This window comes from Vibrio sp. L85, from assembly GCF_963871815.1.
GTDB lineage: Bacteria > Pseudomonadota > Gammaproteobacteria > Enterobacterales > Vibrionaceae > Vibrio > Vibrio harveyi.
In genome coordinates, this window is sequence record NZ_CAWMYL010000108.1 from 57,672 (window position 1) to 115,342 (window position 57,671).

59 protein-coding genes (2 of these 59 cut by a window edge) are annotated in these 57,671 nt (G+C 45.2%); 30 read left to right on the forward strand and 29 right to left on the reverse strand.

Going from position 1 to position 57,671, the window contains the following annotated elements; translation table 11 throughout:
* Both glnD and AACR11_RS10260 read left to right on the forward strand, forming a co-directional pair.
* Positions 1–2,361: the 3' portion of a bifunctional uridylyltransferase/uridylyl-removing protein GlnD gene (gene glnD, locus AACR11_RS10255; protein ID WP_009701987.1), read on the forward strand. The gene continues 264 nt to the left of window position 1, outside the view; 2,361 of the gene's 2,625 nt are visible here — the last part of the coding sequence; its start codon lies off the left edge, out of view; the stop codon is at positions 2,359–2,361.
* 156 nt (positions 2,362–2,517) lie between these two features.
* Complete coding sequence (locus AACR11_RS10260; protein ID WP_005436760.1) at positions 2,518–2,901, forward strand: DUF3461 family protein; 384 nt, start codon at positions 2,518–2,520, stop codon at positions 2,899–2,901.
* A gap of 346 nt (positions 2,902–3,247) precedes the next feature.
* On the opposite strand, the gene truC is transcribed toward AACR11_RS10260, so the two are convergent.
* Entirely contained in the window at positions 3,248–4,015 is a 768-nt protein-coding gene (truC, locus tag AACR11_RS10265; protein WP_009701984.1) for a tRNA pseudouridine(65) synthase TruC, read from the reverse strand.
* A 5-nt stretch (positions 4,016–4,020) separates the two neighbouring features.
* Positions 4,021–4,335, reverse strand: coding sequence for a YqcC family protein (locus AACR11_RS10270; RefSeq protein ID WP_009698643.1), 315 nt, complete (start codon positions 4,333–4,335; stop codon positions 4,021–4,023).
* Between the two features lie 76 nt (positions 4,336–4,411).
* On the opposite strand from AACR11_RS10270, the gene AACR11_RS10275 reads away from it, so the two are divergent.
* Positions 4,412–5,449 (forward strand): DUF3549 family protein, encoded by a 1,038-nt coding sequence (locus tag AACR11_RS10275; protein WP_009698644.1) that lies wholly within the window; start codon positions 4,412–4,414, stop codon positions 5,447–5,449.
* Between the two features lie 13 nt (positions 5,450–5,462).
* Positions 5,463–5,762: a DUF3301 domain-containing protein gene (locus AACR11_RS10280; RefSeq protein ID WP_005446190.1), complete on the forward strand. Its 300-nt coding sequence runs from the start codon at positions 5,463–5,465 to the stop codon at positions 5,760–5,762.
* Here AACR11_RS10280 and AACR11_RS10285 read toward each other — a convergent pair.
* Positions 5,722–6,207, reverse strand: coding sequence for a GNAT family N-acetyltransferase (locus AACR11_RS10285; RefSeq protein ID WP_029790440.1), 486 nt, complete (start codon positions 6,205–6,207; stop codon positions 5,722–5,724). The two genes, AACR11_RS10280 and AACR11_RS10285, sit on opposite strands and share 41 nt — an antisense overlap.
* Before the next feature lie 906 nt (positions 6,208–7,113).
* Between AACR11_RS10285 and AACR11_RS10290 the strand changes: the two genes are divergently transcribed.
* The 8 genes from AACR11_RS10290 to AACR11_RS10325 all read left to right on the forward strand — a co-directional run bounded on the left by AACR11_RS10290 (position 7,114) and on the right by AACR11_RS10325 (position 14,100).
* Entirely contained in the window at positions 7,114–7,407 is a 294-nt protein-coding gene (locus AACR11_RS10290; protein ID WP_009699553.1) for a hypothetical protein, read from the forward strand.
* Positions 7,404–7,853 carry a YaiI/YqxD family protein gene (locus tag AACR11_RS10295; RefSeq protein WP_005446198.1) on the forward strand — a complete coding sequence of 150 codons (450 nt, stop codon included), beginning with the start codon at positions 7,404–7,406 and terminating at the stop codon, positions 7,851–7,853. The genes AACR11_RS10290 and AACR11_RS10295 overlap by 4 nt, the downstream gene beginning before the upstream one ends.
* A gap of 355 nt (positions 7,854–8,208) precedes the next feature.
* On the forward strand, positions 8,209–9,039 hold the full coding sequence (locus tag AACR11_RS10300) for a ketoacyl-ACP synthase III (protein ID WP_017189225.1): 831 nt from the start codon (positions 8,209–8,211) through the stop codon (positions 9,037–9,039).
* The gene (locus AACR11_RS10305; protein WP_079324713.1) at positions 9,036–10,022 is read left to right on the forward strand and encodes an NAD-dependent epimerase/dehydratase family protein; all 987 of its coding nucleotides are present in this window, start codon (positions 9,036–9,038) and stop codon (positions 10,020–10,022) included. The genes AACR11_RS10300 and AACR11_RS10305 overlap by 4 nt, the downstream gene beginning before the upstream one ends.
* Positions 9,991–10,854 carry an MBL fold metallo-hydrolase gene (locus AACR11_RS10310; RefSeq protein ID WP_079324715.1) on the forward strand — a complete coding sequence of 288 codons (864 nt, stop codon included), beginning with the start codon at positions 9,991–9,993 and terminating at the stop codon, positions 10,852–10,854. The genes AACR11_RS10305 and AACR11_RS10310 overlap by 32 nt, the downstream gene beginning before the upstream one ends.
* A complete protein-coding gene (locus tag AACR11_RS10315) occupies positions 10,842–12,110 on the forward strand; it encodes a F390 synthetase-related protein (RefSeq protein ID WP_029790436.1) in 1,269 nt (422 codons plus the stop codon). The genes AACR11_RS10310 and AACR11_RS10315 overlap by 13 nt, the downstream gene beginning before the upstream one ends.
* A complete protein-coding gene (locus AACR11_RS10320) occupies positions 12,098–13,210 on the forward strand; it encodes an ATP-grasp domain-containing protein (protein ID WP_029790435.1) in 1,113 nt (370 codons plus the stop codon). The genes AACR11_RS10315 and AACR11_RS10320 overlap by 13 nt, the downstream gene beginning before the upstream one ends.
* 164 nt (positions 13,211–13,374) lie before the next feature.
* On the forward strand, positions 13,375–14,100 hold the full coding sequence (locus tag AACR11_RS10325; protein ID WP_029790434.1) for a MipA/OmpV family protein: 726 nt from the start codon (positions 13,375–13,377) through the stop codon (positions 14,098–14,100).
* 56 nt (positions 14,101–14,156) lie between these two features.
* On the opposite strand, the gene AACR11_RS10330 is transcribed toward AACR11_RS10325, so the two are convergent.
* The 3 genes from AACR11_RS10330 to AACR11_RS10340 all read right to left on the reverse strand — a co-directional run bounded on the left by AACR11_RS10330 (position 14,157) and on the right by AACR11_RS10340 (position 16,361).
* Positions 14,157–15,743, reverse strand: coding sequence for an AbgT family transporter (locus AACR11_RS10330; RefSeq protein WP_029790433.1), 1,587 nt, complete (start codon positions 15,741–15,743; stop codon positions 14,157–14,159).
* Between the two features lie 228 nt (positions 15,744–15,971).
* The gene (gene ykgO, locus AACR11_RS10335) at positions 15,972–16,097 is read right to left on the reverse strand and encodes a type B 50S ribosomal protein L36 (protein ID WP_004744821.1); all 126 of its coding nucleotides are present in this window, start codon (positions 16,095–16,097) and stop codon (positions 15,972–15,974) included.
* Positions 16,098–16,100: 3 nt separating this feature from the next.
* A complete protein-coding gene (locus AACR11_RS10340) occupies positions 16,101–16,361 on the reverse strand; it encodes a type B 50S ribosomal protein L31 (protein ID WP_029790432.1) in 261 nt (86 codons plus the stop codon).
* A 122-nt stretch (positions 16,362–16,483) separates the two neighbouring features.
* Here AACR11_RS10340 and tsaA point away from each other — a divergent pair, with 122 nt between their 5' ends.
* The 5 genes from tsaA (at position 16,484) to AACR11_RS10365 (ending at position 20,359) form a co-directional block, all read left to right on the forward strand.
* Complete coding sequence (tsaA, locus tag AACR11_RS10345) at positions 16,484–17,179, forward strand: tRNA (N6-threonylcarbamoyladenosine(37)-N6)-methyltransferase TrmO (RefSeq protein ID WP_029790431.1); 696 nt, start codon at positions 16,484–16,486, stop codon at positions 17,177–17,179.
* A gap of 111 nt (positions 17,180–17,290) precedes the next feature.
* The gene (locus tag AACR11_RS10350; protein WP_029790430.1) at positions 17,291–19,006 is read left to right on the forward strand and encodes a proline--tRNA ligase; all 1,716 of its coding nucleotides are present in this window, start codon (positions 17,291–17,293) and stop codon (positions 19,004–19,006) included.
* Positions 19,007–19,179: 173 nt separating this feature from the next.
* Positions 19,180–19,848, forward strand: coding sequence for a tellurite resistance TerB family protein (locus AACR11_RS10355; RefSeq protein ID WP_029790429.1), 669 nt, complete (start codon positions 19,180–19,182; stop codon positions 19,846–19,848).
* Between the two features lie 113 nt (positions 19,849–19,961).
* Entirely contained in the window at positions 19,962–20,168 is a 207-nt protein-coding gene (locus AACR11_RS10360) for a YaeP family protein (RefSeq protein ID WP_005446221.1), read from the forward strand.
* Complete coding sequence (locus tag AACR11_RS10365) at positions 20,168–20,359, forward strand: DUF4250 domain-containing protein (protein WP_005446222.1); 192 nt, start codon at positions 20,168–20,170, stop codon at positions 20,357–20,359. The genes AACR11_RS10360 and AACR11_RS10365 overlap by 1 nt, the downstream gene beginning before the upstream one ends.
* A 93-nt stretch (positions 20,360–20,452) precedes the next feature.
* On the opposite strand, the gene AACR11_RS10370 is transcribed toward AACR11_RS10365, so the two are convergent.
* On the reverse strand, positions 20,453–21,817 hold the full coding sequence (locus AACR11_RS10370; RefSeq protein WP_017817741.1) for a sodium-dependent transporter: 1,365 nt from the start codon (positions 21,815–21,817) through the stop codon (positions 20,453–20,455).
* Between the two features lie 370 nt (positions 21,818–22,187).
* On the opposite strand from AACR11_RS10370, the gene AACR11_RS10375 reads away from it, so the two are divergent.
* Complete coding sequence (locus tag AACR11_RS10375) at positions 22,188–24,728, forward strand: Ig-like domain-containing protein (protein WP_079324717.1); 2,541 nt, start codon at positions 22,188–22,190, stop codon at positions 24,726–24,728.
* Between the two features lie 77 nt (positions 24,729–24,805).
* Here AACR11_RS10375 and AACR11_RS10380 read toward each other — a convergent pair whose 3' ends face one another.
* Positions 24,806–25,549, reverse strand: a complete 744-nt coding sequence (locus AACR11_RS10380) for a YggN family protein (RefSeq protein WP_079324731.1) — start codon at positions 25,547–25,549, stop codon at positions 24,806–24,808.
* 60 nt (positions 25,550–25,609) lie between these two features.
* Complete coding sequence (locus AACR11_RS10385) at positions 25,610–26,089, reverse strand: GreA/GreB family elongation factor (RefSeq protein WP_005446230.1); 480 nt, start codon at positions 26,087–26,089, stop codon at positions 25,610–25,612.
* 76 nt (positions 26,090–26,165) lie between these two features.
* Here AACR11_RS10385 and AACR11_RS10390 point away from each other — a divergent pair, with 76 nt between their 5' ends.
* Positions 26,166–28,091 (forward strand): RecQ family ATP-dependent DNA helicase, encoded by a 1,926-nt coding sequence (locus AACR11_RS10390; RefSeq protein ID WP_009698657.1) that lies wholly within the window; start codon positions 26,166–26,168, stop codon positions 28,089–28,091.
* On the opposite strand, the gene dinB is transcribed toward AACR11_RS10390, so the two are convergent.
* Entirely contained in the window at positions 28,088–29,152 is a 1,065-nt protein-coding gene (dinB, locus tag AACR11_RS10395) for a DNA polymerase IV (protein WP_029790427.1), read from the reverse strand. The two genes, AACR11_RS10390 and dinB, sit on opposite strands and share 4 nt — an antisense overlap.
* A gap of 177 nt (positions 29,153–29,329) precedes the next feature.
* Here dinB and AACR11_RS10400 point away from each other — a divergent pair, with 177 nt between their 5' ends.
* A complete protein-coding gene (locus AACR11_RS10400; protein ID WP_029790426.1) occupies positions 29,330–30,544 on the forward strand; it encodes a diguanylate cyclase in 1,215 nt (404 codons plus the stop codon).
* A gap of 105 nt (positions 30,545–30,649) precedes the next feature.
* On the opposite strand, the gene nqrM is transcribed toward AACR11_RS10400, so the two are convergent.
* The 9 genes from nqrM to bolA form a co-directional block, all read right to left on the reverse strand.
* Positions 30,650–30,883: a (Na+)-NQR maturation NqrM gene (gene nqrM / locus AACR11_RS10405; protein ID WP_005436655.1), complete on the reverse strand. Its 234-nt coding sequence runs from the start codon at positions 30,881–30,883 to the stop codon at positions 30,650–30,652.
* Positions 30,884–30,905: 22 nt separating this feature from the next.
* Complete coding sequence (locus AACR11_RS10410) at positions 30,906–31,910, reverse strand: FAD:protein FMN transferase (RefSeq protein ID WP_005450956.1); 1,005 nt, start codon at positions 31,908–31,910, stop codon at positions 30,906–30,908.
* 155 nt (positions 31,911–32,065) lie between these two features.
* A complete protein-coding gene (gene nqrF / locus AACR11_RS10415) occupies positions 32,066–33,289 on the reverse strand; it encodes an NADH:ubiquinone reductase (Na(+)-transporting) subunit F (RefSeq protein WP_005450955.1) in 1,224 nt (407 codons plus the stop codon).
* 33 nt (positions 33,290–33,322) lie between these two features.
* The gene (gene nqrE / locus AACR11_RS10420) at positions 33,323–33,919 is read right to left on the reverse strand and encodes an NADH:ubiquinone reductase (Na(+)-transporting) subunit E (RefSeq protein WP_005436652.1); all 597 of its coding nucleotides are present in this window, start codon (positions 33,917–33,919) and stop codon (positions 33,323–33,325) included.
* 7 nt (positions 33,920–33,926) lie between these two features.
* Complete coding sequence (locus tag AACR11_RS10425; RefSeq protein ID WP_005450954.1) at positions 33,927–34,559, reverse strand: NADH:ubiquinone reductase (Na(+)-transporting) subunit D; 633 nt, start codon at positions 34,557–34,559, stop codon at positions 33,927–33,929.
* A complete protein-coding gene (locus tag AACR11_RS10430) occupies positions 34,559–35,344 on the reverse strand; it encodes a Na(+)-translocating NADH-quinone reductase subunit C (protein ID WP_005450952.1) in 786 nt (261 codons plus the stop codon). The genes AACR11_RS10425 and AACR11_RS10430 overlap by 1 nt, the downstream gene beginning before the upstream one ends.
* A complete protein-coding gene (locus AACR11_RS10435; RefSeq protein WP_005427308.1) occupies positions 35,334–36,575 on the reverse strand; it encodes an NADH:ubiquinone reductase (Na(+)-transporting) subunit B in 1,242 nt (413 codons plus the stop codon). The genes AACR11_RS10430 and AACR11_RS10435 overlap by 11 nt, the downstream gene beginning before the upstream one ends.
* Positions 36,576–36,578: 3 nt before the next feature.
* Positions 36,579–37,919 carry a Na(+)-translocating NADH-quinone reductase subunit A gene (locus AACR11_RS10440; RefSeq protein WP_029790425.1) on the reverse strand — a complete coding sequence of 447 codons (1,341 nt, stop codon included), beginning with the start codon at positions 37,917–37,919 and terminating at the stop codon, positions 36,579–36,581.
* A 471-nt stretch (positions 37,920–38,390) separates the two neighbouring features.
* Positions 38,391–38,699 (reverse strand): transcriptional regulator BolA, encoded by a 309-nt coding sequence (bolA, locus tag AACR11_RS10445; protein ID WP_005436644.1) that lies wholly within the window; start codon positions 38,697–38,699, stop codon positions 38,391–38,393.
* Positions 38,700–38,904: 205 nt separating this feature from the next.
* Between bolA and AACR11_RS10450 the strand changes: the two genes are divergently transcribed.
* From AACR11_RS10450 to AACR11_RS10465, 4 genes are all read left to right on the forward strand, one after another.
* Complete coding sequence (locus AACR11_RS10450) at positions 38,905–40,062, forward strand: methyltransferase (RefSeq protein WP_029790424.1); 1,158 nt, start codon at positions 38,905–38,907, stop codon at positions 40,060–40,062.
* A gap of 39 nt (positions 40,063–40,101) precedes the next feature.
* Complete coding sequence (locus AACR11_RS10455; RefSeq protein ID WP_047512771.1) at positions 40,102–40,671, forward strand: YajG family lipoprotein; 570 nt, start codon at positions 40,102–40,104, stop codon at positions 40,669–40,671.
* Positions 40,671–41,216, forward strand: coding sequence for a peptidylprolyl isomerase (locus tag AACR11_RS10460; protein WP_005450945.1), 546 nt, complete (start codon positions 40,671–40,673; stop codon positions 41,214–41,216). Before AACR11_RS10455 ends, AACR11_RS10460 begins: the two co-directional genes overlap by 1 nt.
* 71 nt (positions 41,217–41,287) lie before the next feature.
* Positions 41,288–42,640, forward strand: a complete 1,353-nt coding sequence (locus AACR11_RS10465; protein ID WP_009698664.1) for an AmpG family muropeptide MFS transporter — start codon at positions 41,288–41,290, stop codon at positions 42,638–42,640.
* A 58-nt stretch (positions 42,641–42,698) separates the two neighbouring features.
* On the opposite strand, the gene AACR11_RS10470 is transcribed toward AACR11_RS10465, so the two are convergent.
* From AACR11_RS10470 to AACR11_RS10485, 4 genes are read right to left on the reverse strand one after another with little or no spacing between them, the layout of a single operon-like run.
* Positions 42,699–43,361 (reverse strand): ChrR family anti-sigma-E factor, encoded by a 663-nt coding sequence (locus AACR11_RS10470; RefSeq protein ID WP_029790422.1) that lies wholly within the window; start codon positions 43,359–43,361, stop codon positions 42,699–42,701.
* A complete protein-coding gene (locus AACR11_RS10475) occupies positions 43,358–43,942 on the reverse strand; it encodes an RNA polymerase sigma factor (RefSeq protein WP_005450938.1) in 585 nt (194 codons plus the stop codon). The genes AACR11_RS10470 and AACR11_RS10475 overlap by 4 nt, the downstream gene beginning before the upstream one ends.
* 45 nt (positions 43,943–43,987) lie before the next feature.
* Positions 43,988–45,325, reverse strand: a complete 1,338-nt coding sequence (locus AACR11_RS10480; RefSeq protein WP_029790421.1) for a DUF4397 domain-containing protein — start codon at positions 45,323–45,325, stop codon at positions 43,988–43,990.
* A complete protein-coding gene (locus AACR11_RS10485; protein WP_005450933.1) occupies positions 45,322–45,918 on the reverse strand; it encodes an LON peptidase substrate-binding domain-containing protein in 597 nt (198 codons plus the stop codon). The genes AACR11_RS10480 and AACR11_RS10485 overlap by 4 nt, the downstream gene beginning before the upstream one ends.
* 323 nt (positions 45,919–46,241) lie before the next feature.
* Between AACR11_RS10485 and AACR11_RS10490 the strand changes: the two genes are divergently transcribed.
* From AACR11_RS10490 to csdA, 4 genes are all read left to right on the forward strand, one after another.
* Positions 46,242–47,042 (forward strand): nucleoside-specific channel-forming Tsx family protein, encoded by an 801-nt coding sequence (locus tag AACR11_RS10490; protein ID WP_015297182.1) that lies wholly within the window; start codon positions 46,242–46,244, stop codon positions 47,040–47,042.
* A gap of 107 nt (positions 47,043–47,149) precedes the next feature.
* Positions 47,150–48,040 carry a 2-dehydropantoate 2-reductase gene (gene panE / locus AACR11_RS10495; RefSeq protein ID WP_029790420.1) on the forward strand — a complete coding sequence of 297 codons (891 nt, stop codon included), beginning with the start codon at positions 47,150–47,152 and terminating at the stop codon, positions 48,038–48,040.
* Positions 48,037–48,636 (forward strand): DJ-1 family glyoxalase III, encoded by a 600-nt coding sequence (locus AACR11_RS10500; protein ID WP_005450930.1) that lies wholly within the window; start codon positions 48,037–48,039, stop codon positions 48,634–48,636. Before panE ends, AACR11_RS10500 begins: the two co-directional genes overlap by 4 nt.
* A complete protein-coding gene (gene csdA, locus AACR11_RS10505; RefSeq protein WP_005450928.1) occupies positions 48,636–49,847 on the forward strand; it encodes a cysteine desulfurase CsdA in 1,212 nt (403 codons plus the stop codon). Before AACR11_RS10500 ends, csdA begins: the two co-directional genes overlap by 1 nt.
* A gap of 89 nt (positions 49,848–49,936) precedes the next feature.
* Here csdA and csdE read toward each other — a convergent pair whose 3' ends face one another.
* From csdE to AACR11_RS10525, 4 genes are all read right to left on the reverse strand, one after another.
* On the reverse strand, positions 49,937–50,365 hold the full coding sequence (gene csdE / locus AACR11_RS10510; RefSeq protein WP_029790419.1) for a cysteine desulfurase sulfur acceptor subunit CsdE: 429 nt from the start codon (positions 50,363–50,365) through the stop codon (positions 49,937–49,939).
* A gap of 20 nt (positions 50,366–50,385) precedes the next feature.
* Positions 50,386–51,195 carry a tRNA cyclic N6-threonylcarbamoyladenosine(37) synthase TcdA gene (gene tcdA / locus AACR11_RS10515; protein ID WP_029790418.1) on the reverse strand — a complete coding sequence of 270 codons (810 nt, stop codon included), beginning with the start codon at positions 51,193–51,195 and terminating at the stop codon, positions 50,386–50,388.
* 102 nt (positions 51,196–51,297) lie between these two features.
* Complete coding sequence (gene mltA / locus AACR11_RS10520; RefSeq protein ID WP_005450926.1) at positions 51,298–52,404, reverse strand: murein transglycosylase A; 1,107 nt, start codon at positions 52,402–52,404, stop codon at positions 51,298–51,300.
* A 265-nt stretch (positions 52,405–52,669) separates the two neighbouring features.
* Entirely contained in the window at positions 52,670–53,125 is a 456-nt protein-coding gene (locus tag AACR11_RS10525; protein ID WP_005450924.1) for a DUF2850 domain-containing protein, read from the reverse strand.
* Between the two features lie 164 nt (positions 53,126–53,289).
* On the opposite strand from AACR11_RS10525, the gene argA reads away from it, so the two are divergent.
* Both argA and AACR11_RS10535 read left to right on the forward strand, forming a co-directional pair.
* Positions 53,290–54,627: an amino-acid N-acetyltransferase gene (gene argA / locus AACR11_RS10530; RefSeq protein WP_009698671.1), complete on the forward strand. Its 1,338-nt coding sequence runs from the start codon at positions 53,290–53,292 to the stop codon at positions 54,625–54,627.
* A 252-nt stretch (positions 54,628–54,879) separates the two neighbouring features.
* Entirely contained in the window at positions 54,880–55,065 is a 186-nt protein-coding gene (locus AACR11_RS10535; protein WP_005450921.1) for a hypothetical protein, read from the forward strand.
* Positions 55,066–55,098: 33 nt separating this feature from the next.
* Here the strand turns inward: AACR11_RS10535 and recD are convergent, their stop codons facing one another.
* Together recD and recB are read right to left on the reverse strand one after the other, a co-directional pair.
* On the reverse strand, positions 55,099–57,276 hold the full coding sequence (recD, locus tag AACR11_RS10540; protein WP_029790417.1) for an exodeoxyribonuclease V subunit alpha: 2,178 nt from the start codon (positions 57,274–57,276) through the stop codon (positions 55,099–55,101).
* A protein-coding gene (recB, locus tag AACR11_RS10545) for an exodeoxyribonuclease V subunit beta (protein WP_114145641.1) crosses the window boundary here: on the reverse strand, positions 57,276–57,671 show its final stretch. 3,204 nt of this gene lie beyond the right edge of the window; only the last 396 of its 3,600 coding nucleotides appear in the window; its start codon lies beyond the right edge, outside the window; its stop codon occupies positions 57,276–57,278. The genes recD and recB overlap by 1 nt, the downstream gene beginning before the upstream one ends.

Consider the following 57,671-nt stretch of genomic DNA (forward strand, 5'->3'; position numbering starts at 1 on the left):
ATCGACATTTTGATTCTGTCGAACAACAAACTGCCTAATGCACTGGAAGCCAAAATCAGTGAGTTCATTACGCTACTGTGGGATTTACGCCTTGAAGTAGGTCATGCGGTTCGTACTGTCGAGGAGTGTGCTGAAATTGGGCGTTCAGATTTAACTGTCGCCACCAATTTACAAGAAGCTCGTTTGCTCTGTGGTAGTGAAGACACCTTCCAAGCGCTGAAGAAAGTGGTGCTATCTGATTCTTTCTGGCCAAGCGAGACCTTTTATCGAGCCAAAATTCAAGAACAGCGCGAACGCCATGCTCGGTACCATGACACGACCTACAATCTTGAACCAGACATCAAATCCACACCAGGTGGTCTACGTGACATTCATACATTAAGTTGGGTGGCACGCCGTCACTTCGGCGCGACTTCATTGTTGGAGATGAGCCGCTACGGATTCTTAACAGATGCCGAATACCGTGAGTTGGTTGAATGTCAGGATTTCCTGTGGCGCGTGCGTTTTGCGCTGCATATTGAACTACGACGTTACGACAACCGTTTGACCTTTGCCCACCAAGCGCAGGTCGCGGAGCACCTTGGCTATGTGGGTGAAGGTAATCGCGGCGTCGAAATGATGATGAAAGAGTTCTACCGTACCCTTCGACGTGTGGCAGAGCTCAATAAGATGCTACTCAAGCTGTTCGATCAAGCCATCATCAATGGTGGTGCAACAGAAGATGCAGAAATCATTGATGAAGACTTCCAACGTCGTGGCGCCTTAATTGAGGCACGTAAGCCCGCTTTGTTCCAAGCTCGCCCAGAGACGATTCTGGATATGTTTCTGCATATTGCCAATGATTCAAGCATCGAAGGGGTTAGCCCACCAACATTGCGTCAGTTGCGTACTGCGCGTCGTCGATTGAATAAATTCTTACACACCATGCCAGAAGCGCGTGAAAAGTTTATGGCATTGTGTCGCCACCCGAACGCCCTACATAAAGCGTTCAGTCTGATGCACAAGCTTGGTGTCCTCGCGGCATACCTTCCACAATGGAGCCAAATTGTCGGTCAGATGCAGTTCGACCTATTCCATGTGTATACCGTAGATGAGCACAGTATTCGCCTGCTCAAACACATTAATACCTTCAGCTACGCAGAGAACCACAGTAAGCATCCGATTTGCTGTGAGGTTTACCCTCGCATTCAAAAGAAAGAGCTGCTTATCCTAGCCGCGATTTTCCATGATATTGGCAAAGGCAGAGGTGGTGACCATTCGGTGATAGGCGAAGGTGAAGCGTACGACTTCTGTATTGAACACGGTTTGTCTAAACCAGAGGCGAAATTAGTAAGCTGGCTGGTAAGGCATCACCTATTAATGTCGGTGACTGCACAACGCCGTGATATTTACGATCCAGATGTGATCACAGAATTCGCCAAGCAAGTACGTGATGAAGAGTACCTTGAGTATCTTGTTTGTCTAACGGTAGCCGATATCTGCGCAACTAACCCAGAGCTTTGGAATAGTTGGAAACGCACCTTGCTCGCGGAATTGTTCTATTCCACCCAACGTGCACTGCGTCGCGGCTTAGAAAATCCCGTCGATGTGCGTGAACGTATTCGCCATAATCAACAAATGGCGTCTGCCCTGCTGCGTAAAGAGGGCTTCTCGGCACGAGAAATTGAGGTACTATGGCAGCGCTTTAAAGCTGATTACTTCTTGCGTCACACCCATAAGCAAATTGCGTGGCATTGCGAGAATTTGCTGCGTATGGAAGACCCAGCAAAGCCACTGGTACTTATCAGTAAAAAAGCGACACGAGGTGGTACCGAAGTATTCGTTTACAGCCCTGACCAGCCCGCGTTGTTTGCTACCGTTGTTGCTGAGTTAGACCGTCGTAACTTCAACGTGCACGACGCACAAATCATGACCAGTAAAGATGGCTATGTACTCGATACTTTTATGGTACTTGACCAACATGGCAAAGCGATTGAAGAAGGTCGCCACGGAGCCGTTACTAAGCACATTACTCATGTATTGGAAGATGGTCGCCCAACCAAGATCAAAACACGTCGCACACCGAATAAACTTCAGCATTTTAATGTAAAAACCAAAGTCGACTTCCTGCCAACCAAGAGTAAGAAACGCACTTTGATGGAGTTTGTCGCTCTAGATACTCCGGGGCTTCTGGCCAAAGTTGGTCGTACATTTGCTGACTTGGGAATTAACCTCCACGCTGCGAAAATTACCACCATTGGTGAACGAGCAGAAGACTTGTTCATTCTAACCAGTGAAGCGGGTGGTAGGCTAAGCGAGGAACAGCAAGCAGAACTGCGTGAGAAGTTGATTGAGAACTTGTCTGAGCCAGTCTCAGCTTAAGAGAAACCTTCCTTTCATCAATAACTAACGTGGGCAAGAACGATAGCGATCTTGCCCACAAGTTGAGCAATTTGGCTAAATATCAGCTATCTAGCTCATTAATGGGCTGCTACAGTTATACGGAAACTAATTCTAGTTATTAGATAGAGGTAGCCTATGTATCCACACCTCACTGGTTTGGGCATCCATGACCCGAAACAGATTGAACGTTACTCCCTGCGACAAGAAGCACACAAAGACGTCCTAAAGATCTACTTTCACAAACAGAAAGGCGAGTTCTTCGCAAAAAGTGTTAAGTTCAAATACCCGCGCCAAGTTAAAAATGTACTGGTCGACAGTGGCAGTCACAAGTACAAAGAGGTCACGGAGATCAACCGCAACCTGACGCTTGTGATCGATGAGCTGAACAAGATAACCAAGCCTGTGAAAGTGGCTGAAGTGGATGTGAAAGAGAAGATACTTTCTGATCTTCGTCATCTAGAAAAGGTGGTTTCAAGCAAGATCGCCGAGATCGAAGCGGATCTGGAAAAACTCAAGTAGTCCGCTCAATTCCTCAAGAATAAAAAAGGGGGTGATACATATACCCAAGTGACTTCAAGATGCAGGATTCAGAGTGTTGTCATTGATTCGAGAGCAAGGAAAACAATGCAGTGTAATAGCCAGCTCTTTCCAAGTTGTTTGACGCAGCAATCGGGTCAATGACACGCTCCCAAAGGGCGAGCTGCCTTGGCTTGTATACTTTGTTGCCGATTCTTGATTTAGACCCACTAAACCTTTAAATCGCCGCCGCGTCTACAAACCAAGTCAGTCTCGCTGAACCTAGCATCTTGAGGTTACTTGGGTATATACCCCCCCTCCTATCTTTCGACTTAATAAAGATAGCCGTTTATCTTACCAACGATTCATCCCATGCAAATCGAGCAAACAACTGCTGCCAAGTCTCATCGATATTGGCTTTCATCACGATTTCTTCATCAGTGAACGGATGCACAAAGCGCAGCACTGATGCATGCAACAATAAGCGATGGGAATCAAATTCCGTGCGATAAAGTTTGTTGTGTTTACCGTCACCATGCGTCGTATCCCCAACAATTGGATGACGCAGGTGCGCCATGTGGCGACGCAATTGATGCTTACGCCCTGTCTTTGGCTTCATCTCCATCAAACAGTAGCGTGTAGTCGGAAACTTACCCGTAGAGTATGGCACTTCCACTTTCGCTAACGGTTTGTATGCCGTTACGGCGTCTTGCGCTTCTTTCTCTTGTGAAGCGAACTTATCAGCGATCTTATCAAGCTCAACTTTCAAGGCGTAATCAAGAACACCTTCTTCTTCAATCCAGCCTCGAACAATTGCATGATAGGTTTTCTCCATTTTATGCTCAGCAAACATAGGCATCACTTGCGATGCGACTTCACTGGATAAAGCAAAAACCAGTACACCTGAAGTTGGGCGGTCCAACCGGTGCAATGGAAAAACATGCTGACCAATTTGATCGCGCAATGTTTGCATCACGAACTGAGTTTCGTGCTTATCCAACCAACTTCGGTGTACCAACATACCCGCAGGTTTATTAACCGCGACAAAATACTCGTCCTGATAAACGATCTCTAGTACCACTGGCTCAACCGATGGTGATGTTTCTTGTTCTGACATTGAGGTTACTTACATAGTTCGTCGATGGTTCGAATGGTTACCAGTAGCTCGGCGTAATGCGGCTCTTGTTTCCATACTTCTGCAAAATACGGCTCGATAGAAAAGCCTCGAGGTAAAGGTTGATTATCTTCAACTAACGCACGCATACGGGCAATAAAGATCCATTGTAACCACTCATGTGGATGCAGCGTGTCAATCGCGAAAGGTTCTGTACTCTGTAGCGCTTCTGCAGAGGGCATAGTTTGTTGCCACAACTCATGATGCTGCAGTTGTGCCTCAAGTTGTTGAAGTAAGTCGACCAATTGGATGTTTGTTGCCATTAATTCCGTCTCGAACCTTGAATTAGCCGAGAATGATACCATTTCTTGTGAAAAGAACATTAGGATGTCGTATTTAATGGAAAACATTCAAACCCTCACTCAGTTGCTAAGCAACAGTCAGTGTGAGTATCAAATCTTCGACCTTGGTCGTCGTATCAAGACCATCGAGCCACAAGTATTTGCTGACGTGGAAAAAGGTCAATGCCCATACCCATTCCCAATGCAGCGAAAAGCACACTTGGCGATCGCATACTGGAATGAGCAAAAGCAACCTTGGATTTGGTTCTTAAAGTTCGAGCTGGATGAGCGAGGTCTGCTAAAGCAAGCGGATATCGGCAACTTCATTAAATACGTCGTAGAAGCGATGGGTACTCGCCTAAGTGAAGAAATGACAGAAGAGCAGCAACAAAAGCTCTCTAACAACCCATACACCTTCAAACCCGCAGAAGAAAAGATGGCAGTCTTCCATAGCCAAGTTCGCGCAAACTTGGACTTACCCACCAGCCAATACTATGAGCATACTCAGCACTACTTTACGGGCGGTTTAGGCTGGGAAAACTGGCAAACAGTTGGTCTGCAAGGTATTACTGATATGGCGGCACGTCTGGGTAAAGAGCAAAATGCCGTGACTTTGCGTAAAGCCCTTAACTACTTACCCAATGAACCGCTATACGCCCTACTTGGCGCGTTAGAGCATGTTGATTTGCAAGAACGTTTGGCTAAGCGCATTGCAGAGAAAGCGCAGCAAGAGATCGAAAGTAACGAGCCCGATCTGTTCTTACTCTCAGCTTTAATCCGCTCTTTAGCAGGCGCACCAACCGAGATTTCCTTGTCAATCTTGAAGGCAATTTTACAAAGCCCACGCTTAAGCCATCAAGAAGTACTAATCGGTATTGCAGGTCGTACGTGGCACCTACTGGCTGATGCTAGTATTGCTGAACAATTTTTATTGCGCCTCGCACAAACTGGTAATCAGGCTTTATTTAATCAGCTATTTGCCGATTTAGTTATGCTGCCAGAGCTAAGAATGGTATTGCTGCCTTTGCTGCACTCTAGCCCATCGGAAGAGCTAGCGACTGCATTGGTGAAACTGCAGCAAGCAACAAAGGGATAATGAAGGATTAGGGATGATCGGTGACCTATTGGCCATTTTAGGACTGTGCTTTTTCTGCTTTTTGTTTTGGCAACAACGACGTCAATCAGAGTTGGCAAAAGCGGCGATTACGCGTAAATGTGAGCAGTTAGATCTTCAACTGGTAAGCATCGCTTTTGGTGCCCATAAACTGAAAACGCCAGACGGAATCTGGCGTTGGCATACAGTGTATCAATTTGAGTTTTCATCTCTTGGTGATGATTGCTACCAAGGTGAATTGACGATGATCGGGTTTAGGCCGCTGAACTTTCACCTACCGCCACATCGCTTGTAAATTCCATTTCAAAGTTAGGGCCGTAAAGGTCCTTGCTCTCTTTCGTCTTTATAAATCCTAGTTTTTCCAGTACTGCCATGGATGCTTTGTGATGGCTATTCACATTTGCTTTGACTTTGTTTAGCCCAAGCTCACGGCATGCTTTCGGGAAAAACGCCTTTAGCGCTTCTGTCGCTAACCCTTTACCCCAATAAGCTTTATCAAAGATAAACCCTAGCTCAGGTTCATGATCTAGGTTTGAAATGAACACGTGTCCCATATAATCACGGCTGGTACTTTCAAGCACCGCCATACTGTGGACATTCTCATCATCCAGAATCTTCTCAAACAGTTGTTTGGCAGAAGACACCGTATGAGGTCCATTCATCTCTGCGCGATTTTTAGCACAGCAATTCAACATCACGAACTCTAGTTGCAACGACTCATTGTAGGGTAGAAGAAGCATTCTTCTGGTTACTATGGTCACATCTGTTCCTTGATTACAGCAAACTTAATTTATCCACATAACAAAAGTTCAATAGCTTTGAACATGTTATGCGGCACATAACGCCTTTTTGAGAAGCCGAAAGTTAAACCAACTGATTGGAAAGGATATTGATCTGGATTGTTTTTTATTCAGTGTTATGAGGAATTTATAAATAATGTGATATTGCCACTTTCAATCATCCCAAAATATGAAAGGGCTTAAATAAGAAAGACCCCGACACAAGCGTATCGGGGTCATAGTCTTACTCGCAGCAGTCCGGCTACTAATTAGTGCTCCATGCATCATCCATAATAGTGGCTGATTCCGTCAGCGTAGTCCTTACGTCGCCGTCCTAGCGGTGTCCTTATCATCCTGATAGCTAACATTCCCCGTTAGCGCACATCACTTGTTCCTTGAGCGGTGTCCCTTGCATCATCCTGATGCTGTCCCTACCTCAATCCTATGAGGGGTCCATTGTCTATCCTTAGTCATCAACATCCCATTGATGATTGTGTCCTTACAATGTCCTACGCTCCTTGCTTGATCATTCATCCTGAATAACCAAATCGTCTTCCTGACGATAACCAAATCCTTGGTGCTTTCCTGTTCCATGTCTGCTTCCTGCCGACAAGGTTTAATTTACGCTTTTCCCTTCAAATCACAATCTACCCTAGAAAATCTTTTGGCAAAAAACTTAGTTAAAAACATGTTAAATTCACACTTTTCAATAGCTTAGATTAAATATTTTCTATTTAACTGATGACGAAATCGTTTTCTCTCACAACCACTGTGAGAGATCTCGCACAAGGCTCTGCCGAAATTGCTATTCGCTAAAATCGACCGTGCAAAGTATGATGATAGAAGTCATTTTAGTATGGATAAATTATGTTAACTCAAGACGTCACTAAAGAGCTGGAAGCCGTGATGGAACAACTGCAACAGCAGGGTAAAGAACCCACTGTGGCTCTGGTAAAAGCTCGCATGAAAACACCTGTGCCTATGCCAGCACTGATTGCAACTATTAAAAGTTGGAAGAGCGCAAACCGCATTCCGAAAGTTGAAGTCGCAGTCCAAAAACCAAAAGAAGAGGATCGCATTGCTGCACTTGAAGAGACAGTAGCCAAATTGACTGCTCGCGTTGAAGAACTCGAAGCGAAATTGAGTGAGAAAACATCATGAAATTATGGGTAGACGCGGATGCCTGTCCGAAAGTTATTCGCGAAACAATCGTACGCGCGGCTGAACGTACTGGTGTTGAATGTACATTTGTGGCAAACCATGTAGTGCCAGTACCCAAGCGTGCCAATATTCACTCTCTGCAAGTACCAGCGGGCTTTGATATTGCCGACAATGAAATCGTTCGTCGTGTAGAAGCCAATGACTTAGTGATTACCTCTGATATTCCATTGGCAGACGAAGTGATCAGCAAAGGAGCTCAAGCATTAAGTTCACGAGGCGAGTTATATACTAAAGACACCATCAAAGCGCGTTTGAACATTCGTGATTTCATGGACACCATGCGCTCAAGCGGTATTCAAACAGGCGGTCCTGCGGCTCTGTCTCAAACTGAACGCAGAGAGTTTGCTAACCATTTGGATCGTATTTTAGCCAAATTTAAGAAGTAAAACTCTCACCTTTTAAATTGAGCCAGTTGATCAACACCTGGCTCATTAGTGAATATTTTGTACTCAGTCTTGCATACAAAGCGTGTTATCACTCCCATTCGCATTGTCTCACTTATTTTTTTAACCTTTTCGATATAGACCCAATATGCAACTTAAATTATTTTGAACGGCGTTTTTAATAACTTTGTAGAAAATAATGGGCTTTAATATCCTTTCCAGTGGAAGCTATCTGCCAGTCAATCAATGGTCAGATCGGGAGATGGATCGCTTCCTAAAATTACCCTCAGGGACTTGTCGAAACAAATTTGATGTTGAATATCGTCATGTAGCCAGCACGAAAGAAACCGCTGTATACATGGCAATGCAAGCGATAATGCAATGTCTCGGCAACACACACTCGCTAAGTTCTGTTGACCTCCTTATTTATGCCAGTGGCACACATCATCAGGCTTTACCTTATGATGCTTCAGCAGTTTTAGCTGCATTAGACGCCCCGACATCGCTAGAAAGTTTTGATTTAAACAGTACCTGTTTGTCTTTTCTCTCAGCTCTCAATCTTGCTCAGAACCTTTTCATAGCAAAACGCTACCAACGTATTATTATTGTCACCAGTGAGCTTGCTACGGGCATCACACTGAATCGCAGCTTCACACTCAAACCTGAAGTTGCAACCTTATTTGCCGATGGTGCAGCAGCGTTTTTACTAGAGCAAACAGAGAATGAAGGGCTGATCACAAGCCACTTTGAAACGCATCACGCTGGGTATTCATTCTGTCAAATTAAGGGGGGAGGCAGTCATATCAACCCGCATACTTCAGAGCATCAAGCCTATTTGAAAAACTGCCAATTTGAGATGGAAGGCAAAGCACTGTTTAAGCATGTGCGCAAAACTTTGCCAGCGTTTCTTGAAAAAGGCTTTAGCTCCTCTCCAGTCACTCTTCGCGATATTGACTACTTTCTTCCACACCAAGCGAGTGCTCACGGTTTAAAGAAGTTACCCTCACTTGTCGGTTTACCAAAAGAGAAAACCGTTAATCACTTTTCTACTTTGGGTAACCAAGTCGCTGCGTCACTGCCGATAAATTTGCACTGGCTACGCAACCAACCAGGCACACAAGGGAAACATGTGTTATTGGCGGGCACTGCTGCTGGGCTCTCGTTGGGGATGGGCGTACTTAAATTATGAGAATATTAGTCACAGGTGGCAGTGGTATGCTGGGTAGTGCGATTCTACGAATGTTTCGCCAGCAACATGAACTGCACTTTACTGCGCGAAATACTGTCATCGCAAAACAACTCACAGACCAACTCAATGTCACACCGCATTTAATCAATTTAGAGGATAAATCAGCGGTTCATGACGTATGCCAAGGTATGGATGGGATCATCCATTGCGCTGCACTCTCAAGCCCTTGGGGTAAGTGGGAAGCATTTTATCAATCCAATGTAGATACCACAAAAAACCTTATCTGCGCGGCGAATGCACATCAGGTACCACGTTTTATCCATATCTCCTCCACCAGCGTCTATTTTGACCACAAAGACAGGTGGAACATCCGAGAAACAGACGATATTGCTTCGCGTTGGTGTAATGATTACGCGCACACTAAATACTTATCTGAACTTGAAGCCATACAAGGGCACAGCAAAACGATCATTTTAAGACCTCGTGGTATTTTCGGTCCGAACGATCGCGCGATTATCCCAAGGGTACTTAAAGCGATAAAAAACGACACACTACTTCTGCCATCCGGGCGAAATCCAGTTGTTGATCTGACTTATGTCGATAATGTTGCCCATGCTGCCATGCTTGCTTGCACTCAAGCGGAACAACTTCAACATGGTGACATCTTCAATATATCCAATAATGAGCCAATGCCGATTGAGACCGTGCTAAGAGCTTTATGTGAAGCATTGGACATAAACGTTAAATTAACATCACTCCCATACCGCTTTGTGTTGCCGTTATTAAAACTCAGTGAGCAAATACGGATGCGCTTACCACACCAACCGGAGCCAAAGCTCACTTCATACAGCGCAGGGCTATTTAACTATCACCAAACTCTAGATATCAGTAAGGCGCAACAAAAGCTGAATTACCAACCACTTTTTTCAGTTCAAGAAGGAATCCAACAGTATGCAGACTGGTCTAAAAATAAAAATCTTTGAGGCTGGGCACTGCGTACACCCTGGTTTTGTCGTCAAGCCCGGCTCTGGGTTAAAACCAAGATCGTTTCCAGCGGCTGTCGCGTTAATTCAACACCCAACTCAAGGTAACATTCTGTTTGACACGGGGTATCACGAGCATTTTTTCCGTGCCACTCGCCCCTTCCCTGAACGCTTTTATGCTTGGACAACGCCATGCCACTATCAAAAAGAGCACGGAATTGTGGCTCAGTTAGCAAAAGAGAAAATCGGACCTCATGAGATTGAACACTTGGTTCTTTCTCATTTCCATGCCGATCACATCGCTGCCGTGTCTGAGTTTGCGCACTCTCAACTACATTGCCAACAAAAAGGAGTGGACGCCCTAACTAAGAGTGGTCGAGTGGGAGGCGTAAGAAAAGGATACCTAAAAGCGCTACTCCCTCAACAACTCGAATCCAACTTGGTCATGCACCGTGATTTTTCCATACCAATTGGTGAAATCCTTCCCCATTGCCAAGGCGTTGCTCTGCTTTGTAAAGATATGTTCAACGACGGCTTAATTTATATGGTGAGTTTACCCGGGCATGCTGCTGGTCAAGTAGGGCTTTTAGCGAAGAGAGAGCAAGGTTGGCTGTTCTTATTAGCAGATGCCTGTTGGTTAATCGAGAGCTTGAGTGAAAACATCGATCAACATTGGCTCGCGAACATGCTTTGCGATGATACCCAAGCTTACAAACAAACACTCTCTGAGTTGAGAAATTGCTACCAGAATACCCATCACTTTGTGCGCTTTGTGCCTTCTCATTGCCAAGCGACAATCCAGCAGTTAATTACAGAAGGATGGATAGTGTGAGAACTTTTCTCTCTGAGTTTTGGCGTACACGCTACCGCCCTTTTAGCTCAAGAACACATGTTGAAAAGTGGCAACAAAAACAGATAACACAACATCTGGATTGGGTGTGTCGTCATTCTCCTTATTATCATTCATTTCAAGGAGCGTCACTCTGTGATTTCCCAATCATGAATAAGCAAACCATGATGGAAAATCTTTCTGAGTTAAACACAAAAGGTTTGGATGCAAACTCATTAATGCAACAGGCGTTAGAGGCAGAACAATCACGTAATTTCGCAGCTTCAAAAGTTGGCAATGTAACTGTTGGATTGTCTTCGGGCACCTCTGGTATGCGTGGATTGTTCCTCGCGGATAAACAAGAAACGCAACTCTGGGCAGGCAACATTTTGGGTCGCCTCTTACCCGGCTTGTGGGGAAAACACCGAATTGCTCTTGCCCTGCGAGCCAACAGCCCGTTGTATAAATCCGTAGCAAAAGGTCCCGTTACGTTCTTTTATGCTGATTTAAACAAACCTTACCAAGAGTGGATAAAGGAACTAGATGAGTTTCAACCCACGCTTTTGGTTGGTAGCGCTCAAGCCCTTCAACTCTGTGCTCAATTCAGTGGTCAATTTGGTCAGCCAGCGATCCAGCCAAAGCGGATCATTTCTGGAGCAGAGGTGCTAACCGAGAGCGACCGTCACTATATTTCTCAAAAATTCGATAGTGAATTGCATGAAGTCTATCAATGTACTGAAGGTTTTCTTGCGTGCACGGACCAACAAGGACAAATGCGATGGAATCAAGATATTGTCTATATTGAAAAACATTGGCTAAACGCTGAACGCACTCATTACAGCCCTATAATCACTGATTTTCGTCGCAAAACTCAGCCAATTATTCGCTACCAGCTTGACGATATCATTGAGAGCAAACAGGACGACGGCGTATTTGAACCACTCGGAGCGATTGCCGGGCGATGTGGCGACTGCCTAACATTGAACGCAAGCCAAGTACCAGTGTCGGTGCTGCCTGATCTTATTTACCGATCCATCACTTTAGAAATTCAGGATCGTGTCGATTACCGAATCACCCAAACCGGAGCGCAGGCTATTCAAATCGAGGCGGATGTTTACCACCACCCGAGCATTTATCGAGCCCTAGTAAAACTGTTTGATCAACTAAAGCTTGATCCAGTCACATTCAATTATCGCCCCGCTCCGATTTGGACTCCGATGAACAAACAACGACGAGTGGTGAATACATGCGGATTTTAATCACTGGCGCCCGAGCCCCCGTCGCATTAGAGTGGGCAGCAATGTGTATGAACCATGGACACGATGTCGTTCTCACTGATTCATTAGCACAACCTCTGGGGGCGTTTTTACGAGGCATTGAGCATTACGTAAAAACGGCTTCACCTCGATTTTCGTTTCCTACTTACCAGCAACAGATCCTCAATTTACTAACTCAGCAGCGCATTGATATGGTGATACCGACTTGTGAAGAAGTGTACTATTTGGCACACATCGCCCAACAGTGTCCGAGAGTCCATTTTTTTCTACCCAATTCGACATTACTGCGCTCACTGCACAACAAGTTTACCGTCTTTGACCAACTTCGAGATTTACCCAAGATTTCCCTACCTAAAACTCGTTTGGTTACCGATAAACATGACATTGAGATTGATGCTGGCTCAGTGCTCAAACCAGTTTACTCTCGATTCGGCGGTGAAGTGATACGAGATATTACCCGTCAGTCTATTTCCACTCTCACGATGTCGACTCAACACCCTTGGGTACAGCAAGAAAAAATCCACGGAGCACCTATTTGCAACTACGCGATTTTTGAACATGGTCAAATGAGAGCGCACCAAGCTTATTTACCCAAAAACTGCGTAAATGGCTCTGCCGCTAGTGCATTTCAACCAGTATTTGATGATCGATTAGATGCATTTATGACTGCTTTTGGACACCGGCATCGCTACCATGGTCAAGTTTCATTTGATTTTATCCAGACAAACAATGAGCTATATATAATCGAGTGCAACCCAAGAGCCACTAGTGGTTTACACCTGCTCTCACCGCAATGTATTCAATTGTTTCCCGAACTTGCGTTCTCTTTTCCTACAAAACCGCAGTTACACCATTTAGGTGCGGTTTCGCTTATCGCACAAGGCTTATTATCTCTCTTTAAAACAAATACTTGGCGGGATTGGCTATCTGGCATCAACGTAATGCAGCAACACAACTTACCGATCAGGAGCCAAATGTTGAGCGTTTTTGAACTGCTTCAATTAGCAAGGAAGAACAAAGTGAAATTGGCTGCGGCTTCGACTGTTGATATAGAGTGGAATGGTGAAGAATTGCCTTCATAATGCCTTTCCATCAAAACAGGTTATCAAGTGAGGAAATGGTCTCGCCAGTTAGCTCCTTATCAAACGTAAAGCGACGCCTACTTCTCCGTTGTAATAATTCACCAATGAAATATAAATCCGAAAACTCCGTTCTCTGTAGTTATAACAAGAATGGAGTTTTATTTATGAATGCACGGATCGTCCTTCCCCTATCATTACTTTTTGTCTCTGCCACGTCATTTGCCAATCCAGAATCTTTTGGCATTGTGGGAGGCAGCGTTACCTATGGCGAAAACGTCTTTTCCGTCAAAGACACGCCTCAGTTTGGTGCAACCCCTAACTTGTTCTATTCCGGTCCTATCGGTTTTGTCGATGGTAGCTTAGCAAACTGGCAAGCGTTACCTTATGTGGGGCTATCAGCAAACTGGCGCTTCGCGGAAGTCTCCGATACGTTTGCCGATCTGCCAAACGGCATTGACGATCGTGATGGGAATGGTGAACTTGGTATTACTTTAGGCACTGTTGGCGCGAGATTGACTTATCTGCATGATGTCACCTCAGAACATAATGGCTACGAAGTTCAACTGCATCTCGGTCGGACGCTAGAAACTTGGTTACCACCGTTTACCCTCACCCCCTTTCTAGAAGTCGATTACCGAGATAAAAAACTCTCTAACCATCTGTACAGTGTTTCAGCACAAGAAGCGGCAGCATCAGGACTAAAAGAATTTAAGGCCGATTCTACTTTTGTTTATCAAGCCGGAGTTATTGGTTTGTATGAGTTCACACCATCTTGGATAGGCATTACAAAGGCTGAATTCATTCATCATGATAGTGAGAGTCCTTTGATTCAGCGTGATGTCGGTTGGTCATTGGAAGTCGGGCTGACGTATCGTTTTGCAGGGCTATAAGTAGACAAAAGCCTGCGATAAACGCAGGCTTTGATTGAGCTGAGTGAAGCTTCTAGTTAAGGCGTGTAGTACGTTGCTGCACCTGGACCTACTGGTAGACCGAATACGAATACCCATAGGTAGAATAGAATGCTCCAGCCAACAATGAAGACAATTGAGTAAGGTAGCATGGTAGCAATCAACGTACCGATACCTAAGTTCTTCATGTAGCGTGTGGCTACCGCGAGGATAAGACCGAAGTAGCTCATCATCGGTGTAATGATGTTCGTTGTTGAGTCACCAATACGGTAAGCCGCTTGAATAGTTTCAGGTGCGTAGCCCACCAGCATCAACATAGGTACGAAGATTGGCGCTGTTACTGCCCACTGTGCTGATGCCGAACCAATCATCAAGTTGATGAAGCCACACATTAGGATGAAGGCGAAGAACAACATTGGACCAGTTAGACCAATTTCCTGCAGGAAGCTTGCGCCCGCAACCGCAAATACCTGACCGAAGTTTGTCCACTTGAAGAAAGCAACAAATTGAGCTGCGAAGAATACCAAAACAATGTACATACCCATTGAAGACATTGACTTCGACATTGCATCAATCACATCGCGATCATTTTTCATGGTGCCTACAACGCGACCATAAACAAAGCCTGGTACTGCAAAGAAAACAAAGATAAACGCAACAATACTCTTTAGGAATGGAGAGCCCGCAACCGTACCTGCATCAGAACGCAGAACACCATCAGCCGGAACGATAGTCCATGCCAGTAGTGCAGAAACGACCAATACTGCGATACCCGCCAGCTTAAGACCCTTCTTCTCGACGTCAGTCAAACCACCCATTTTATCTTGAGATAGGTCTTCTGCCGCTTCTTCATCATTGTATTTGCCAAGTTTTGGCTCAACGATTTTTTCAGTTACAAATGCGCCTGTAATCGCGATGAAGAAGGTAGAAACAAACATGAAGTACCAGTTTACTTCTGGACCAACGGTGTAAGTTGGGTCAATCATCTGCGCTGCTGTTTCAGTAATACCAGACAACAGAGGGTCAACCGTACCGATAAGTAGGTTGGCAGAATAGCCGCCAGATACACCAGCAAACGCAGCGGCTAGGCCAGCAAGTGGATGACGACCTAAAGAGTGGAACAGCATCGCCGCTAGTGGAATCAGTACCACGTAGCCAAGCTCAGAAGCCGTGTTTGAAATGATACCAGCGAAAACAACCGTTACTGTAACCATGCGCTGAGATGCGCCCATTACAAGACCGCGCATTGCAGCAGAAAGTAGGCCAGAATGTTCTGCAATGGCAACACCAAGCATCGCAACCAGTACGGTACCTAACGGTGCGAAGCCTACGAAGTTTTTCACTAGGTTAGTTACAATCAGTTGTAAACCTTCAGCATTTAGCAAACTTACAACTTGGATCATGCCATCTGCAGCGCGACCCGGAGCACCTTCAGGGCGAGGATCAACAACGGAAACTTCAAAGTAACCAGCAATGCCGGACATAACTAGGATTGCAAGACAGAAAATGGCGAAAAGTGTGATTGGGTGGGGTAATAGGTTCCCCAAATATTCAACTGTATCTAAGAAGCGCGTAAATAGTGGCTTCTTTGGCGAGTTTTGTTTCATTGAAGCAGATGAACTCATCTGTTCCCTCCTTGTATTTATTCCTGCGCGTTTGTGACAAAAATGTCACAAAGCTTGCGCAGGGTACTCGACACAAGGGTTAAGTGAAAGTTCAAAACGTTACAGAATGTAACCAATAGTCGAACTTATGACCTATAATCGATAAAAATATAGTTATATCACCCACATATAGATCATAAATCAGAATTATAACTCATCACATTCCATAAATTACCACCATATTTATGGTTATTTCTGCACCGCCTTAAAACGTGGATTCGTTTTGCAAATCACGTATAAACGCCCTCTTCTTTTGACAATTTGACAATCAGGATGGCGGTTTTTTGCACTCTTTAATGACTTAACGACTTTCATCTCTTAATCCTTATCTTTGCCAAATTGTCCAAAACGACGATTGAAGTTCGCAATACGACCTTCTGCTTGTACTACACGTTGCTTCCCGGTATAGAACGGATGAGACGCAGACGATACATCGAGTGTGAAATATGGGTAAGTTTTGCCATCTTTCCATTCAATCGTTCGGTCGGTTTGCAACGTTGAACCCACAACAAAATATTCATCTACGCTAGTATCATGAAATATCACAGGTCGATATTCAGGATGGATACCTGGTTTCATATAACTTGTCCTTTTGATTAACTGTTATGTTATAACATTTTAATTAATAATCATTCTCAACAAGAAAAGCAAGCAAAATTTGTGATACTTTGCTCTTTAAACCCCAGTTAAAGATCCTACTCATGTATTCCATTGAGCCTATTGGCGTTATTCAAAGCCCATACAAAGAGAAATTTGCTGTCCCTCGCCAACCTCGTTTGGTGCCGGCCGCGCGCTCACGCGTCAAACTTCAAGGCGCAGCAAATAGTCCAGAAGCCGTGCGCGGATTGGAGCAGTTTTCTCATGTTTGGTTGTTGTTTTTGTTTGATCAGAATTTAGAAGCCGGATGGAAACCAACTGTGCGCCCACCTCGTTTAGGCGGCAATGAGCGTATTGGTGTGTTTGCTTCACGCTCTACCTTTCGCCCCAACGGCATTGGTATGTCTGCTGTAGAAGTCAAAGGCATCAGTAAAAAAGGCGATCAGATCTATTTAGATCTTGGCAACGTAGACTTGGTTGATGGCACACCGATTGTCGATATCAAACCATACATCCCCTACTCGGATTCGATTAGAGAAGCACAAGGCGGTTATGCCGAAGAAGAGCCTGAAACATCGCAGGTCGAATTCTCTGATATTGCACTGGCAACACTCGAAAAGCATAACGATACTGAGTATGTAAAAACAGTTCTCGAGCAAGTTCTGGCACAAGATCCTCGTCCGGCTTACAAGAAAAACAAGCCTGACAGCAAGGAATATGCGGTAAATTTGTTCGATTTAAACGTCAAGTTCACGGTTAGCGATAACTTAATAACAGTTACTGCGATTGAAAGCTTTTGACAAAGGCATTTGGCTGATATTATAGGCGGCTAACAATTTTCCCCTCGTGGGACCTTCATACTCCTGCCCATTCTGGCTTGAGTATCTAACTTTAATAAACGGATAAATTTAATGCGTACCAGTAATTATCTTCTTTCTACTCTGAAGGAGACTCCAAACGACGCAGAAGTAGTGAGCCACCAGCTCATGCTACGCGCGGGTATGATCCGTAAGCTGGCTTCAGGTCTATACACCTGGCTGCCTACTGGTCTACGTGTGCTGCGTAAAGTCGAAAACATCGTTCGTCAAGAAATCGACAATGCAGGTGCAGTCGAAACTTTGATGCCCGTTGTTCAGCCGTTTGAACTATGGGAAGAGACAGGTCGTTCTGAGAAGATGGGTCCTGAGCTACTTCGCTTTACTGACCGTCATACTCGTCCGTTTGTTCTTAGCCCTACAGCTGAAGAAGTGATCACTAGCCTTGTGCGTAACGAAGTGAGCTCTTACAAACAGCTTCCGCTAAACCTGTACCAAATCCAGACTAAATTCCGTGACGAGCGTCGCCCACGTTTCGGTGTAATGCGTGCACGTGAATTCTGCATGATGGATGCATACAGCTTCGACATCGACAAAGAAGGTCTAGAGAAATCTTACCAAGCGATGCACGATGCTTACTGTAAAGCATTTGATCGCATGGGTCTTGAGTACCGTCCAGTACTTGCTGACTCTGGCGCTATCGGTGGTAGTGGTTCTCAAGAGTTCCACGTACTTGCTGAAAGCGGCGAAGACCTAATCGCATTCTCTACTGAGTCTGATTACGCAGCGAACATCGAAAAAGCAGAAGCGGCAGCACCTGCAGGTGAGCGCGCTGAACCAACTCAAGAGATGACGCTGGTTGATACGCCAAACGCGAAAACAATCGCGGAGCTTGTAGAGCAACACGGTCTACCAATCGAGAAGACAGTAAAAACTCTATTCGTGAAAGCGTCTGATGAAGTTGATGCTGACATCATCGCTCTTATCGTTCGTGGTGACCACGAGCTAAACGAAGTGAAAGCAGAAAACCTACCTCAAGTTGCTTCTCCACTAGAGATGGCAACAGAAGAGGAAATGCGTGCACTTATCGGCGCTGGCGCTGGTTCTCTAGGCCCTGTAGGTCTTAAGCTGCCATTCATCGTTGACCGCTCTGTTGCTGTAATGAGCGACTTCGGCGCGGGCGCAAACATCGACGGTAAACACTACTTCGGTATCAACTGGGGTCGTGACGTTGAATTAGGCCAAGTTGAAGATCTACGTAACGTAGTAGAAGGCGATCCAAGCCCATGTGGTCAAGGTACGCTAATGCTTAAACGTGGTATCGAAGTAGGTCACATCTTCCAACTAGGTAACGTTTACTCAGAAGCGATGAACTGTGGTGTTCTTGGTCCTGACGGTAAGAACGTAATCCTAGAGATGGGTTGTTACGGTATCGGTGTTTCACGTGTTGTTGCTTCTGCAATCGAGCAAAACCACGACAAATATGGCATCATTTGGCCAGACGCACTAGCACCTTTCCAAGTGGCTATCGTTCCTATGAACATGCACAAGTCTGAAGAAGTGAAAGAAGCGGCTGAGAAGCTGTACGCTGAACTGACGGCTATGGGTATCGAAGTACTATTCGATGACCGTAAAGAGCGCCCAGGCGTAATGTTCTCTGATATGGAACTTATCGGTATTCCTCACACTATCGTGATCGGTGATCGTTCAATGAAAGAAGGCAACTTCGAGTACAAGAACCGCCGCTCTGGTGAGAAGACAGCCGTTGCAATGGCAGACATCGTTGAGCACGTTAAAGCTCAACTACAATAAGCTGCACTAAGCACACTGTGCTGAATATATAGCGATGAAAAGGGTTGGCTTCGGTCAGCCCTTTTTTACGTTTGCTTTTCTAAGTGTATAGACCCTTTCTAATATTTGCGTTGTTAATCTTTGGTTCAGATTCATCACCTTACACTGGATTTAATCTAGTAAGGAGGTCACTCATGGATCTAAAAAGTCTTCTTAACCAAGCGCTCAAATCAGACCTAGTCAAGCAAGGCGCCGATGCTCTTGGTAAACAAACTAACAATATCAAGTCTTCATCGAGCTCTAACCAACTGAAAACACTTGGTGCGGGCGCAATTGGTGGCGGTCTTATCGGCATGCTAATGGGCTCTAAGAAAAGCAAAAAGATGGCGAAGAAAGTGGGCACTGGAGCTCTAAAAGTCGGTGGCGCAGCGGCGTTAGGTGCTCTGGCTTACAAAGTCTACAACGATTGGCAAGCGAAGCAGGATACGCAAGGCGTCAACGAAACCTTCGATCCTGATGACAACAAACACGCGAAACTGATCCTTAAAGCCATGATTGGTGCAGCCAAAGCTGATGGTCATGTCGATGAACAAGAAATGGCTCGTATCGAACAAGCCCTGACAGAGATGGGCGCGGACGAACACGTAAAACAACTGGTTCATCAAGAACTTCACAAGCCTCTTGATCCTGCAGAAATTGCGCGCTTGGCAACATCACCGCAACAAGCATCAGAAATTTATCTCGCGTCATTGATTGTGGCAGATGAACAAAACTTTATGGAAAAAGCCTACTTACAAGAGCTTGCGAAGCAGCTCAATCTTTCTCCAGAAGTCACACATCAATTGGAAACACAATTACAGTGATGAATGTTTGCTCAAGTTGTCTGTGAATTTGAGCCAAAACAATTCTCTGCTTTGAGTTTCAAAACGGCTATGTGTATATTTGAGAGCAGTTATCATTTATTAAGGATTTAGCCATGCAAGTATACGGCTGTTGTGATTTGGTTCGTGAGCTTTACGCTCAAATTGGTAGTGGCGACCAAGCTTACGTTCCTCAAGCAATCTCATGTGCAGTAAGAGCACTAAATGATGTTGCTGCTGACGAGTCTTTACCAAAAGACGTTCGTGATAAAGCAGCATTTGCTGCAGCAAATCTACTGATCTCTGATTTCGAGGATAAGTAATGAATCTAGCGAACTTCGAATCCATGGATCCAATCATGCTGATGAGCATCGTCAACATGAAGCTGCGTGATGACTTTGGTGGTGATCTGGATAAGTTGGTTGCATTCTTTGATATCGACCGAACAGCACTTGAAGCAAAACTAGCTACGGCGGGTTTTGACTTTCTGCCTGACGCTGGCCAGTTCCGTTAATCGCTAACCAATACGGACAACGTAAGCAACGAATAGAAAAAAGGGCTTGATGCATTCATCAAGCCCTTTTCTTTTGTGCTTTGCGTAAGCTGATTAGCCGAACGAAGCCCAGATAACTGTCGCGACCAGAATCGGACAAACAAACTTCACGTATGCCGGCCACAGCTTACCGAACCAACCTTGAGTGAACTCCGGACAGCCTTGCTCAAGTTCTTTAATCTTCGAGTGACGGTTCCATACCCAACCACCAAATAAACAGAACAATAACGCCGCCATAGGCTGTAAGTATTGCGTTGCGATAGTCGCAACCATGCCAAACAGAGCACCAAAGTTAAATACGATAACCACACTAAATAGCGCAATCAGACCACCTAAAACCCAACTCGTCGTGCTACGTTTGGTGTTAAATCGCTCACCCACCAATGCCACTGGGCATTCAAGCATCGAGATAGATGATGTCAGTGCCGCAATCGTCAGTAGTAAGAAGAAGACGATTGAGAACAGTTGACCAAGCAAACCTAAGCTATCAAACATCAATGGCAGAACAGTAAATACCAGCGTATCAGAACTCAATAGCGAACCATCTTCTGCGTAGATTTGAACGCCTTTTTGCATCGCAACGAACATCGCAGGCATCACCACTAGACCCGCAATAAAGGCAACTGCGGTGTCTACCATGGTTACGTTCATTGCCATCTTCGGTAGGTTCTCTTTCTTGCTTAAGTAAGAGCCGTAAATAAGCATCGAACAGCCACCAATGGTCAGAGAGAAGAAGCCCTGTCCCATTGCTGCAAGAATAAGCTTGCGATCCCATACTTTCTCGAAATCAGGCACTAGGTAGTGCTTCAAACCTTCCATCGCACCGTTTTGCGTCATGATGTAGATGAACAGCAGACCAAATAGAACAAACAGTGCAGGCATTAGTCGTGTAGACCATTTCTCAATGCCTTGCTTCACGCCGCCTTGTACGATCAAAATGGTTAATACATAAAATGTAATCGTACCAAACAAATTGCGCTCAACACTGAAGCCTTTCAACCATTGTGTTGCTGCCTCCATGCCCATAATGTCGGTAATAGCCCCCAACATAAAGCAAATCAACCAGCCGCCAACAATCGAGTAAAATGCCAAAACAGCACTTGGCACACTCAGACCAATCCAACCAACAAGACCACCAAGCTTTTTGCCTATTGGGTTGTCTGTTAGAGAGCGCATACTATCAACTGGGTTGGCTTGACCATGACGACCGATCGCCATTTCAACCACCAGCATTGGAAATGCAACGATAAGAATCATCACCAAGTAAACCAACAAGAAGGCACCACCGCCGTTACTTGCTGCTTGAGTAGGAAAACCCCAAATGTTACCTAGACCCACCGCAGCACCAGCTGCCGCTAAGATGAATCCAAGGCGAGAGCCAAAATGCTCACGAGGCTGAGAAGAAGTTTGTTGTGTCATACCACTCACACAAAATATCAATGAACTAGCTGACTAGTACACTATAGCAATATCGTCTACTCAACAAGAGTGATTAGGTTAATTACTCGACAATCGGATCAATTAGCAGACATTCAGTTTGTAAATTTCCACGTACATCTCATATTCACCACGTATCCGTTTTTGTCCTTTTGATGAATTTATAAATCAGCGTGAAGTGAGCCGAAAAATAATGAGTCGGTTTGTAAAGCATGAATAGTTCAGCGTGATTTCGTGTTGAAAAGTGAAACATTACGCTTCGATTTTCTCTCCTGAGGTCTATTTATCAACTAGTTATCTAACTATATCTGTTCATGTTCTTGCGAACATCGAGTAACTCAAGGAGAGAAAAATGAAGTTCACTCTACTGCATGGTGCAGTGATAGCGACCCTTAGTGTTAGCTATCAAGCTCAAGCCTACAATTGCCAAACTTTACCTGTATGGGATAACACAACGGTTTATAACTCCGGTGACCAAGTGCAAACCAAAGGGGCTGCGTATGAAGCGGCGTACTGGACACAAGGTAATGATCCGGTAAACAATTCAGGTCCATGGGAGGCTTGGAAAGGTCTTGGTCAATGTGATGGTGGCAGTACAAACCTACCTCCTACGGTGTCCTTCTCTTCCCCCGCGAATAATGCGCAAATCCCAGAAGGCAGCGTGATCACCTTATTAGCCAATGCCGCAGATGAAGATGGTCAAGTCGCTCAAGTTGAATTTCTTGCCGGGAACCAAACCGTGGCTATTGTAACCCAATCCCCGTTCCAAGCTGACTGGACAGCATTGGAGGGGGTCTCTCAGTTAACGGCGATCGCAACCGACAATGAAGGTGCCGTAACCACAACCAATGTGTCTATCTTCGTTCAACCACAAACCGAACTACCACCGCCAGTCGTTTCTCTAACGAACCCAACAGGCACAGAAACACCAAGTGTAGGTGACACTATTTCGGTAACCGCCGATGCAGCAGACAGCGATGGTTTAGTCACCCAAGTTGAGTTCTTCATAAACAACCAATCGGTTGCCGTCGATACCACTGCACCGTACGAATACGTCTGGACTGCAGCAGTTGGAACTCATACCTTTAAAGCGCAAGCAACCGACGATTCAAACCTATCGACCATGAGTCAAGAAGTCTCACTCGTCGTCAGTGACTCCAACTCTGGTGGTTGTGCAGACGCCGTGCCTTATGTTGCCGGTAACCGCTATGAAGTCGGTACACTAGTCTCTAACCTCAACCAGAAATACCGCTGTGATGTTGCAGGTTGGTGTTCTTCTGATGCAGCCTGGGCTTATGAACCGGGTGAAGGTTTGTACTGGCAAGATGCGTGGACTGGCTTAGGAGCCTGCTCAACGCCGCCTCAAGTTGCTATTACCGCACCAGGTGAAGGTCAAGTCTTACTTGCTGGTAGCAATGTTGAAATCTCAGCAGATGCCAGTGATGCAGATGGTAACGTGAGTCAAGTTGAGTTCTTTGCTAATAGCACCAGCTTAGGCGTGGTCGCTCAAGCGCCATATTCCGTTTTATGGAATGCAACGCTAGTTGGCACAAATCAACTTAAAGCCGTTGCAACAGACAACGATAATAATATTTCCGAGTCTGTTGTTAACGTGACAGTGAGTGACCAAGACTTGGTGATTTCATTGACGTCACCGAGTGCAGGTCAAACCGTAGGTTTAGGTAAAAATCTCGTCCTAAGCGCGGATGCAACCTCATTAACCTCTGGCGTTAAACACGTCGACTTTATGGTGAACGGAGCAATTGTCGCAACAGACACGACAGCACCTTACTCGACGAACTGGACACCAGCCGCGATAGGCAACTTTACGGTAAGCGCTCAAGCCACCGACCTTTCAGGCACAACAGCACTCTCTGATGCCGCTTCTATTGCCGTGGTCGAGAAAACCGAGAAACGCCACAAGTTGATTGGCTACTGGCACAACTTCGTGAACGGCGCAGGCTGCCCTATCCGCTTAGCTGATATGTCTGATGCATGGGACGTGATTGATATTGCCTTTGCAGAAAATGACCGCAACAGCGATGGTACCGTACATTTCAACTTGTACTCTGGAGACATCTATAGTGATTGTCCTGCATTAGATCCAACCCAGTTCAAACAAGATATGGCTGCATTGCAAGCCAAAGGTAAGAAGTTTGTTCTATCTCTTGGTGGCGCTGAAGGTACGATTACACTGAACACCGACCACGATGAAGCAAACTTTGTATCGAGCCTGACCGCACTGATTGCCGAATGGGGCTTCGATGGTTTGGATGTGGATCTAGAAAGTGGTTCTAACCTACTGCATGGTTCGCAAATCCAAGCGCGTTTAGGTCGAGCTTTGTTGCAAATTGAACAGAACATGGGCGGCGATATGTACCTCACCATGGCACCAGAACACCCTTACGTGCAAGGTGGCTATGTGGCTTACAGCGGCATCTGGGGCGCATACATTCCAGTGATCAATGAGACGCGCAGCACGCTCGACCTACTACACGTACAGTTGTACAACAATGGTGGTTTGCCAAACCCTTACTTACCAGGATCGGCACCAGAAGGCTCAGTGGATATGATGGTGGCGCAATCTAAGATGTTGATTGAGGGCTTTGAATTAGCAGATGGCACCATGTTTGAGCCACTGCGTGATGACCAAGTCGCGATTGGCTTGCCATCGGGACCGAGCTCAGCTAACTCTGGTCAAGCACCAACACAGAACATCCTTGATGCGTTAGATTGCTTAACCAAGGGCACTTCATGTGGCACAGTGAAACCAGCGTTCAACTACCCGAACTACGCTGGTGTGATGACATGGTCAATCAATTGGGATGAGCACGATGGCTTTAACTTCTCAAAACCAGTGGGAGACAAGTTAACTCAAATGAATGCTGAATAACTCGAATAGATACTGAATAGTACCCATGTAAAAAGAGCGCCGATAATAGGCGCTCTTTGTTGTTTCTGCTTCGCAAATTAAATCGTGAAGACTTGATAGTCTTTTAGCTCTGGAATTTTCTTCAGCAGATCCTGTTCTTCACCAGCCATATCATCCAGTGATTCACACAAATCTTCCGCTTGTTTCTCTACGTCTTTCGAGTGCTCTGCTAGGCGTTCTTGTACCTTAGCTTGCAGTTCTGTCATGCTTTCAGACAGTGCAGTTAAATTCAAACCACCATCTTCTTTCATCTTGGCAGACAACGCATCAAAAGCGCTGGCTAGGAATTCTTTGTTGAAAATTTCTTGCGCCTTCTCGAAGTCCTTTGACCACGATTCTGTCATCGACTCAAAGCTGTCAGCAGGCAGAATAAAATCACCATCTTTGTAGTAACGCGCTTCCACATCTGCGAAGAAGTCCTTTATCGCGACTTTAACATTATCAAACGAGTCTGGCGCATCAAGACTGACCGCAATGTCATCAATAATGTCGTTCGCTAATGCTAAGCCATCACTTGCCAGTTGTTTTGCTTGGGGAATATAAGCATTCATCTTTTCGCGGTAATTCTCGATTGCCGCTTTCTGATCATCATCAAGCTCAATCAGTTCGCCTTTAATGAACAGGTTATTGTCTTCGTCGACAACCGCTTTTTCACCATTGGTATGTACGACTTCTAAGTTCTGACCATCCATACGAACTTCGTTGTTAATATCGACGCGACACTGGGCTGCATAGCCACTGGCGCTGATGGTCAACAATGAGAGTGTGAGCAGTTTCTTCATTACTTTCTCTTTTTTCATGATTATTCCGCTTAACTATAACAACCAACTATGGATACGATGTCAGCAAATCGTCACGACTTCATAACAATTTGTTTTATCTCCAATTTTTACATCAATCTCTTCCCCTTCTTCTCTGCCAATCAAAGCACGACCAAGGGGAGATTTTGGAGTAAGTACAAATACCTCTTTGCCTTGCCATTTAACAGTCAGTCCACCAGAGCAAGGACCGATAAAAAAGGTTTTTTCAACATCGTTCTCGTCGACTAATTCCACATAAGCACCAACCGCGATACGAGCATCGACAAAGTCACGTAGGACAAGAGCACGGTACTGACGAAGCTCTTCTTCACTTTCTTGCACACGCATCGCTTGCCCGTGCGCCAGATACGAAGCTTCAAGTGCTAGGGTGTCGTACTTGTGCTCTGGCACTGTTTCTTCATCGGTCGCGGCGTCAATGGCTCTTTGTGTCGAGGCGTGAGCAACGTGCAATTTATCTTCAAGTTGTTGAATGATTATTTGGACTAAATCAGCTTTGTTCATACTTTTAGGGCGCGCGTTAGGTACTCAGGGTGTGTTAATGTAACCCAGTTTATCATCAAACCAAGGTTTCCCTATTATGCAAAGTGCCTCGCTTCAGCAAACGCTTCAATCTGTGTTCGGATTTGACTCATTAAGACCCGGTCAACAGCCGGTGATTGAAGCAGTGATGAACGGACACTCGGCAGCAGCCATCTTTCCGACTGGTTCGGGGAAATCACTTTGCTACCAACTTCCTGCAACCCAGTTACCACACCTAACACTGGTGATTTCACCACTTCTTGCTCTGATGAAAGATCAGCTCGGTTTCCTGCAAAGTAAAGGCATAGCTGCGGCATCTATCGACAGTAGCCAAAGCCGAGAAGAAGCGCAGCAAGTTATGGCTGGCGTGAAGAATGGGCAGATTAAGATTTTGATGATTTCGGTAGAGCGGCTCAAGAACGAGCGTTTTCGTGAATTCATTCGTCAGATTCCGCTCTCTTTGATGGTGGTCGATGAAGCACACTGTATCTCGGAATGGGGTCATAACTTCCGTCCTGACTACCTTAAACTGCCACAATACCAACGTGAACTGAATATCCCTCAAACGCTCTTGCTAACCGCAACGGCAACGCCAGCGGTTATCGAGGACATGCAAAACAAGTTTAATATCGCTGGTGAGAACATTACGGTTACTGGCTTCTATCGTCCTAATCTCGATATTTCTGTGGTGCCTTGCGACGAAGAAAATAAGCAAACGCAACTGAATGACATCATTGCTGCAACACCTAAACTACCGAGCATCGTGTATGTCACTCAGCAACAGACCGCTGAGCAAGTTGCCAGCTCTCTTATCCGTTTAGGCATCAATGCTCACGCTTATCATGCGGGTATGAAGAGCGACATTCGTGAAAAAATTCAACAACAGTTTATGGACTCGCAAATCGACTGCATTGTCGCAACAATCGCATTTGGGATGGGGGTAGATAAATCTGATATTCGCCGTGTTATTCACTTCGATTTACCAAAATCTATCGAAAACTACGCACAAGAAATTGGGCGCGCCGGACGTGATGGACAGCGTTCGGAGTGTATTCTTTTGGGCAATACCTCCGGCTTAACGGTATTAGAGAACTTTGTTTACGGTGACACGCCAGAGCCAAGCTCAATCAATTATGTACTGGAGCAAATTCGCGAGAACACTCCGCAGTGGGAGGTGATGGCATTGCGATTGTCTCGCGACAGCAACATTCGCCAACTTCCGCTAAAAACCTTATTAGTTTACCTAGAGCTGGCAAAAGTAATTGAAGCCAAATACAGTTATTTCGCAGAATATCGCTTCAAGTTTTTACAAGAACAAAGTTTCATCCTCAATCAGTTCCAAGGCGAGAGACGTCAGTTTGTTGAAGCCATTTTTGCTTGTTCAACCAAAGCCAAAGTATGGTGCCAAGTGGATTTAGAAGCATTATGGATGAACTATCAGTCTGAGCGCAGCCGTGTAGTTGCGGCGCTAGATTACTTCCACCAAAATGGCTGGATTGAATTAGAAAGCAAACAGCTTACGGATGTGTACTCGGTTCTCCCTGCCACTCAAAGCCAAGAAGCTATCTCTCAGCATTTAATTGAGTTGTTCCAATCCAAAGAACACAAGGACATTGAACGAATTCATACTATGTTGAGTCTGTTCCAATCGTCAGACTGTTTAAGTCACCAACTGGCGCAGTACTTTGCCGATCACGATGCTCCAACTCAATGTGGTCACTGTTCAGTGTGTCGTGGACAAGTCGCATCTTTTCCTCAACCACAACAAACACAACCTGAATTGGCACACCTATCCACTTGGGTTGATGAATTTGTCCAGCTTTCACCAACGGCGATTAGCAATGCAGCTGTCGCACGCTTCTTATGTGGAATTAGCACACCAATTATCACGCAACTGAAAGCGAGCAAGTTACGCGGTTATGGGTCAATGGCAAATGTTTCTTTTGAACAAGTACTAAAGCAGGTTGAATTAGCGCGAGCTTAGAAGAAACTCAATTGACGCGCTTGTTGCTCAGGCTTGAGCATCACACTTAAGCCTAATAAGCGTATCTCTCGACCATTTTGGCGCTTGAGTATATCTCTTAACAGTTCTTTAAAGTCATCGAGCTCTAACTGAGGGTGGATGTGCTCAATTGTCGTGAGTTGAAAATCGGCAAATTTGAGTTTAATACCCTGTTTGATAATAGACTTATCTGGACTGGCTTTTTCCAAACGTTTCTCTAGTTCAGGGTAGAGCTTGTCTTCAATCACCTGCCAGCATTCATCGTAAGTCACAATGTTTTCGCTAAAGGTGCGCTCGACCCCAACCGACTTACGTTCACGCTCAACCACCACTTCACGATCGTCGATGCCATGACTACGTTTCCAAAGCGAAGCACCTTGGCGTCCAAATTGACGTAGCAGCTCACGATAGTCGCTGTTTTTGATATCCTCACATAGGTAAAAGCCCGCTTGATGTAGCTTCTCCAAGCTCACTTTACCAACTCCTGGAATCTTTTCTAACGGCAGTTTGTCTACGACTTCTTGAACCTTTTCTGGCGGAATAACAAATTGTCCATTGGGTTTATTCATGTCTGAAGCCACTTTGGCAAGAAACTTAATCGGTGCAATACCTGCCGATGCAGTAAGTCCAAGCTCATTCCAGATATCATTGCGGATCGATTCTGCGATTAAGGTTGCAGAACCCCGACAAGCAGTCGAGTCAGTCACATCAAGATACGCCTCATCAAGTGATAGTGGCTCGATAAGTGGCGTGTATCGCTCGAAAATGGTACGGATCTGTTGGGACACTTGTTTGTATACGTGCATTCGTCCCGGGACGACGAGCAAATGGGGGCAAAGTTGAAGCGCTCTGGCTGTTGGCATCGCACTGCGCACACCGAATTTACGCGCTTCATAGTTACAGGTGCTGATCACGCCGCGTTGTTTCTCATGACCGCCAACGGCAAGCGCAATACCACGATAACTGGGGTTGTCACGCATCTCGACCGCTGCATAAAAGCAATCCATATCAACGTGAATTATTTTTCTGACTCGCTCAATCACGTTCCGCACACAAATAAACACTGTTTAAAAAAACAGTATAGCTGTAAATACACGTATTGGAAATAGTGTTATCTGGAGTCAGGTAGCAACAATTTTTCATGGCATTAAAGTGACATTTCATTATTATTGACTTCTATAACACTAAAGTTGATTTATATACGAAAGTAGGGAAACTTTTTGAGTAATAAAATACTGGTCGTCGAAGACAGTCGCGCCTTTAATAACTACTTACAACAAATCTTAAATCAGGCGGGTTATGAAGTACTTGCTGCCGAAAGCTATGCGGAAGCACAATCTATTTTAACGTCTCAGCCTGAGCTTCTCTGTGCAGTTTTAGATTACTGCTTACCGGATGCGCAGGACGGTGAGATCATCGATTTAGTCCTTTCTCACCAACAAAAAGTCATCGTGCTTACGGCGATGTTGCAAGATGATGCTCGTGAAAAGATGCTGGCAAAAGGCGTACTCGATTACATCTTAAAAGACAGCATGGCCTCCGTTTCTTACCTTCTTCCTCTGATTAAACGCCTGACCAACAACCAGCAACACAAATGTCTGGTTGTTGATGACTCAATGACGGTTCGCCGCCATGTCGTACAATTACTTGAGCATCAATACATCCAGACATTGCAAGCCGAGAATGGTCAACAAGCAATCGAAGTTATTGAACAAAATCCAGATATTACCTTGGTTCTGACCGACCATGATATGCCAATCAAAGATGGCATCACTATGATCCGAGAGCTTCGCCAAAAGCTCGATAAAAACCAATTGGCGATCCTTGGGATCTCTGGAAGTGATGACCACTCAATGACAGCGCGCTTTCTAAAAGCGGGAGCAAACGACTTTCTGTACAAGCCTTTTAATCAAGAAGAGTTCTTTTGTCGGGTCCATCAAATCTTGGATATGAAAGAAGCCACAACAGATTTATTTAGAATGGCGAACCAAGATTCACTCACTGGCTTATGGAACCGTCGCTTTTTATTTGGGCAAACATGTGACAACGATGAGCAACGCAATATTGCTATGCTAGATATCGATTTCTTTAAGAAAGTGAATGATAACTATGGTCATGATGGTGGCGATGCTGCACTTGTTATGGTCGCCAATATATTAAAAATCTATTTTCCTGATGATGTGATTGCACGATTCGGGGGCGAAGAGTTTTGCATCCAAGCCTACGGCAGCTACGACGACTTTGTGACACGTTTAGAGCAAATGCGTCAACGCGTAGAGAAAACTCCGATTCCTTATCAAGATAACCAGATTCAAGTAACCATCAGCGTCGGTGTTTCAAACATCAAGGGCAATTTAGATCAGCAAATTAAAGTCGCGGATGACCGTTTGTATCAAGCGAAAGGAAACGGGCGGAATCAAACCGTATCTCAGTAGACGGCACTTAATGTCACCAACCTAATTCAATATTCAAACAGAAACCAAAGCCGAAAAAACAAAACCCAGCCATTCGCTGGGTTTTATCATTCTTATTATCGCATATTAAGCAATGCGATCTTTTTCCCATGCAGCAAGCTTCTCAGCGCGGGCTGCTTCACGTGCTTCACGCTTCTTACGTGCATCACATGGTTCTGGGCAGTTACATACTTTCTCAATACCAACCGCACCCAGACCGCCACAGCTGCCTTTCACGACCTTCTTTTGGAAGATGTAACCAACTGCCATCGCTGCAATTACCGCAACAAAGACAGCAAAAGTAATTAGAAATGTACTCATAAGGACATGCTCACTTCTGTTGTTATTTCTTCATGAACGGCTTGTATGCTTCCGAAGCCAGCTCTTTAAAACCATCATCCGTTTTCACAATCATGAAAACAGGAATATTATTCTCATTTGCGATTTCCATGCCTTTGTCTTCACCTAGCACCATAAGACCAGTTGCAAGACCATCAGCTGTCATCGACGATTTATCCAGTACCGTTACAGACACCACCTTATGATGGATTGGTTTGCCCGTATGCGGGTTAATGATATGAGAGTATCGCACACCATTGCTCTCAAAGTAATTACGATAGTCACCGCTTGTTGCAATTGCCATGTCACCTGGTTCAATAATCTCTTGAATTGAACGCTCATCAACGGTTGGTTTTTCAATCGCAATACGCCATGGCACACCTTCACGGTTTATGCCTTTCAAACGCATTTCACCGCCAACTTCCACCATGTAGTTATGAATGCCTTCTGATTGCAGGTAATCTGCCACAACATCCACACCCCAACCTTTGGCAATCGTCGATAAGTCAACGTACAAGTTTGGAATATCTTTCGACAGCTTGTTACCTTCAACAGAAAGGTGATGGATACCAGTATTCGCTTTACGAGCTTCTAGCTCTTCATCTGTTGGAACCACATCCGGGCGCGCTTCTGGACCAAAGCCCCATAGGTTCACTAGTGGACCTACGGTTACGTCTAATGCACCTAGAGTAAGACCGTTCAAGCGAATCGCTTCTTTCACTACCGTTGCTGTTTGTGGCGATACTTCAAATGGCTCGCTAGTTTTATGTTGATTAAAACGGCTAAGCTCTGAATCTTCACGGTAAGTCGACATTTGATCGTTCACTTCTTCTAGCAATCGATCGATTTCAGTCTGAAGCGCTTCTGGTGAAGGTAAACCATCTTGCTCGATGTATTTAATGTTGTAAGTAGTCCCCATCGTTGGACCACTTAAATGAATTTGATCCGCAGGCTGCTCACAGCCAGCCAAAACCAATAGAGAAGCGAATGCAACAAGCCACTTTTTCACTTGTTTACTCCTATTATCGTTAAATTGATATGGAAAATGGGTTCTCTTGAGATAAACCGATTTCCTATATCAACTGTTGAATATCATTTTGTTTGTTACAAAAAATAATGGCTAGCCCTTATAGAGCTAGCCATAGATTCAATCACTTGGGAGGATTAACCACCGAAGTCATCTAGAAGGATGTTCTCATCCTCTACACCTAGATCTTTTAGCATGCCGATTACAGCAGCGTTCATCATAGGTGGACCACACATGTAGTATTCACAGTCTTCTGGCGCTTCATGATCACGTAGGTAGTTCTCGTAAAGAACATTGTGAATGAAGCCAGTGTAACCATCCCAGTTATCTTCTGGCATAGGGTCAGACAGTGCACAGTGCCATACGAAGTTATCGTTCTCAGCCGCTAGGCCATCGAAGTCTTCTACGTAGAACATTTCACGCTTAGAACGTGCACCGTACCAGAATGACATCTTACGCTTAGAGTGCAGACGTTTTAGCTGGTCGAAGATATGAGAACGCATTGGAGCCATACCTGCACCACCACCAACGAATACCATTTCAGCATCAGTGTCTTTCGCGAAGAACTCACCGAACGGACCTGAAATCGTACACTTGTCGCCTTCTTTTAGAGACCAGATGAACGATGACATGATACCAGGTGGTACATCAGGATTATTAGGCGGCGGCGTAGCGATACGCACGTTCAGCATAATAATACCTTCTTCTTCTGGGTAGTTAGCCATTGAGTAAGCACGGATCGTATCTTCGTTTACCTTAGACTCGTAACGGAACAAGTTAAATTTGTCCCAATCTTCACGGTACTCTTCAGGTACATCGAAGTCAGCGTACTTAACGTGGTGAGCTGGTGCTTCAATCTGGATGTAACCACCAGCACGGAAAGGTACTGATTCGCCATCTGGAATTTGTAGCTTAAGCTCTTTGATGAATGTCGCTTTGTTATCGTTAGAGATAACTGTACATTCCCACTTCTTAACGCCGAAGATCTCTTCAGGAAGCTCGATGTCCATGTCAGTTTTCATTGCAACCTGACACGCTAGACGCTCACCTTCACGTGCTTCACCTTTAGTAATATGGTCAAGCTCGGTAGGTAGGATGTCACCACCACCTGATTTAACTTTTACGCGACACTGACCACAAGAGCCACCGCCACCACAAGCAGAAGATACGAATACGCCAGCACCAGCTAACGCAGATAGTAGCTTACCACCTGGTTGTGTAACGATCGCCAGTGAAGGGTCATCGTTCACAGAAATTGTAATGTCACCTGTTGGTACAAGCTTAGACTTAGCGAAAAGAATCACTAGTACTAGCGCAAGTACGATCAGAGTAAACATCACTACACCAAGAATAATGTCCATTGACTATTCCTTAATTGTTGCGGTTTACCCGACTTACAGTTGAACACCAGAGAAAGACATAAAGCCTAACGCCATAAGACCTACAGTGATAAACGTGATGCCTAGACCACGTAGACCTGGAGGTACATCTGAGTACTTCATCTTCTCACGGATACCTGCAAGAGCGACGATCGCTAGCATCCAGCCCACACCAGAACCGAAACCGTAAACAACAGATTCAGCAAAGTTGTAGTCACGTTGTACCATGAAAGATACACCACCGAAGATCGCACAGTTTACTGTGATCAGCGGTAGGAAGATGCCTAGCGCGTTGTACAAAGGTGGGAAGAAACGGTCAAGAACCATCTCTAGGATCTGTACAAGTGCTGCGATTACACCGATGAAGGTGATGAAGTTTAGGAAGCTAAGGTCTACGCCCTCAACTAACGCGTTCTCTTTCAGAACTAGGTTGTAAACTAGGTTGTTCACAGGCACCGCGATAGTTAGTACTACCACTACTGCAACACCTAGACCGAAAGAGGTCTTAACTTTCTTAGATACGGCAAGGAAAGTACACATACCTAGGAAGAAAGACAGTGCCATGTTTTCGATGAAAATCGATTTAACTAGCAGACTGATGTAATGTTCCATGACGCCCTTACTCCTTCGCTTCTACTTGTTCTGGTTTCAGAATACGGATTACCCAGATTAGGAAGCCGATTAGGAAGAATGCAGATGGTGCTAGTAGCATCAGACCGTTTGGCTGGTACCAACCACCGTTGCTCACTAGAGGTAGAACTTCCATGCCGAATAGCTTGCCTGAACCGAATAGTTCACGGAAGAAACCTACAGTGATAAGAACGAAGCCGTAACCTAGACCGTTACCGATACCATCAATTAGCGATGGGATTGGCGCAGATTTCATTGCGAATGCTTCAGCACGACCCATTACGATACAGTTCGTGATGATAAGACCTACGAATACAGATAGCTGTTTAGAGATATCGTATAGGTAAGCTTTAAGCACTTGGTCTACCACGATTACTAGCGATGCGATGATTGCCATCTGAACGATGATACGCACACTGTTAGGAATGTGGTTACGGATCAGAGAAACAGAGAAGTTAGACAATGCAGTTACGAAAGTTACCGCTAGTGTCATTACAAATGCTGTTTCTAGTTTAGTTGTTACTGCAAGAGCAGAACATACACCAAGAACCTGCAGCGCGATCGGGTTGTTGTCCAACACCGGCGCCATAATGCTCTTTTTAATGTTTTGTGCGCTAGACATTAGTTCAGACCTCCGTCACGAACTTTTGCTAGGAAAGGACCAAAGCCCATGTCACCTAACCAGAAGTCAAATGTACCTTGAACACCGTTACCAGTTAGTGTCGCACCAGATAGGCCATCAACGCCGTGTTCAGAACCTTCTGGAGCACCACCTTTAACAATCTTGATTGCTGGTTTGTGGTTCTCGTCGAATAGTTTCTTACCAACGAATTGAGCACGCCATGCTGGGTTTTCTACTTCACCACCAAGTCCAGGAGTTTCACCTTGCTCGTAGTAAGTAATACCAGACACAGTGTTACCGTCAGTTTCAACCGCAACGAATGCGTACATCATAGACCATAGACCGTTACCGTGAACTGGGATGATAACTTTAGAAATGTCATCACCACTTTTCACTAGGTAAACGATACCTGTGTTAGCACGACGTAGGATCTTAGCTTTGTCTTCATCAGCCGTTAGCTTGATAGACTCAGCAGGATCTTTAGCTGCTTTACGTTGGTCGTAGTTAGCTGCTGTAGAGCCGTCTTCAGCTTTCTCTACAAAATCACCAGTTTTGAAGTCAACTAGACGAGGTTCGATGTACTCAGCAAATAGCTCAGGAACTTTCTTACCTTCAGCGTCGATACCCGCAACTTCGATGATCTTAGATTGCTTATCTAGTACAGCGTTAGCTTTTTGCTGGTCACGCAGACCCACTGCTGCTGTTGATACGATGATTGAACAAACAAGGCTCAACCCGACAACAACACCCAGCGTCTTTTTAATGCTGTCGTTATTACTTGCCATAGCGTGCTAGTCTCCGCTTGATGTTCTTCTCGATAACTACATGGTCGAACAGAGGTGCGAACAGGTTCGCGAATAGAATCGCCAGCATCATACCCTCTGGGTAAGCCGGGTTAACTACACGGATCATCACACACATTGCACCGATTAGGATGCCGTACCACCATTTACCACCGTTAGTAAATGAAGCTGATACTGGGTCAGTTGCCATGAAGAACATACCGAATGCAAAACCACCTAGAACTAGGTGCCAGTGCCATGGCATGTTGAACATTGGGTTGGTGTCAGAACCGATCACGTTGAATAGTGTCGATACTGCGATCATACCGATCATTACACCTGCGATGATGCGCCATGAAGCGATTCGCATGTAAACGATCATCGCTGCACCGATCATTAGAGCAAGCGTTGATACTTCACCAATTGAGCCTGGGATGTTACCGATGAATGCATCCATCCAAGTGATAGGAGCGCCAGTGATGTTGTTGATCAATGCGCCGCTACCGCCGTGAGCCCATTGGCTAAGAGCAGTTGCACCAGAGAAGCCGTCAGCCGCAGTCCATACTACGTCACCCGAGATTTGCGCTGGGTAAGCGAAGAATAGGAAAGCACGACCTGCAAGAGCAGGGTTCAGGAAGTTACGACCTGTACCACCGAAGATCTCTTTAGCAACAACAACACCAAATGTGATACCTAGTGCCGCTTGCCATAAAGGTAGCGTTGGTGGAACGATAAGTGCGAACAGGATAGAAGTTACAAAGAAACCTTCGTTAACTTCGTGCTTACGCACCATACAGAAAAGCACTTCCCAGAAACCACCAACAATAAATACTGTTGCGTAGATTGGTAGGAAGTAAGTCGCACCTAGTAGCATCTTACTGCCAACGCCAGCTTCCGCACCGATGGTGCCACCAAGCATTTCTGTTAGCCAGTAGTGCCAGTTACCTGCGATAACTGTCGCTAGTTGGTCACCAGCGTACATGTGGTTAAGTGCTGCGATAGCTTGGCCACCCGCATTGTACATACCCCAGAACATTGCTGGGAATACTGCGAACCAAACCATGATCATGATACGTTTTAAGTCAACGCTATCACGAACGTGCGAGCTACGTTTTGTTACTAGACCTGGCGTGTAGAATAGTGTTGCTGCTGCTTCGTACAGTGCAAACCACTTTTCGTGCTTACCGCCTGGTTCAAAATGATGCTCGATATCCTCAATGAATTTCTTAAGCATGGATTACCCTTCCTTCACGATGGTATCTAGGCATTCACGAAGTAACAGACCGTACTCGTATTTACCAGGACATACAAAGGTACACAATGCTAGATCTTCTTCATCCAGTTCAAGCGCACCAAGTGCTTGAGCACTATCAGTATCGCCTGCACATAGATCACGAAGTAGCAGTGTCGGTTCCATATCAAGCGGCATTACGCGCTCGTAGTTGCCGATTGGAACCATTGCACGGTCACTACCGTTAGTCGTTGTTGTCATGTTGAACAACTGACCTTTGAAGATGTGACCAAGGAAAGATTTCGTGATTGAGAACTTGTTTTTACCAGGTACAGCCCAGCCAAACAGTTCTTTGTCACGACCTTCGCGTAACACAGAAACTTGTTGGTGGTAACGACCTAGGTAGGCATGTGGACCAGACGCTTGAGTACCAGAAAGTACCGAGCCTGAAATCACACGAACTTCACCAGGCATCAACTCGCTGTCAGTTAGGTCTTCAAGAGAAGCACCAACAACTGTACGAAGAAGACGTGGGTTGTTCACAACAGGACCAGCTAGAGACACAACACGATCAGTGTAAAGCTCACCCGTTAGGAAAAGCTGACCGAACGCGATAACGTCTTGGTAGTTGATGCTCCATGCCACATTTTCTGCATTCACTGGGTATAGGAAATGCATGTGGGTGCCAGCAAGACCTGCTGGGTGAGGGCCATCGAAGACGTGTTCTTCTACGTTTGACTGAGAAGAGCGTGGCAAGCTAGTGCCAGACTTACATACGTAAACCTTGCCTTCTGTCAGGGCTGAAAGAATGTCTAGACCGGCAACGAATGCTTCTTGTTGTTCATTGATGATCAACTCAGGCTGTGCTGCTAGTGGATTAGTATCCATTGCAGTTACGAAAATAGCCTTAGTAGCAGACTCGATTGCTGGAACCTTGCTAAACGGACGAGTACGTAAAGCGGTCCAAAGACCAGATTCAACCAATTGAGTCTTGATCACTTCGCGATCTAGACCTGCTAGTTGAACTGCTTCGAACTTATCAAATGTAACCTGCTCTTCGCCTGCTACTTCAATCACTACTGATTGAAGTACACGCTTAGCGCCACGGTTAATTTCGATCACTTTACCGGCTGCTGGAGCAGTGAACTTCACGCCAGGGTTCTTTTTGTCTTCAAAAAGAACTTGCGCTTTTTTCACTTCATCGCCAACGCGGACATGCATGGTAGGACGCATGCCAACGTACTCTTCGCCAAGCAAGGCGACTTTTTTGATGGTCTTACCATCATTAATCACCTGGGATGGAGCTCCTGCGATAGGAAGATCCAAGCCCTTCTTTATTGTAATCATACGCACTTGCACTACTTTTATCGGGAAAAAGATTCTTTTGATTGCGTAACTTTTAGACACGACATCAGTGTCCGGTTTTGATGTTGTTTAAAACATCAAAATCGCAACATCCTATTAATTATCTCGTCACAAATATTAGGCGAGATTTATCAGGTGCCGTAGTCTAGCATTTTTTAGGAACTTGATGCCATGACCAATCTTAGGAAAGGAGGGTTTATTTCGGTAGAACAAGGTCTAAAAGGTTAAAGAATAGTCATAAGTTTGACCGAACGCACAAATGCCAATTCCCATATATTTGATATGGAATAAAAACATTCATGCTTTGAAACATGCATTAATTTTCATTCATTTGTTGAAACACTGTTAACACTTTTTATAACCTTTATTTGTGCCACATTTTTGTCCCGAAAAGATGTAAAACAAAAAAAGATGGCCGAAACCATCTTTTTAAATCAGTGTTTTAATCGCGCTCTAGCGACCGCCACCCATACACATAGGACTATCTGGTGCCCCATCTTGTTCAAGCTTCCACTCTTCGTTGGTGTAAGTGTGGATCGCTAATGCATGAATGTGATTATCGAGCTCATCAGCCAATACAGTATGTACCTGACGGTGACGTCCAATAAGGCGCTGACCCGCAAATGCATCACTCACCACAATCACTTTGAAGTGACTTTCAGAACCCGGCGGAACGTTATGCATATAGCTCTCATTGATCACTTTCAAATAATTAGGTTGCAGCTCACTGTGCAGTTTCTTTTCTATGATTTCTTGGATCATATTCAGTCCTCATTGATGCCAATTCGGTAAGTATATACTCTAGTTTACTAAATGAAATCAACGAAACGCCCCGCTGCGAGTTCTTCAACGCCAGGTAGTTCGCTAAAAGCCTGTGAAAATCAGTAAATTTGACAGCTTTTTGTATCTTGAATCTTCATCATTTGCGACAATAATCGCTAATTTCCGAATCTACTTACGTTTAGTTATGAAAACCGAATTGAATCTTCATGATCGTAGCCTGACCCTACATCGTTTCCCAATGCGCTCTAATGAGACTCTTCAAGCATGGGACGCAGGTGATGAATACCTCATCAATCACGTGGAAGAACTTGCACTGCCTGACAATCAAAATATCGTGGTTATTAACGATAACTTTGGTGCGTTGGCTTGCTGGTTTTCAGACAAACACAATGTCACTTTAGTCAGTGATTCTTTTATCTCCCACAAGGGAGCACAACAAAACCTAGAGCAAAATGGTGGCAACAAGGTCGCATTTCTCACCACCATGGATGAGATTCCTGCGAATGCAGACTTGGTTTTGTTACAGCTACCTAAAAGCAACCGACATCTTGTTTGGCTGTTGAGTCAATTGCGTAAAACGTTGCCCGCGACCTGCCCTATTATTGCGGTCAATAAAGCGAAAGAGATCCATACTTCGACACTGAAATTATTCGAAAAATACTTAGGCGAGACAAAAACCTCTCTAGCATGGAAAAAACACCGTCTAGTCTTCTCACACGCAAATGCGCAACCTGTTATGGAAGTAGACCCAATGACAGTATGGGGAGTTGACGGCGAAAACATCGAACTCAAAAACCTGCCAAATGTTTACTCTGGTGAAAGCCTGGATTTGGGGGCACGCTTTATGCTTCAACACCTCCCTCAAGATTCGGAGCTAAAACATGTCATCGATCTTGGTTGTGGTAATGGTGTTCTATCCGTAAAGATGGGGCAATTGAATCCCCAAGCACGCCTGACTTGTGTCGATGAGAGCTTTATGGCTGTCGAGTCTGCGAAACAAAACTTATTGGCGAATTTAGGAGAAGAGCGTGATATTCAGTGCATTGCCAACAACTGTTTGGATGGATTTAAATCAAGCAGTACTTGTATGGTGATGTGTAACCCGCCTTTCCACCAGCAGCAAGCGATTACTGATCACATTGCATGGCAAATGTTCTGCGATGCCAAACAAATACTGAACCAAGATGGCAAACTATTGGTCATAGGAAACCGTCACCTTGGTTACGATGCGAAGCTAAAACGTCTATTTGGCGACAAAAATGTGAAATTAGTCGCTTCTAACAATAAGTTCGTGATTTTACAGGCAACGAAAAATCCTGCTAAATTAGGCGCAAAGCAATAAAGTCCTTACTTTAGCAAAATGTTTAAAAGGAATAATAAGATGAAAAAACTGGTACTCGCGGCTTCGGTTGCTTTGCTTGCTGCATGTTCAGCGCCACAACAACCTCAACTGAATCTGATGCCTGAAACGACATTAAGCACAAACCCTATCGTACAAGGTAAGAGCTATAGCCTAACCAGTAAAGATGTACGTGCAGCACAATACGTTGCACTTGTTGACAACGGTCGTTCAAACATTTTGCCTCTTCATGCAAAGCAAAACCTACGCATTTCTCTTGAAGAGGCGCTAGAGAAGCAGTTCTCTTCTCAGGGCTTCCACTCTGATCTAAACAGCGACAATTCGATTGAGCTGCAAGTTCAAGAAGCGTTGGTGAACGTGAAGCATTCAGTGATGGAAAATCAAATGGATGCAAAAGTGGTACTAGAGATCACGGCGGAAACTCCGCAAGGCAAGCTTGTTAAGACCTATACTGGTACAGCTAAACGTTCGGGAACATTAAGCGCTTCAGATGCAGATATTGAGCAAACATTAAATGATGTTGTTGCTTTAACATTGAAAGAAATCGCGAATGACCCTGAGCTTCGTCAATACATGCAGGAGCGATTCTAATGCTACGCAAAGTTATTCTTTCTCTCGCGCTATTGAGCTGCAGTGTTTTCGCCGGTCCGAAAGTTGCGTTTGAAACAACACTGGGTAACTTCACCGTTGAGTTAAATGAGGAAAAAGCGCCAATTACTGTCGCTAATTTCCTTAAATATGTCGAAGACGGTAGCTACGAGGGCACCATTTTCCATCGAGTGATCCCTGGCTTTATGGCACAAGGCGGCGGCTTCAACCAAGATATGCAAATGGTGAAGACATACGCACCAATTAAAAACGAAGGTAACAATGGTTTAAACAATGACCGTGCTACCATCGCGATGGCTCGTACCAACGCTCCAGACTCTGCTACTCGCCAGTTTTTCATTAACCTAGTAGATAACGACTTCTTGAACTATGGCGCTCGCCCACCGGGTTACGCTGTGTTTGGCGAAGTCACTGAAGGCTTTGACGTCATTCAAAAGATGGCACAACAGCCAACCAAATCTGTCGGTCGCATGCGCGATGTCCCTGATACGCAAATCGTCATCACCAAAGCAACACTGCTCAAATAGCCAAACTCATAAGCCCTTTGAATATTCGAAGGGCTTTCTCTTTTAGTGGCTCAATTTTAACGGATTGATTTATGTCTTCATTGCCTTCCATCACTTGGTTGGAAACGGTAAAAAGTTACCTTGATAAACGCCTGCTTTGGGTTTTCATGTTGGGTTGCTCCAGTGGCTTCCCATGGGTACTTATTGGTTCAAATATGTCGGGTTGGCTGAAAGATGCAGGCCTCACTCTGTCTGCTATTGGCTACTTCGGCAGTGTATTTGCGGTGTACGCAATCAACTTTATGTGGGCTCCTTTGGTCGATCGCGTCAAGCTGCCTGTATTACATCGCTTGCTAGGGCAGCGTCGTAGCTGGATCTTTCTATGCCAAAGTGTCGTGCTGGTCGCGACTCTATTTATTGCAGGTGTAAACCCAGCGGAAAACCTAGTTTTCACCTCACTGCTCGCACTGTGTATTGCCACCGCGTCAGCAACACAAGACATTGCGATTGATGCATTCCGTATTGATAGCTTTCCAAAATCAGAAGATTCGAAATTACCGCAAGCCTCCGCAATGGCAGTAATTGGTTGGTGGACTGGCTACTCTTTACCTGGTTATTTGGCATTCATCAATGCAGACAGTGTCGGTTGGAATGGCGTGTATTACGGCATGGCTTTTATTGTCATCATTTTGATGCTCTTCACTTTGCTGGTAGGTGAACCGAAAACACAGCGTGAACAACTTCAGTCGGAAGCAGAGCAGCGCCATAAAGAAGTAGTTGGTTCTAAATTAGTCGCTTGGTTTACCGTTACCGTTGTAGAACCTTTCTTAGATTTCTTCAATCGAAATGGTGTTCGTGTTGCCATCACGCTTTTATTGTTTGTTTTCCTATTCAAGATTGGGGAAGCATTCTTAGGTCGTATGTCCATCGCTTTCTATAAAGAGATAGGTTTTAGCAACGAGCAAATCGGTTACTACTCGAAACTCATTGGCTGGGGTGCGACCATGTTGTTCACCTTTGTCGGCAGTATGTTCAACGTTAAGTTTGGTATTGTACGTGGCTTGATGATTGGTGGTATTGCAATGGCAGCAAGCAACCTGATGTTTGCTTGGATCGCGAAAGTCGGACCAAATGAACACTTGTTCTTGGCGACGATCATTGTTGATAACTTCACGACGGCATTCTCGACAGTGGCGTTTGTATCATTCTTGACGATATTGACCGGTCAAGCTTTCTCAGCGACTCAATACGCATTGTTGGCGTCGCTAGGTAACTTTGGGCGAACAACATTGGCGTCATTCAGTGGCGAACTGGTCGATTATCTGAATGATTGGACCACATTCTTCGTTATTACTGCCGTAATGGTTGTGCCAAGCTTGATCATGCTCTATTCATTGCGACACTACTTTACTGAGTTGCTGGAAAAGGCAAGACAAAGAAATTAAAGAAAAGATGATGAAGAAAGCCACCGAGATAAGGTGGCTTTTTGTTCGAGTTCCTAGCTTATGGATACATGCCTTTACCAAACAGATTGAAGATTCTCGCGACACCCTGTGTGAATATCATTGGCTCGGTCAGTACTGTCAAACATAAGCAGTCTTCACCGGGCTTAGTAAAAGGGCTATGTTTTACTGACGCATCTCTTACCAGCATATCTCCCACTTCGTAGTGACCATCTTCATCACTGAATCCACCATGGAGTACAAGTGTCGATTCTTGTCCTTTGTGCGTGTGCTGTGGAATACGAACATCTTCGCTTATATACATAAGGTTAACGCGCGCATCTTCCCCTAAATCCAATTGAGCGCTATACACTTTTCCACCGTAACTCTTCCACTCCCCCACTAAATCTGAAAAGCGACTGAGCGTTTTCGGAAGCTTGAAATCTTTACCCGCAACCGCCACCTTCGCTACATCTTTAATAATAATGCTATCTGGTTTGGGCTCTGCCGTAATAATGTCGTTAAACATACTGTCGAACTCTGCATCGTATTCTGGTGAAATGTCATCAACGACAGCATTCGCCTGTGCAGCTTCTAACTGATTTACATACGCTCGGCATTTGGAACAGTTTTCTAGATGTGTGGCAACCACCAGACCAGAAACTGCATCAATACTTCCGGAAGCGTAAGCTTCTAACAAGTTGTTATCTGGATGTTTGTTCATAATTGCTCCGTATGCATTGAATGCCTCAACTTCTCTACCGCGAGTCTCAATCGTGATTTCACGGTCCCCAAAGGTATGTCGAACAACTCAGCGACTTGTTGGTGTGGCAACTCTTCGAGGTATACTGCCTGCAAAACGTCTCTTTGATTCTTCGGCAGGATGTCTAAAAACTTCACCACCTGATCTTTGAGCATGTCTTGCTCTGGCGAATAATGGTCCACCAAATCAGGCGGATAATAATCTGATGGCCAAATGTCGTCAGAATGGATGTGTAGGTCCTTACCCTTTTGCTTTCTTAGTAAATCAAAACAAAGGTTACGGATAATGGTGTAAATCCATGTCGACAAAGCACTCTTGGTACCATCGTATAAATGAGCCTTTTGCCATACCGTTGCCATGGTTTCTTGCACCATCTCCATCGCAACTTGCTCGTTACCGACATGTTTGTAGGCGAACTGCTTAAGCTTTGGTGCATAGAAACGAAATACGAAAGCAAAAGCGTCTTTATCACGCGCTTTCACTTTATTCATGTATTCATTCCATTCGCTTCGCCCCAATTTTTGTGGGCTTTCACTCATCATAATCAGCCTTAATTGTTGGGAGGAGTTGCCCCCTCCCATCCTATGTTACTTGGTAATGTCACCAACAAGCAGACCAAAACCACCATTGTCATCAATTGCAATCGCCTGATATACCATGCCATTTTCTAGTGTAGGCAAAGGCGCAGGACCAATGACCGGAGTTTTATCACCTGGCGCTGTTACGGTTACAAAGTAATCGCCAGCAGTGACGTAAACATTTTGAGCACTATGTTTATACGCAAAGTTAGCTAATGCTGGATCACTTTGAGAAATATCTTGCGACGGTGTTAGATAAACATCCACACTTGCGGCTGCTGGATTTGCTGCTGCGTGAGTGACATTCAGTACCGCGCTTGTCGCAATCGATCTTCTGTTGTCCGATACCACAAGAGGCTCTACCGCAAGTGGTACCGCTGTACCCACAGCGTAAACACTGTAAGACATGCCACTATCCAAAGTTACATCAGCATCGATAATAGGGTCAGCTAGCCCCGCATCAACTGTTGCATTGTAGGTACCTGCATCAACCGAAAGGTAATTAGAGATATCTTTAAACATCACGTCGTTAAGTACGACATTGCCATCCAGCGCGACGTCCACATTTGGTGCACCATCGACAAGATGCCCTACTCTCAACTCAGATTTACTGCCTGTATTTAAAATAATAGACGACCCCATACCATCTAGCACTAGTAGCTTGACTGGTGAGCCCGAGATCGTACCACCGGTTTTAATGGCAGCAATAGTCAAATCTGCGTTTGCAGGGAGCGGTATGGTACCGGAGTCAAAAGCAACGTTACCACCTGCAACAAGACGAACTTGGTAATCACCTGCAGCAATATTGAGGACGTCTGTCGAGTCTTTATACCCAAGAGTGGTAATAGGCGAAGAAGAAGCAAGGTCTGCGCCCGGGGCTGTTACATACAGGTCAACATCACCTACACCAGCCGCCGCATGCACAACTTGTACATCCAAACTGTTTTCATCAGCCATCGACATTGCGCTTCTTGTCACGATCAATGGCTCCACTGGATTAGCCGACCCCATTGCAGCATCACCAACAACAAATGCGGTGTATTTAAGGTCTGAGTCTAAATCCAACGACGTCTTATCAACCACGGTTGCAACTTCACCACCTGGCAGTTGTACGTCAACTTGAACCGAGTTTGTACCCTCGCGCAGTTTTACGTAGCCTGAACCCACACCGTAATCTACCCCAGTTAACGCTGCTTGGTCGTTAATCCAAACATTTGCTAAAGGGGCATCTGCCGACGCGTGTACCGCTTGTAAATTCGAATATTCAATCGAGTCGCTGTCTGAACCACACGCAGCAATCCCTAGCACAGCAACCAAAGTTACTGCGGTTTTAGTTAGTCCTTTCATATCCTAGTCTCTCTTTTCGGTGGGGCGTCTATGGCTTGATTGAGAAATTCCAATGCTGGCAGACAATCTTTTGCACCAACCAGCTTCTCAAACAACGCACTGTCGAGCGGCAGTAATTCAAGCCAACGTTGGGTGACCCACGAAGCATCATCATAAAAACGATGCTGGTAGAGCCTGCCCACCTGAGGAAACTGTTCATATATATGATCGAGCTGCTTGCTCAAATAAAGAAAATTGGGAGTGGGCGTTGGTTCGCACCAATTTTCAATCCACTCAACCTCAGCATGACGAAGACCATCTGAATCTGCTCGTACGCGCGTGACAGTAAAACGCTTTTCACCAACAACGGTGATACCAAGAAGCCCATCACTCAGTGTTTCGAAATCAACAATGGTGACCAAAGTACCAATAGACGACACATTCCCTACTGCTTTTGGATCCTCTCCACTACCAACAAGGCAAACGCCGAACCCGACATTTTGAACGCTGCATTCTTTCACCATGCGTTGATACCGTGGCTCAAAAATGCGCAAATTCATTTTTCCTTCTGGCAGTACAACCGAGGTTAAAGGGAATAACATGACTTCTTTCATTAAATCGTCCTCTTTGATTCCCAAACTCATACGAACGGTGTATTGGAGAGATCACTAACGATTTATGTTGGTTAATCGACTGGCTTAAAAAGTCATAAAAACGTTTACGCAAACGACATGCGTCACATATTTATTGCAAAACGATGCAACAAACAAAAAGTTCCGTGAAATAAACTTATTTCGTGACGAGCTTCACTAAAAACCTTCATTTTTGCATCCTTTATCACTTTCATTTGGGATTTTTATCGCTATTATTCCCGCCAATTGGAAAGCGCAGCAAAGATTGCGTGTTCTGAATCATTACAAACATAGAGAGTCCCCTTATGCGTAAATCACTTTTAGCTCTTAGCCTTCTAGCGGCTACTTCAGCTCCTGTAATGGCTGCTGACTACTCAGACGGCGACATCCACAAGAACGATTACAAGTGGATGCAATTCAACCTAATGGGTGCATTTGACGAACTTCCAGGTGAGTCTTCACACGACTACCTAGAAATGGAATTTGGCGGTCGCTCTGGTATCTTCGACCTATACGGTTACGTTGACGTATTCAACCTAGCGTCAGACAAAGGCAGCGACAAAGTTGGCGATCCTAAGATCTTCATGAAGTTTGCTCCACGTATGTCTATCGACGGTCTAACTGGTAAAGACTTGTCTTTCGGTCCAGTTCAAGAACTTTACGTTGCAACACTATTTGAGTGGGATGGTACTGATTACAAAACTAACCCATTCTCAGTAAACAACCAAAAAGTTGGTATCGGTTCTGACGTAATGGTTCCATGGTTTGGTAAAGTAGGTGTTAACCTATACGGTACTTACCAAGGTAACCAAAAAGATTGGAACGGTTTCCAAATCTCGACTAACTGGTTCAAACCATTCTACTTCTTCGAGAACGGTTCTTTCATTTCTTACCAAGGTTACATCGATTACCAATTTGGTATGAAAGAGAAATACTCAAGTGCTAGCAACGGTGGCGCAATGTTCAACGGTATCTACTGGCACTCTGACCGCTTCGCAGTGGGTTACGGTCTAAAAGGCTACAAAGACGTTTACGGTATCAAAGACTCTGACGCACTTAAGTCAACTGGCTTTGGTCACTACGTAGCTGTAACTTACAAGTTCTAATAGAACCCATAAGTTCCCCAAAAATGGCGCCTTCTGGCGCCATTTTTATTTGCTTTCCTTTTTTCCCTCATTATCCTTGCAGCAAACCTTTTTAATGAGAGCGTTTGGTGAATATTCTTATCCTTGGACCTGGAGCCGTTGGCTCACTCTGGGCGACCAAATTCCAACTTGCCGGACACAACGTCTCCTTGTGGGGAAGAACCTCAGATAGTAAGCAACTGCTTCAACTTGATGACTCTCCTGCAATTAATTTTGCTAATCAACACCTTCCTTCTGTACAAGCCGCAGACCTGATTGTTGTGACAGTAAAAGCATGGCAAGTGGACGAAGCGATAACCCCTCTTTTGCCGTATATCAACACTGATACCATTGTAATGCTAATGCACAATGGCATGGGAACAGCACCACTTTTGGAAACAAAGCTCACTGATAACCCTATCGTGATTGCAACCACCACACACGGTGCCTATAAACCAAGCAAAGCACAGGTTCTTCATACTGGTCACGGTCACACCCAATTAGGTGCTTTTAATACCAAAGGCAATCAATGCGAATTTCTTGCGCAAGTGATGAACCACGCTTTACCAGAAGTCAGTTGGAACCCAAACATCAATGCTGCGCTGTGGACCAAGCTTGCGATCAATTGTGCAATCAACCCCCTGACAGCCATCCATCAATGCAAAAATGGTGATCTTGCTACTCCTGAGTTTGCAGTGACATTAAAAAGCATCACTTATGAGTTGGTAGCAGTCATGAACAAAGAAGAGATAAAGATCGATTTTGACTCTTTACATGCCACAATTATGCAGGTGGTTAACGCTACAGCTGCAAACTACTCTTCTATGAAACAAGATGTCTTTCACCAACGTCGTACCGAGATAGACTTTATTACTGGTTATTTGCTGCAAGCTGCCGAAAAACACCAAATTAGTACGCCAGAGAACGCAAAACTCTATCAACACATCAAACAGATTGAACAAAGCTGGACAGAACAATGAACAAAAAGATCTTAGTACCTATCGCTCCGGGCACAGAGGAAATGGAAGCGGTAACCGTTATCGATATGATGGTTCGTGCTGGTTATGACGTGACGGTAGCAAGTGCAGACTTCGATGGTGCCCTTACAATGAAGGCCTCTCGCGGTGTAACACTGACGGCGGATTGTAAATTGGTTGATATTGCTGACGATGAGTTTGATGCAATTGTTCTGTCTGGTGGTGTTGGCGGCGCAGAAACCTTCCGTGATAGCACCATCATGATTGAGATTCTGAAACAGCATATGTACGAAGGAAAACTGGTTGCCGCGATTTGTGCAGCGCCAGCTTTGGTTTTGCAACATCACAACCTTTACCCTGAAGCCCTGATGACATGTCATCCAAGCTTCCAATCTCATATTCCTGAAGACAAATGGCGAGCTAAACGTGTCACCATGGATGTGAATCACAACCTACTGACAAGTCAGGGACCAGGAACTGCACTTGAGTTCGCGATGGAAATCATTATCAAACTTTCCGGTAAAGAACATGGATGGATGGTTGCTGAGCCGTTAGTCACTATCCCAACACTGCATTATCACGAACTCGGTGACGAATAATGTTTGACGTAAACGCTGTACGCGAACAGTTCCCAGCCCTAAATCAAGACGTCAACCAATCGCCTTTGGTTTACCTTGATAGCGCAGCAACAACACAAAAGCCACAGTGCGTGATCGATGTGATTAGCCGTTACTACAGTGCACAAAATGCTAACGTGCACCGTGGCAGTCACAGCTTAACAGCCAACGCGACCAGTCAGTTTGAAGCGGCTCGTGAAACCGTTGCGAAGTTCATAGGGACAAGCAGTTCAAAAGAAATCATTTGGACTAGAGGCGCAACCGAAGCACTAAACCTAATCGCACAAACTTATGCTCGCAGCACACTCCAAGCAGGTGATGAAATCCTGATCAGTGAAATGGAACACCACGCGAACATCGTGCCTTGGCAAATTGTCGCGGAACAAACGGGCGCGAAAATCGTTAAAGTTCCGATGACCTCCGATTGCCAATTCGATATCAATGCGTTTGAAGCACTATTGTCGGAGCGCTGTAAAATCGTGGCGTGTGCACAAATCACCAACGTCACTGGCTCTCGTCAACCTATCGAGAAAATCATCGCAACGGCACATGCAGCAGGTGCGGTTGTTGTTGTTGATGGTGCACAAGGTATCGTTCATGAACCGTTGAACTTGGCAGAGCTTGATGTTGATTTTTATGTCTTCTCCGGTCACAAACTGTATGCACCCGCTGGGATTGGCGTACTGTATGGCAAACTTGAACTTTTAGAAGCAATGCCACCATGGCATGGCGGCGGCAAAATGGTCGAAAGAGTCTCGTTTGAGAAAACCACCTTCTCTGCCTTGCCGGGTAAGTTTGAGGCAGGCACACCAAACGTCGCCGGCGCGATTGCTCTAGCGAAAGCCATCGATTGGTACCAAAGCTTCGACCAAGCCGCAGTAGAGGCACATCTGCATTCTCTGCAGGACAAAGCTTACCAAGCACTAAGCCAGTTGGACGACATTCAAATCCTCGGTTACCAACCGAGCGCTTCAGTACTTACCTTTGTGATGGATGGCGTTCACCACCAAGACATTGCCACGCTGCTTGATCAACAAGGTATCGCTGTTCGTGCCGGGCATCACTGTGCGCACCCTCTGATGGATGCGCTCAACGTTAAAGGCACGGTGCGCGTTTCTTTTGGTATCTACAATACGTTAGAAGATGTTGAAAAGCTGATTGCAGCAGTCGAGAAAGCGGTCGATATGCTTTAACAATCAAGATACATAGAAAAAGGGTTGAAACCACTTGGCTTCAACCCTTTTCTTTGTTTTGTTCTTTGCGCGATTTTAACTAACGCCAACTACTGAGCCTGTGTTTTGATCTGCTCAACAATCGCTTTCAAACCATTACCACGCGATGGGCTTAGGTGAGCAATTAAACCGAGTTTTTCAAAGTAAGCATCAATATCAAACGCTTGAATTTGCTCTGCCGTTTTACCGTCGTAAGCCGCCATCACCAAGGCAATCAAACCACGTACAATACGCGCATCAGAATCAGCACAGAAGTGCCAAACACCGTCTTGCTCTTTGCTCACCAGCCATACTAGGCTTTCACAGCCAGATACCGTAACTTGCTCTGATTTAAGCTCTTCAGGCATTTGAGGCAACTTTTTACCCCATTGAATTACCTGACGGTAACGGTCTTCCCAACCTTTAAATTGCTGCATGGTTGCAGCGATGTCTTCACTGGTAATGTTAGTGCCAAACGGCGAAACAGGAAAATCAGTCATGATGCGCTCTCTTCTCTGAATTACTTCCTATGCTTTTGGATCAGCTTTTCAACGATACGAGATACCGCAACAAAACCAAACGTTGCTGTTACAACCGTCGCTGCGCCAAAACCACTCGCACAGTCCATACGTTTTGGACCTTCTGCTGTCGATTTCACGCCACATACTGAACCATCGGCTTGTGGGTACTTCAATTGCTCGGTAGAGAACACACAATCGATACCAAACTTACGTGCTGGATTTTTCGGGAAGTTATGATGACGACGCAATGTGTCTTTGATCTTCTTAGCCAGTGGATCTTGGATTGTCTTGGTCAGATCTGCCACCATGATTTGGGTTGGATCTATTTGACCACCAGCACCGCCGGTTGTGATCACTTTAATCTTGTTACTACGGCAGTAAGCCAATAGCGACGCTTTTGCTTTTACACTATCGATCGCATCCAACACGTAATCGAACTCTTTGCTCAAGTACTCGTGCTGGTTATCTGGCGTGATGAAATCGTCAATCAGATTGACCTTACACTCAGGGTTAATCAGCTTAACGCGCTCTGCCATTACTTCAATTTTGCTTTGACCAACCGTGCCAGTCATCGCATGAATTTGACGGTTAATGTTAGTCACACACACGTCATCCATATCGATAAGCGTCAACTCACCAATACCAGTACGTGCCAGCGCTTCTACCGCCCATGAACCAACACCGCCAATACCAATCACACACACGTGTGCAGCACGAAGAATTTCTACTTCGCTGTTGCCGTAGAGACGACGAGTGCCACCAAAACGTTGGTTGTAGCTGTCAGATGCCGGAGTATCGAGTTCACGCATATTGAAGTTCCAGATGATCGATAGAAAAACAAAGAGTGCGATTTATACGCACTCTTTGAGGAAATGTCTAGATGATGAGAGGTGATTCCTCTCACTAGGCGCTTATTGTAACTTCTCTGGTGGTAAAGCCCAAGGCGCTTGCGTTGGTGTGTTTTCCAAACCCAACTTCCATACTCGACCAAAGTGCTTGTAATGACCCGCTTCGGTACCTGCACGTGGCCCCATACCATGGTACAAGTCGAGATGGTTTTGTTTTACCGCTCCGCCAGTGTCCAGCACAATAAGAAGGCGGAGTTGGTGCGCACCACTCCATGTACCGTCTTTATTAAGTAACGGTACTTCTGCCAAAATTGGCGTGCCCATAGGAAGAATCGAGCGATCGCCCGCCACCGATGCCATTGGTAATAGAGGGATACCTGCAGAACCCGTTACCGGCGCATCCGCTTGTGGCGCGAAGAAGACATAAGACGGATTTTGCTCAAGCAACTCACGAACCGTTGCTTCATCGTTTGCCATTACCCACTCTTTGATTGCTTTTAATGACATCTTTTCACGTGGTACTTCTCCACGTTCAATCAAAATTCGACCAATGCTCACATAGGCTTTGTTGTTCTTGCCTGCATAAGCAAAATATTCCAACGTGTCATCATCTTCAAAATGAACAAAACCGCTGCCCTGCACTTCCATCATAAATGGGTCGATCATATTTGGCGCGTAACCCAACTCAAGCCCTTGCCCTTCTAGTGCACCGTTGTAGATTTCGGCACGAGTCGGACAATCTGAGCTACACGTCGGCTTGCCATACACTGGGTATTTAAACTTTTCATTTGGCTCATGGCGTAATTCCATCACCGGAGAGAAATATCCAGTGAACAACACGTTGCCCTTTTTATCCCCACCACCAAGTTGCGCAGCCTGAATGCCATATGCACTCAAAGCTGTCGTATCGCCACTTTGCAATGCCCACTCGCTCAATTTTTCATACAACGGTTGGTACATTTTTGCCATTGAAGGAGAGTTAATCACCACCTGCTCTGCTTGCTTATTGAATTCAGTAAAGTCTTGCGGTTTGTTTGATTCCACCACATCCGTTTTATTTAGGATGTTTGGAAACTCGCCATCTAAATATTGTTGAGCGCGATCGTTTTGATCGGCGGCACAACCAAATAGCAAAGCTAAAGAGACGATAGGAAGGAGTTTTTTAAGCACGTGTTTTTTCCATAAAAGAAGATAGCAAAAGGATGGCAAACAAATGCACACGACGCAATTGAAAAGCTGCGACAAAGTGTATCAGCGCTAAGGCAAATGCTCTGTTTGCTGTCAATTTATCCATTTAAACTGGGTTGAGAATAATAACAGCAATGGAATCAAACGATTGTCCGGAAAATGTTTGTGAAAAGTCGCAAGAACATAAAGATGTGACAAAACGCGACGCCCTGCCATCATGCAACGAATCGCGCTTTAAAAGAGTGGGTTATCGAACCGCTAAGTTAGAGTGTCCTTCTAAATGAAAAACGGGCAGATAATGGGCATTCGCATCTAATTTCATCTCGGCATAGTGCTGCCCGACAAACTCAAAAGTGCGAACAGTTGAACCCACTTTATAAGACAAGCTATCACCATCGAACTCAAAGTCAGTAGCGACCGTGGAGCCACGAACCATCACCCCTCGTTCACTCAGGATGAACTCTTCGCGGGCATAAGGTGCAACATCTTGCTCCACCCACTTGCCATAAACGGTAGATTTAGGAATCGGCGGATTTACATAGCGCGTAATTAAGTCGCCGTACATCAAAAGAACGGCAATTGTCCCAACAAGCGCAGTTAACATCAGAGAACGCTCTGTCCACTTGCGTAATGTCGATTTGGTTGATGAATTTTGCTCGGTTTGAGCAGTGATCGCAGCATTCTTATTTACAACTGAAGACATGAGGCTCACGTAATTAAACTAGACCGGAGCATTGTACCCTCTTAGCCCAAACAGAACCAAGTATCATACTCTCGATGTTTGGACTCTATTCCAAAAAATTGCCTTGCCAACAATTGAATAAAAAGACAATATTAGAGCATAAATAAACACAAGGAATGGCTGTAGTGAAAATTCGTAGTACTGCTCTGGTTAAAGGATTCCGTCAATCCACGCCCTATGTAAACGCACACCGTGGAAAAACCATGGTGCTGATGTTAGGTGGCGAAGCGGTTGCTGATAAGAACTTTGGCAACATTATCAATGACATTGCATTGATGCACAGCCTTGGCATCAAAGTCGTCATCGTCTATGGCGCTAGACCACAGATCAATCAACTGCTGGAAAAACAAGACCTTACTACGCCATATCATAAGAATATCAGGATCACCGACGAAGCCGCACTTTCGGTAGTTATGCAAGCAGCGGGACAACTTCAGCTAGCCATTACCGCACGCTTATCTATGAGCCTTAACAACACACCAATGGCAGGCACGCAACTCAACGTTGTAAGCGGTAACTTTGTCATCGCTCAACCTCTTGGTGTTGATGATGGCGTCGACTATTGCCATAGCGGTCGTATCCGTCGAATCGATACCGATGCTATTCACCGTACACTCGATCAAGGTTCGATTGTGTTACTCGGTCCTATTGCCAGCTCAGTAACTGGTGAATGTTTTAATCTGCTTTCTGAGGAAGTGGCGACTCAACTTGCGATCAAGTTGGGAGCAGATAAATTGATTGGGTTCTGTTCAGAACAAGGGGTCATTGATGACAATGGCAATGCGGTGGCGGAATTATTCCCTATCGAAGCCGAACATGTCATTAAAAAGCTCACTGAAAATACATCCCCAGACAGCGATTACCACTCTGGAACTCTACGTTTTCTTAACGGTTCGATTGCAGCTTGCCGAGCTGGAGTACCTCGAAGCCACCTTATCAGTTACAAGGTAGATGGCGCACTTATCCAAGAATTGTTCTCTTTTGATGGTATCGGTACACAAGTCGTCATGGCAAGTGCAGAGCAAGTGCGCGGAGCCAATATTGATGATATCGGTGGTATCTTAGAATTGATTCGACCTTTGGAAGAACAAGGCGTGTTGGTGAGACGTTCCCGAGAACAATTGGAGCAAGAAATTGGTAAATTTACTATTATCGAAAAAGACGGTCTGATTATCGGATGCGCCGCCTTGTATCCCTATGTCGAAGAACGCAAAGCAGAAATGGCGTGTGTCGCCATCCATCAAGACTATCGCGATGGCAATCGAGGATTGTTATTGCTGAATTATATGAAGCATCGCTCTAAGTCTGACGACATCAACCAAATCTTTGTGCTCACTACGCACAGCTTACATTGGTTCAGAGAACAAGGTTTTTATGAAGTAGGCGTCGATTACCTACCAGGAGCAAAGCAAGGTTTGTATAACTTCCAGCGCAAGTCAAAAATCTTAGCTTTAGATCTGTAGAAACAACGAGCAAGGGCACGAAAACTACATATCTTATTATGCAAAGCATTACATTGATACTGGTCGCAATTTAACCTTTTCAATATACATACTGTTGGTTATACTCTGTTCAATGTTTGATTGAGTTTTAATCAAACAACAGTATGGATCTAGGTGAACGTTCTTCACCCTAAAGTGCTGAGAGCTTTGACAACTCAGCACGATACATCAAGGACAGCTGTTACTCTTAAAATGAATAAGATGAGCACTGTTATGAGAACCATTATTTGCAATTCGCTTCAAAGCTTTTGGGATATGGCAGACAACCAGTTTTTGGAAGGGCTTGATGTCCATTGCGTGTTCCCCGTCAATGATGCCATCAGAGATTTTATCTTGGCTTATCAGCAGCAGTACAAAATTCGCAGCGTGTCATTTACCAATGCGTTTACACAAAATTAAAAAAGACCGAGCATGGTGCTCGGTCTTTTTGTTTTAACTAGACAAGCGAGATACTAACCCACTCGATCGGGTAGTTTTCACCTTAATACCACGCTTGAGGACATTCATCTCAGCGTACATCGCAAGGCGTTTCTTCGCGCGAGTAATTCCTGTGTAGATCAGCTCACGAGTGAGGATTGGGCTGAAATCTGGCGGCAAAATCATTAGCGTGTACTCAAACTCACTGCCCTGTGATTTATGAATGGTCATCGCATATGCGGTTTCGTGCTCAGGGACTCGGCTTGGTAGTACCGACTTCACGCTACCATCCGGCAATTCGAAGAACACTTTAAGACGCGATTCACCTTCGCTGTCATCTCGCATACAAATGCCGATGTCACCGTTATACAACCCTAAACCATGATCGTTACGCGTGACCATTACAGGCCTGCCGTGATACCAAAGTTCATCTTGGGTTTGAATCAACTTACGTGCCGCGAGTGCTTTTTCGATACGCTGGTTTAAACCGGTCACACCAAAATCACCTTCACGGATGGCACACAATAATCGGCATTGATTAAAGGTATCCAACACGGCTTTGGCTTTGTGGGTCAGCGTTTCTGGCTCCCCAGTCTTCTGGTCAATCTCTTGCTGTCCGATGCGTTTTAAATAACGACCATATTCGGCAACCAAAGTCTGCATCATCTGATTGTAGTTTTGACTGCTCAGTGCGAAATGCTCGATATCAGCAAAATCACGATTCCACACGTCGTCTACTTTTGCGGCTGAGCCTGCATTGACCGCTTTCGCTAGCTGACCGATACCAGAACGGGCATCGAATCGGTAACTCTTTTGCAGCATACACAAACTATCGGCAATCGAAGCATTACTGTTGGTGCTGTACGCCAAGGTGTCAAAGCCTGTTAACTTCGCGACTGCAGACGCCTGCTCTTTGCCGAAGCCAAATGCGTGGAACGAACAGATATCACCTAGCACCGCTCCTGCCTCTACCGATGCTAACTGGTCTTTATCTCCCAGTAGAATCAAACGCGCATGCTTTGGCAGCGCATCGACGACTTTGTACATCATCGGCAGATCGACCATGGAGGCTTCATCCACCACTAAAATATCGAGGTGCAGCGGATTTTGTTTGTTGTGACGAAACTCTGCACTGTTCGGGATCGCGCCCAACAGGCGATGCAAAGTGCTCGATTCGGTTGGAATCTTCGCTTTAAGCTCAGGCTCCACTGGCAACTCTTGAATCGCTTTACCAATAGATTCCGTCAAACGCGCTGCCGCTTTACCTGTTGGCGCCACCAGCTTGATGGTGAGGTTTTTCTCTTGTCCTGCTTGCTCAATCAATGCGGCAAGCAGTTTGGTTACCGTAGTGGTTTTACCCGTACCCGGACCACCGGAAATCACCGCAAAACGACGCGTCAGTGCTACCGCTGCAGCGACCTTCTGCCAGTTAACACAAGCCGATAATGGTACAAGCTTGTCCAGCACTTGTAGATCGTGAACTTGTTTCGCTTGGCAGACTGCCGCATCAATGGCTGACCAATCAAGACTGTCTACAGTGACCACATCCAAATGGTCACAGACTAATTGCTGGCGTAGCACCTGGTTGCTGGTTCCTGCCTCTACCGCCTTGGCTAATGCATTGAACAGAAAGTGGTACTGACGAGCAAACAAGTGATGTAGCAACTCAGACAAACGTGTGAACTCTTGAGGTTGTAGGTTTACAGCCGCACTGAGTTGATTAAGTTTGTCCGCCAACGTCACTTCATAGTGCCAGTAACGATGCAAGTAGAGACGCTCGCCATCAAACATCATTGGCAAAGCTTCACCTTGAGTGCCAACCAAAGGCGACGCTTGTAGAAGCTCAACCCAATTAACGCCTTGCAGCTGAGTATTAAGCGCTAACGCAGATTCACCAAACAGACCAAGCTTACTGGCAAGGTCCGCTGGTTGCCCTTGGCTATCAAACAGAGGCAAACAGATGTGTCCTTTCCCCAACTCACTGCTGACCACGCCAGCAATAAATGCCAGTTCTTGGCTGTTCACTTGTTGCTCAACTTGCGAATAGATAAAGCGCGCGAACTGGAAATCCAATTGGCGAATCGCCCCTTTATTTGCTAGCGATTCTAACGTTGCCAATAGATCTGGTGTTGCCGCTAGATCTCGTGTTGCCACAGGGCTGTTTTGCTCAGAAAGAAGATCATTGGTTTTCATCAAATTAACTCCATCTGACCCGATTCGCTGGATCGCGTGTCAGGTGCTTGACCATCAATCAAATGATCCATCTCTTGTAAAAATTCAAAGGTTGGCTTGGCAGAAAAAACACCATGATCACTTTGCCCATCCATACCACGCAAGAACAGGTAATAAACGCCGCCAAAGTGCTGTTCATAATCATAATTTGGCAATCTGCTGCGTAAGAAACGATGCAGCGCCAAAGCGTAGATTTGGTATTGCAGATCGTAGCGATGATCCGCCATCGCCGACTTCAACGCATCGCCATGGTAATGGAATACATCATCACCTAAGTGGTTCGATTTCCAGTCGAGGACGTAGTATTTGCCTTGGTGCTCAAACACCAAGTCAATAAAGCCTTTCAACATGCCTTG

Bases quoted from the DNA above. Each gene is read 5' to 3' on its own strand.
- AACR11_RS10260 (WP_005436760.1), top strand. From the start codon at position 2,518: ATGTATCCACACCTCACTGGTTTGGGCATCCATGACCCGAAACAGATT.
- truC (WP_009701984.1), bottom strand. From the start codon at position 4,015: ATGTCAGAACAAGAAACATCACCATCGGTTGAGCCAGTGGTACTAGAG.
- AACR11_RS10270 (WP_009698643.1), bottom strand. From the start codon at position 4,335: ATGGCAACAAACATCCAATTGGTCGACTTACTTCAACAACTTGAGGCA.
- AACR11_RS10275 (WP_009698644.1), top strand. From the start codon at position 4,412: ATGGAAAACATTCAAACCCTCACTCAGTTGCTAAGCAACAGTCAGTGT.
- AACR11_RS10280 (WP_005446190.1), top strand. From the start codon at position 5,463: ATGATCGGTGACCTATTGGCCATTTTAGGACTGTGCTTTTTCTGCTTT.
- AACR11_RS10285 (WP_029790440.1), bottom strand. From the start codon at position 6,207: ATGCTTCTTCTACCCTACAATGAGTCGTTGCAACTAGAGTTCGTGATG.
- AACR11_RS10290 (WP_009699553.1), top strand. From the start codon at position 7,114: ATGTTAACTCAAGACGTCACTAAAGAGCTGGAAGCCGTGATGGAACAA.
- AACR11_RS10295 (WP_005446198.1), top strand. From the start codon at position 7,404: ATGAAATTATGGGTAGACGCGGATGCCTGTCCGAAAGTTATTCGCGAA.
- AACR11_RS10300 (WP_017189225.1), top strand. From the start codon at position 8,209: ATGGCAATGCAAGCGATAATGCAATGTCTCGGCAACACACACTCGCTA.
- AACR11_RS10305 (WP_079324713.1), top strand. From the start codon at position 9,036: ATGAGAATATTAGTCACAGGTGGCAGTGGTATGCTGGGTAGTGCGATT.
- AACR11_RS10310 (WP_079324715.1), top strand. From the start codon at position 9,991: ATGCAGACTGGTCTAAAAATAAAAATCTTTGAGGCTGGGCACTGCGTA.
- AACR11_RS10315 (WP_029790436.1), top strand. From the start codon at position 10,842: ATGGATAGTGTGAGAACTTTTCTCTCTGAGTTTTGGCGTACACGCTAC.
- AACR11_RS10320 (WP_029790435.1), top strand. From the start codon at position 12,098: ATGCGGATTTTAATCACTGGCGCCCGAGCCCCCGTCGCATTAGAGTGG.
- AACR11_RS10325 (WP_029790434.1), top strand. From the start codon at position 13,375: ATGAATGCACGGATCGTCCTTCCCCTATCATTACTTTTTGTCTCTGCC.
- AACR11_RS10330 (WP_029790433.1), bottom strand. From the start codon at position 15,743: ATGAGTTCATCTGCTTCAATGAAACAAAACTCGCCAAAGAAGCCACTA.
- ykgO (WP_004744821.1), bottom strand. From the start codon at position 16,097: ATGAAAGTCGTTAAGTCATTAAAGAGTGCAAAAAACCGCCATCCTGAT.
- AACR11_RS10340 (WP_029790432.1), bottom strand. From the start codon at position 16,361: ATGAAACCAGGTATCCATCCTGAATATCGACCTGTGATATTTCATGAT.
- tsaA (WP_029790431.1), top strand. From the start codon at position 16,484: ATGTATTCCATTGAGCCTATTGGCGTTATTCAAAGCCCATACAAAGAG.
- AACR11_RS10350 (WP_029790430.1), top strand. From the start codon at position 17,291: ATGCGTACCAGTAATTATCTTCTTTCTACTCTGAAGGAGACTCCAAAC.
- AACR11_RS10355 (WP_029790429.1), top strand. From the start codon at position 19,180: ATGGATCTAAAAAGTCTTCTTAACCAAGCGCTCAAATCAGACCTAGTC.
- AACR11_RS10360 (WP_005446221.1), top strand. From the start codon at position 19,962: ATGCAAGTATACGGCTGTTGTGATTTGGTTCGTGAGCTTTACGCTCAA.
- AACR11_RS10365 (WP_005446222.1), top strand. From the start codon at position 20,168: ATGAATCTAGCGAACTTCGAATCCATGGATCCAATCATGCTGATGAGC.
- AACR11_RS10370 (WP_017817741.1), bottom strand. From the start codon at position 21,817: ATGACACAACAAACTTCTTCTCAGCCTCGTGAGCATTTTGGCTCTCGC.
- AACR11_RS10375 (WP_079324717.1), top strand. From the start codon at position 22,188: ATGAAGTTCACTCTACTGCATGGTGCAGTGATAGCGACCCTTAGTGTT.
- AACR11_RS10380 (WP_079324731.1), bottom strand. From the start codon at position 25,549: ATGAAGAAACTGCTCACACTCTCATTGTTGACCATCAGCGCCAGTGGC.
- AACR11_RS10385 (WP_005446230.1), bottom strand. From the start codon at position 26,089: ATGAACAAAGCTGATTTAGTCCAAATAATCATTCAACAACTTGAAGAT.
- AACR11_RS10390 (WP_009698657.1), top strand. From the start codon at position 26,166: ATGCAAAGTGCCTCGCTTCAGCAAACGCTTCAATCTGTGTTCGGATTT.
- nqrM (WP_005436655.1), bottom strand. From the start codon at position 30,883: ATGAGTACATTTCTAATTACTTTTGCTGTCTTTGTTGCGGTAATTGCA.
- nqrF (WP_005450955.1), bottom strand. From the start codon at position 33,289: ATGGACATTATTCTTGGTGTAGTGATGTTTACTCTGATCGTACTTGCG.
- nqrE (WP_005436652.1), bottom strand. From the start codon at position 33,919: ATGGAACATTACATCAGTCTGCTAGTTAAATCGATTTTCATCGAAAAC.
- AACR11_RS10425 (WP_005450954.1), bottom strand. From the start codon at position 34,559: ATGTCTAGCGCACAAAACATTAAAAAGAGCATTATGGCGCCGGTGTTG.
- AACR11_RS10430 (WP_005450952.1), bottom strand. From the start codon at position 35,344: ATGGCAAGTAATAACGACAGCATTAAAAAGACGCTGGGTGTTGTTGTC.
- AACR11_RS10435 (WP_005427308.1), bottom strand. From the start codon at position 36,575: ATGCTTAAGAAATTCATTGAGGATATCGAGCATCATTTTGAACCAGGC.
- AACR11_RS10440 (WP_029790425.1), bottom strand. From the start codon at position 37,919: ATGATTACAATAAAGAAGGGCTTGGATCTTCCTATCGCAGGAGCTCCA.
- bolA (WP_005436644.1), bottom strand. From the start codon at position 38,699: ATGATCCAAGAAATCATAGAAAAGAAACTGCACAGTGAGCTGCAACCT.
- AACR11_RS10450 (WP_029790424.1), top strand. From the start codon at position 38,905: ATGAAAACCGAATTGAATCTTCATGATCGTAGCCTGACCCTACATCGT.
- AACR11_RS10455 (WP_047512771.1), top strand. From the start codon at position 40,102: ATGAAAAAACTGGTACTCGCGGCTTCGGTTGCTTTGCTTGCTGCATGT.
- AACR11_RS10460 (WP_005450945.1), top strand. From the start codon at position 40,671: ATGCTACGCAAAGTTATTCTTTCTCTCGCGCTATTGAGCTGCAGTGTT.
- AACR11_RS10465 (WP_009698664.1), top strand. From the start codon at position 41,288: ATGTCTTCATTGCCTTCCATCACTTGGTTGGAAACGGTAAAAAGTTAC.
- AACR11_RS10470 (WP_029790422.1), bottom strand. From the start codon at position 43,361: ATGAACAAACATCCAGATAACAACTTGTTAGAAGCTTACGCTTCCGGA.
- AACR11_RS10475 (WP_005450938.1), bottom strand. From the start codon at position 43,942: ATGATGAGTGAAAGCCCACAAAAATTGGGGCGAAGCGAATGGAATGAA.
- AACR11_RS10480 (WP_029790421.1), bottom strand. From the start codon at position 45,325: ATGAAAGGACTAACTAAAACCGCAGTAACTTTGGTTGCTGTGCTAGGG.
- AACR11_RS10485 (WP_005450933.1), bottom strand. From the start codon at position 45,918: ATGAAAGAAGTCATGTTATTCCCTTTAACCTCGGTTGTACTGCCAGAA.
- AACR11_RS10490 (WP_015297182.1), top strand. From the start codon at position 46,242: ATGCGTAAATCACTTTTAGCTCTTAGCCTTCTAGCGGCTACTTCAGCT.
- AACR11_RS10500 (WP_005450930.1), top strand. From the start codon at position 48,037: ATGAACAAAAAGATCTTAGTACCTATCGCTCCGGGCACAGAGGAAATG.
- csdA (WP_005450928.1), top strand. From the start codon at position 48,636: ATGTTTGACGTAAACGCTGTACGCGAACAGTTCCCAGCCCTAAATCAA.
- csdE (WP_029790419.1), bottom strand. From the start codon at position 50,365: ATGACTGATTTTCCTGTTTCGCCGTTTGGCACTAACATTACCAGTGAA.
- tcdA (WP_029790418.1), bottom strand. From the start codon at position 51,195: ATGCGTGAACTCGATACTCCGGCATCTGACAGCTACAACCAACGTTTT.
- AACR11_RS10525 (WP_005450924.1), bottom strand. From the start codon at position 53,125: ATGTCTTCAGTTGTAAATAAGAATGCTGCGATCACTGCTCAAACCGAG.
- AACR11_RS10535 (WP_005450921.1), top strand. From the start codon at position 54,880: ATGAGAACCATTATTTGCAATTCGCTTCAAAGCTTTTGGGATATGGCA.
- recD (WP_029790417.1), bottom strand. From the start codon at position 57,276: ATGAAAACCAATGATCTTCTTTCTGAGCAAAACAGCCCTGTGGCAACA.